The sequence below is a fragment of the Echinicola sediminis genome, from assembly GCF_054777495.1.
This window is the reverse complement of record NZ_BAAHAP010000024.1, coordinates 1-57,671: the sequence shown is the minus strand read 5'-3', so window position 1 is coordinate 57,671 and position 57,671 is coordinate 1. Positions and strand designations below refer to the sequence as shown.

Below are 57,671 nucleotides of genomic sequence, written 5' to 3'. Positions count from 1 at the left end.
TCCTTCCAATAGTTGGCACCAATGGACTTGGGAATGATTTCCGAAAAAATCAATATGGCGATGGTAAGGCCAGCCGATATCCATCCAAAATACTGCTGTCCAAATACCTCTACTGCTTGGGCTCCTACCCCTGCCGCTCCCACGGTATGGGCAATGGTATTGAAGGAAAGGATCGCTGCCAATGGCTGGTTGATATTTTCCTTCAAATGCATCAGCTGTGTGGCATAGCCTTTTCCTTTTTCCTGTTGCGAAGCAATGTAAGATGGCGTCACACTTAATAATGCAGCCTCCAAAGCAGAACAAAGGAATGAAATGCCAATGGCTAAGAAAAGATAAAGCAGTAATAAAGTCATAAAAGGAATCTGGATAACCGTCAATTAAATTAGCAAAAATAAATAGGTCCATCAATCTGGGCAGAAAAATTCCCCTCATCTTTATTTAGAAATTGAGTATCCTTGTACTCCTTTAATCAAAGAAGGGATCAAGCGTAAAAGTTGGGGAGGCAAAATATTTGATATGCTTTCTTTATTGTCCTTTATGTATATCCGCAAAGACACCAGTAGCTCTAAATTAGCAAACCATCTCTCACAGAAACCCGCAGAAAAGATTTTTAATTCCGTGTAATTCTGTGGATTCCGTGAGAAATAAATTTAATGGTGTAATTACGGATAATCGTATTGTCCTTTATTTTATTGACTACAGATGGATAAAGATAAACACAGATAAGGCTTTGTGTTCATTATAAATCTGTGTGCATCCTATTTTCCCCGGCTGACTGGCGAGGCAGGTCGGTGGTTTAAACTAACCTTATCCTGATATGGATAGATGGAATTTAAGCTTGATTTATCAGTATCTCCAGAAATATTGTTTGATCCCAAAGGGGTCCACCAAGCTCTCCATTCCCAAATATCATTGAAGTACCTCCACAAAAAAAACGCGGACATTGCTGCCCGCGTTTCTATATTTATAAAGGTTAATTACTAACTCATGAATGCACTCTTAGAATGAGTAAGCAAATTTCACACTTACTTTTGTTCCTGGAGTTAAGCTGGTGAAGATCTGATCCTGTGCATTATAAGACCTAAATACTTCCTCTTTTTTATCGTTCAACAAGTTGGACACTTTTACCCCTGCGTTGAACCTTTCATTGGCACCAAAAGACTTGTTGACATTCAGGTTAAGGCTGTGGAAAGGTACCGTGTAAGTATCCGTTCTATTTCCGAATCCAATATAAGACAAGGTAGCACCTTGAACGTTATAATAGACACCTGCTTCCCATCCTTTTTCCCAGTCTTCATAAGCCAAGCCGGTGTTCACAATATAAGGAGCCTGTCCTGCCATATCTCTGGTAGAAGAAACCTCTTCACCTTCTCTTGCAGAAAGCTGTCTTGATTTCAGTTCAGAAGCTGACATCTCAATCTTAGACTTCGCCAACGTCACATTGGCATTGAAGAAGAATTTTTCAGCTGCTGGCGTGATTACGTCCAAAGACTTTCTGAACTCTAGCTCTAGACCTGCCACACTACCGTCACCCACGTTTCTTGGCTGGAATGCTCCCGGATCAGAAAGGAACTGTACCATTTCGATCGGATTAGAGAACATCTTATAGAAGGCGCTGACAGAGAAGATCTCTCCACGCTTAGGAAACACTTCCCATCTCGCATCAAAGTTGTTGATTCTGGTTGCCTGTAGGTTACCGTCCCATAGGATTTCAGAACCTCCATTGGTTCTCTCCTCAAAAAGACCACCGATAAAAGTCCTACCGGTAATCGGGTCAAGGATCTCCGCAAAGGATAGTTCCTTAAAGGAAGGCCTTGCAATGGTTTTGGAGTAAGAGAATCTCAAGTTTTGTGTTTCAGCCACTGAATAGATCAGGTTCAAAGTCGGGAACAGATCCAGGTCATCCATTACCTTTTCATTGTTGAATACAATGCTTCTGTCCTGGTTACTTCCTGTATAGAATTGCTGATATTTCTCCATTCTTACCCCAATTACCGCCTTAAGCTTTTCAAAAGGATTCGCCTCTGCATTGACGTATACCCCTAAGTTGTTGACGCTGGCATTGTATTCGTTAGGGTTGTTTGGGATAAACAATGGGCTGTAACGAACTCCGTTGATATTATCACCTGAGAACAGGTTTTCTTCCTGGAAGATCTCATTAGGGTTTCCTGTAAATTTGGTATCCCCTACCTCAAACATAAAGCTTTGGATCAAGAAGTCTCTTTCCTTGTAAGCATAGCTGGTTCCAAATCCAAATTTGGCCATTTTATCATTGAAAGTGAAGTTCTTCGTCACATCCACTTTTCCGACAAGGTTATCCTCATCCAGGGATCTCCAGATTCTTTGTGGCAAGCCCACTTCTGTAGAAATAGCGTTATTGGTATTTCTGAATCTTACAAATCTTACATCTGGATCGTCTATAGTAGAACGGGTAGGAGAAACTTTCCATCCCAATTCCCAATCGTTGGTCGCTCCTAACTTGTGCTCACCACTCAAAAGGATATTGGTCAAGGCTCTTTGGCTGTACTCCACATTGTATTGGTGTGCTCCGAATTCAGTTCCTACGTTATTGCTCTCAAAACCGAATTCACCTACCTTAGACTCTCCATTTTGTAGACGAAGAACATTAAGCTTGTACTTGGAAAGTCCTGTTTTAAAGGCAACTCCTGCCAGACCACCGAGGAGTACGTTGTTCACCCCGTAATCTCCCATTTGCTTTTCCAAAGGAGTCAACTCATATTCTCCTTCATTACTTGGCTTACCGTAAAGGTTATACTCCGCATCTTGGTAGAAAGAAGTCTCATTGCTATAGGTCAGGGCCAAGTTGTATCCTAGCTTGTTATCTCCCACTGACACTTGGTTACCAAAAGAAAGTCCTACACTCATATCCATCAGGCTTCCATCTCTGTAACCTCCCATGGTAGGGTTAAACCTTCTAAGGATGGACTGGTATTGCTGTCCTTTTTCACCGTCGGGATTGCCTACTACGTGGGCATATTGAGGGAAATTATTGCTTCCTCCCGTAGGGATGTCTCTGTAGCCATTATCAAAGCCCAAAAAGTCGGTAGAGCTTCCGTTTGTTCTTAAATAGCTGCTATTAAAGTGCATAGATGGGTTATAACCACCGCTCACACTTACTTTAAATGTCTTTTCTTCAGGAAAATCCTTGGTTTCTATATCCACTACACCTCCGGTAAAGTCTGCTGGCAGGTTACTGGTAAATGACTTGGATACGATAATATTATCAACCACGTTGGTTGGAAAAATATCCATCTGGATAGAGTTTCTGTCCGGATCCAGGCCAGGGATGTCCACACCGTTCAATACCGTTTTGGTATAGCGGTCTCCCAAACCTCGGATGTATACGTATTTTCCACCTTCGATGGAAACACCCGTTACCCTTTTGATGGCAGAAGCAGCATCGCTGTCGCCGATTTTTCTAAAAGTAGAAGCAGAGATACCGTCAATCATGCTGGCAGCATTTCTTTTCACGGTCATCAAAGCGGTTTCAGTAGTTCTGATAGCCTGAGCCGTAACCACCACTGATTCCAGTTCAGCAGTGCTTTCAGCCATTTTAAGGTCACTAAGCAATGTCACCTCACCAGGCTTTACCTCCACACCACTGATTTCTAGTTTGTTGAATGAGATAAATGAAGCAACGATAGTATAAGTTCCTGGAGCAAGTTGGATTTCAAATTCTCCGTCCAGGTCCGTAACAGCACCGGTTTGTGTTTCTTTTACCAAAACAGAAACCCCTATCAAAGGTTCTCCTAAACCTTCGTCAATAATGCTCCCTCGAATTGTCCCTTGCTGGGCAAATACAAGATTTGGTAGAGCAGCAAGCACCACTAGGGCAACAGCTACAAGAATTTTTTTCATTATTATTATTGTTTACAGCTAACGATTATAAAGATGAAAAAGTGAAGAAGAAGGGATCAGGATTGATCCCTTCATATAGGTGATTGATAATTATTTAAGCGCATTAAGTGTTCCGGATACTGAAGTCCAAGACCATCCTTCGAAGGCAGTCTTGTCAGCTCCTACAGTGTTCTCATTTTCAGCTACTACATTTACATTCAAAGCTGAACCATCAAGGAATACATCCGTCAAAGCAAGACCTTCAGGAAGTGTCACTTCTAGGTTAGTCAGTGTAGAAGTGAAATCTACAGGCATTTGATCGAACGTCTGAGTGCTGATGTTAGTGAAATAAATGTTGGACATATCCACGTTGGTGTTGTTATCGTTGTCTACCAACTTAGCAGAACCACCAGCGATTACAGTACCGTTGATCAAGGTATAGTTTCCGTTTTCGTAAGAACCTTCAGGACCGTCCAATTCAAAGCAGTTGTCACCAGTATTTTCAGAGTGTGCTATGATAAAGTTGTCCAGCGTTCCGTTCCAAGCTTGGTCAGCATCAACTGCATCGTCTTTTACATTCCAGAATACTACGTTCTTCACGTTTACAGTTCCACCGAACCACTCGATACCATCATCTTGGTTAGAAACAACCTCAATGTTTTCAATTACAGTAGCTGATCCTACAGCACCCAAGGTAAGACCGTTGATCTCGTTACCTTCTCCGATATTAGCTCCACCATGACGGATAGAGATATATTTCAAGACACCAGAGTTGTCTTCATCATCATTTCCTCCATAAAGTCCGTTAGAATCGGATGGTGGAATACCTTCGATCTGAGCTTCCGCAACATCACCAGGAAGAGATGCCTTAGCTTTTCCAAGCACGATAAGACCTCCCCAAAGACCGTCCAATTCAGGATCAAGGTTAGGGCTGGCCACTTGACCTGGCTCGATTTCATCCGCAATAGAAGTAAAGATAATTGGGGAAGTCGCTGTGCCTTCGGCCATCAATTTTGCGCCTCTTGCAATGATCAAAGCAGTAGCGTTTGCGCCAGAACCTGCTTCACCTTTTACAACTACACCTGGCTCAATGGTCAGGGTAGCTCCAGCTTCCACCACGATTCTTCCTGCAAGGATATATGTCTCACCTGATTCCCAGGTCTCATTTTCCTTAATATTAGAGCTGACTACATTCTCCTCATCATTACCAGGATCAACAGTTGGCTCATCATTATCCTCACATGATGTAAAGATTACCGATGCACCCATCAGCAAAAAGAACAGTAAATTGAGTTTTTTCATGACTATGAAATTGATTTAGTTTGTTTGCTTTTTTTTGTTTTCGCTCCACAAAACTGTATCAATTTTTCCTGTCACGGGAATTTTTCCAATTATGTATTTTTTAAAAAAGAACCGCTGTTTTAATATTTAATTAACAAGAAACACAAAAAAAAGCCCCTGATCTCTCAAAGGCTTCTCAAAACGCTCATAAAGCATTATTTCAATGTTACGGATTTATTAATTGGGATCTTATCCAAGATAATTTGAATCAAGTCCCGGGTGTCAATATTGTCTGCTTCCGCCTCATAATTAAGGATTATACGGTGGTTGAGCACATCTTCTGCCACCTCTTTGATGTCTTCTGGGAGTACATAATCCCGGCCATCCATAAAGGCCACCGCCCTTGAAGCAAGGTTAAGATTGATGCTGGCCCGGGGAGATACCCCGAACTGAATGTACTTTGCCTCCTCCTTCAGTCCATACTGCTCCGGGAAACGGGTCGCAAATACCAATTCAATGATATAGTTCTCCAGAGGCTCCGAAATCTGCACCTCGTTGATCTTGTTACGGATTTCAAAGATGTCCTCCTTGGACAATATCGCCTGCACATCAGACTTAAAACTCATATTGGCCATACGGCGCATCACTTCCATCTCTGAGGCCTTGTCGGGATAGTCGATATGTACCTTCATCATAAATCGGTCCACCTGGGCCTCGGGAAGAGGATAGGTCCCCTCCTGATCCACTGGGTTTTGGGTGGCCAATACCAAGAAAGGCCTGTCCAGCTGAAAAGTAGTTTCCCCGATCGTTACCTGCTTCTCCTGCATGGCCTCCAGTAATGCAGACTGTACCTTGGCGGGAGACCGGTTCACCTCATCAGCCAAAATCAGGTTCGAAAAGATCGGCCCTTTCTTTACTTCAAAGTCCCCATTTTGCTGATTATAGATCATCGTACCGATCAGGTCGGAAGGCAAAAGATCCGGAGTAAACTGTATCCTGTTGAAATCCAAATGCAGGACTTTCGCCAAAGTGTTTACGGTAAGGGTCTTGGCAAGCCCCGGAACACCTTCCAGCAAAATGTGTCCGTTCGTAAAAAGCCCGATCAAAAGCCTGTTGACCATACGCTCTTGTCCTACAACTACCTTCTTGACTTCATTGATCGCTTCCTGAATCTTCTCCTGATGCATCTGTTATGTTGATTATTCGTTATTCGTAATTGGTTACTGGTTATTTGGTTATTCTTTATTACCTAAGGGAACCTGTTTACTGTTCCCGGTCGACGGTCGATAATCCACTGACAACAGTCCATTGATCATCCTATTAAGAGTCCTTGCTAAATTAAGAAGCCTAAATTAGAATAATTTGGCATTTAACACAATTTAACAATACCCAAAAAGACCGTTGATATGCTTAACGTCTTTTCCTGAAATGACCTTTGCCCTGCCTTTTACCTGAATGGTCCCTGTTTTCTCCCAAGCGCTTTCTATCTACCTTCAAGAGACGGTAAAGCTCTTCCTGTTCATACTCCCTGACTTCGCCCACTTCAAAGCCCCCAATGGTCAAGCCTTCCATTGACCACCTCACCAGCCTCAAAGTGGGATATCCCACTGCAGCGGTCATCTTTCTGACCTGCCTGTTTTTTCCTTCTGTAAGCGTCAGCTCCAGCCAGGAATCGGGCACGGTCTTACGATAACGGATGGGAGGGTTCCTTTCGGGTATTATTGGGGCATTTTTTTTCAGCACTGCCTTCGCAGGCAAGGTGTGGTGCACCTTGCCATCTACCTTTATGTCCACCCCTTGTTCCAAATTATTTATGGCCGCTTCATCCGGGACTCCCTCCACTTGGGCCAAATAGGTCCGCTTATGCGCAAAACGGGGATTCAAAAGGTAATGGTTCAAGGGCTTATCATCGGTAATCAGCAAAAGTCCCTCACTGTCCTTGTCGAGCCTCCCCACCGGATATACTTCCTTAGGGAAGTCGGCCACTTCCTTCAGCGTGTCAGCCTCTCCGCTAAACTGGCTGAGAATACCAAAGGGTTTATAAATCACAAAATATCGGGGCATAGTCAAAAGGTTAATTAGGGGCAAAGTTTGGGAATAAAGGGGGTAAAAGCAAAGATCCCAAGCCTATCTTAAACTTAAAACAGTTAAGTGCAGGCTAACTTTAAAGAATTTTATTGCGCAAGTGGCAAACTCCTCCTTTCTATGCTTCCAAGTTTTGTATTATTCCCTGTAGCATTTTTGGGACCACCATTTTATGGAAGGGATCTGACAGGCAAGAAATATAGTCTCCCAAAAGAGTTATTGAATTTTACCGCCGTGCTTATGATCAATCTTTTCTTTTGATGATCAGTAACAACAGGCTCCCAAAACAGTGATACACGAAAGTCCAAATGCTTGTCGTTTTCTCCCAAAACCACTTCATTTTGGCTTTTACTGAAAACTTTAAAGAGCCCGAGCTGCTCTCCTACCTCACACTTAAATTCGTCAACTTCCTGCTGCCTGTTTGCTTGGCCTCCGGAAGTTTTCAGCCCGAACATCCTTACAATTCCATTTCTTAGCGCAAACAGCTTATCAACCCATTTGGGACTGCTCGTAAAAAAGGCTCTTCCAATATCAGTACTTGTAATGACTTGATCTGGATCAGCCAGCTCTCCCTCAAAACTATCCGTATAGTCGTATAAAATCCCTGCGAGAACAGAATTTTGGGGCAGTTCGGTTTTTGAAACGGTCATGGTTAAAAGTAGTAGGAAAGGGCTAATTAATAGTTATGGAAAATCACAAAAAGTAACCAATATAATATTTAACAGGATAATGATATGCTTTTCATAGCCGCCTCTTTGTTTTATCGGCTGATGGTTTTCAAAAGATTAAACGTAATTTTTCAGTTAAGCAGTTAAACAAGCAGGCTTGTCCCGCACAAGTTGGGCAACTACCAGAACAAAAAAACTCTCTTCCCAATATAACGAAGCCATAGATGTACCATGCTCACTTCGCCTGTGTACACCTAGCACAACACTGGACGAAAGCATTTTTTCACCGCAGGTCAGACCTACGCTGAACCCGCAGTGAAAATAGCTGATCAATGTTATACCTCAAGCTTCCATCCTCCTCGATAGGGACGGCCTAACAAATTGTTTGCGTCATCATCATTGATAAACACTTCCTTTTTTGGATCCCATTCCAGCTCTCTTCCCAGCTGATAAGCTATATTGACGACATTGCACAGGGCCGAGGTACTATGGCCGATAGCCACATCGCATATGGGTTTCTTTCTATCTTTTATGGCATCAAACCAGTTCTGATAATGATCATCGCTATACTCCAAACGGATATCTGAATCTTTGATTTTCATCTCCGCCAAGGATTCTGGACTTGTTTTCAGGTAACCTCTGGAGATATCCACTGTACCCTTCGTACCAATGAACCTCACCGCATTTCCTTTTCCCCAGTCTTCATGGGTCATCACAATGCCATTATCATAGATCATTTTCATTCCATATACCGCTCCCGGCTCCTTCGGCGGAATGTATTTCACCGGTGCTGAGCCGTCCATACCAATGCCCCACTGGGCAATATCAAACATATGGGCTCCCCAATCTGTGATATCTCCTCCGCCATATGGCCTATACTCTCTCCAATCAGGATACCTCATATTTTCACCCTCCTTGTACATCGGAGCCAGTTTCTCATGATAGCCCCTGTACTCGGCAGGCCCTACCCACATGTTCCAATCTATCCCTGCTGGGGTCTCCTGAACCTCTATATCAAACAAACGGGAAGGACGGCCAATATTCACCTTGATTTCCTTTACTTCTCCTATATAGCCATTGCGAACCAGTTCGCAGGCCTGCCGGAACTCTTTCCAGGATCGTTGCATGTTACCGGTCTGGAAAACACGGTCGTATTTACGTGTAGCGTCCACCATGGCCCTTCCTTCCACAACCGTAGCAGCCAAGGGTTTCTCACAATAAATATCCTTACCTGCTTTAGCTGCCTCCACGGCTATTAAAGCATGCCAATGGTCCGGAGTAGCGATAACCACCGCATCAATATCAGGACGTGCCAATAAGTCCCTAAAATCGCTGTGAATCTTCACCTCTTGGGAAGTACCCAACTTCTCTTTGTTCAGTTTCTCTGCATCTTCCTTAAACTTATTCCTATTAAACGTCACCACATCTGAACAGCCTGTCACCACAGCTTCAGGACACTTCATCAGGAAATTCAATAATATAAAGCCCTGTTTCCCTGTCCCTATAAATCCTAGTCGTACTTTATCAGCCCGTGATGGGGAAAAAGCAAATGAGGAACCGGCCATAGCAGAAACCCCCATGGCAGCCAAGGAGGTTTGGGCAATAAATTTTCTTCGTGTTAATTTAGGTTTTGTCATTTTAGTTTAAGGTATTATTAGTTTATTAAAATATGCAGTACAATTCATGTGCTAAAATCTTGATTGGTAGATAGACGAAAAGTAGTTGTTATTGCCTCCCTTTACCCTCAAGCCTACCTACCGATCAAGAAAGATACATTTTTTCAATAAAAAGCTCGAATGAATTCTGTTTATCTTAAGCCGGATGAAAAGAAAGAGGCATTTTTTGTCGAAATACTGTACTTTCCAGCAAAAACAGTTTATAACGCCAAGCCATTCTTTAAACTCCCGTGAAATCAACCCGAACAGTATTCTTAAAACAAAAGGTCTTTTTGTCCCTATGTAGTGAAAATTAGCATTGATCTTTAACTTTTCAAGTTTTTTTTCACCCTATCAACAGCACCATGACAAAACCACCCTTATAAACGGACGTAAAAACACCCCACAGACCACAATTAAACATAAAAACTTATAAAATAGGCTTAAAAAACAACCTTATTTTTCCAAAAACCCAAACTACATCAATTTTTTAATTTATCTTTAAGGGTGTTTTGTGATTTTTTTACATAACACATCAATCATTTACCCCTAACTCAACCCTATGAAAACTCATCATTTATTATTAGCAATCTGCCTCTTCTCTTTATGCTGCATTCAGATGGCTACCGCCCAGAATCGCTATGAATTGGACAGCGACTGGTTCTGCAACCCTATTTTGGAGACCGAGGCAAACGGAACAGAAATTTCCACCACCAAATTCCAACTGAAGAACTGGATGCCTGCCACCGTACCGGGTACAGTGTTGACCACCCTTTTGAACAACGGGAAAGTACCCGACCCATTTTATGGGATGAACAATGAAAAAATCAAGGATATCTACGATACCGGCCGAGAATATTACACCTATTGGTTTGTAAAGGAGTTTACTGAAACCGCCAAAAACAGTGAGCAGGTTTGGCTCACCTTTCGCGGCATCAATTATAGCGTGGATGTATTCCTCAATGGCCAAAAGGTAAACAAGCAGCCCATCAAAGGAATGTATCTGCGCCAGCAGTTCAACATTACTGAACTTTTAGCCAAAGATGGAAAAAATCGTCTGGCCGTATTGGTACACCCTGCCGATCATGTCGGCAACCCAAATGGAGGACAAGGTGGTGACGGTACCATTGCCAAAGGCGTGGCCTTGCAATACACCGCCGGATGGGATTGGATCCAACCCATAAGGGATAGGAATACAGGGATCTGGGACAAGGTTTTTATCGAAAAGACCCAATCAGTTAACCTCAAAAACCCGCATATTGTCACCTTGGTAAAAGGAAAACGACTTCCAGGGGAACAGCAAGAACCGGCCACCATAAAAGTATCCACAGAGCTGCAAAACACAAAAAATACTCCCTTGACGGGCACGGTGCAATATACACTGAAAGGAAAAACCATCACCGAAAAAATCTCACTTGCCCCTAATGAAACCAAGGAAGTGAGCTTGCCCGATTATACGCTGGAAAACCCCAAACTATGGTGGCCAAACGGTTATGGAGAACAGCACCTATATGACATGGATATCCAGTTCATCGAAGATGGCAAAGTTTCCGATAATGAGCATGTCACTTTTGGTGTCCGTGAAATTCAAACCGAGTGGAATGAACATACCAGAAGTAAACAGATTTCAGTCAACGGGCAAAAAATATTTATCAAAGGAGGCAACTGGATCATTTCAGACGCAATGTTGAGGTTCTCTGATGAACGTTATGATGCCGAAATACGCTTTCACCGGGACATGAACCTAAATTTGGTACGTATCTGGGGTGGTGCTCTTCCGGAGCGACCGGAATTCTACCAAGCATGTGACAGGTACGGACTATTGGTGATCCAGGATTTCTGGATTTCAGGGGACTGCAATGGCCGATGGTTGGATCCTTATAAAAAAGAGGATCAATGGACCAGAAGACAATATCCCGATGATCACAACCTATTTATCGAATCAGCGGAAGATGTGGTAAAAATGCTGCGCAACCACCCCTCTTTGGCGATGTGGTGCGGAGGCAATGAAATCACTCCTCCAGCCGACATCCTTCATGCCATTAAGAATGTCATCTTACCGAAACACGATGGCACCCGCTGGTTTATTGACTATTCGAACTCCGATGAAATGTCCTATAACTTTCTCGGAGGAAACGGAGACGGCCCCTATGGAATACAGGATATTTCCACATTCTGGGCGGAGCGAACGTGGCCATTCAATTCTGAGGTAGGGTCTGTGGGTACAGGAGATGCCGTTTCCCTTAAGCGGTTTTTGCCCGAAGAAAACCAAGTGATTCCGGTAGAACTGGAAGAGACCGAAAAGGTAAAGGATGAAGTATGGAGTTACCATAAATACATCGATTATGCCAATTCCATGGAACCCTATGGATCCCCTAAAGACATGGAAGACTTTGCAAACAAAGCCCAATTGGTAAATTATAACCAGTACAGGGGCTTGATCGAAGGGTTCTCCTCCCACATGTGGGACTGGTATACCGGAGTGATCATCTGGAAAACCCAAAACCCCTGGACGGCATTGAGGGGACAAATGTATGACTATTACCTGGATCCCAACGCCTGCCTATATGGCCTACGCACCGGCAGTGAAGCAGTTCATGCCATGTATGACCCCGTAGAAGGCAACATCATGATCGCTAACAACACCTTTGAACAGCAACATGACCTCATGCTACGGGTCACGGCCTATGATATGGATGGAAACAGCAAAAACCTCACTCAGGTATTCACCTATATTGAACCCAGCAGCATCCGGCTGATTTTATCCCTTCAAAAAAGAATTGCTGAATTGAGTGCCGATAATGGGATGTTCCTTTCTGTTCAACTGCTGAATGTAAACAAGGAATTGGTAAGTGATAACTTTTACTGGCTACCTGATGCCGAAGGAAACTATTCGGGATTACAAAGCCTCAAGGAAGCGGAAGTCACGGCTACTGCTACCAAAGTTTCTGAAAATAAAATCAAGCTGAATATCAGCAACAATTCCGGTAATCCGGTTTCTTTCTTTAACCGTGTTTCTTTGATCGATGCCAAAACCAAGGAAAGATTATTACCTACTTTCTTTAGTGACAACTATATTTCCATTGTCCCTGGAGAAGAAAAAACCATTTTACTGGAAAATAATCAACTATCAAATACGGGTGCATTGATTGAAATAAGTGGCTGGAACGGCACGGTCAAAACAGTTCCTATTCGCTAAATCCTCCCCCCAAAAAAAATAGCGGACATGTTAGTCCTCTAATTAAAACTGGACCCTTTTCTCCTAAAGCACCATGGCTACTTCACACCGCCATCGGCATAGGGGACCAGGGTCCAGTTTTCATTTATAGTGACCTTATTACTTCAGCGGTCATTTTCCGTATCCCGACAATCCGGACTACCCTTTATAGGATCAGTCCCTATTGGTGCTTGACCGGCCTCATTGTAAAATTGATCCAGTTTTTATATCGCTTAAGCCTGGCCTTCAACTTGGCCCTTACACTGCTTTCATACTTATAATCGTAATAAAGCTTCAGCTCTTTTAACAAATCAACATTTCCTAATTCTGCATACTTTCGAATCAGGTAAGTCATCATCTCAGGAGCCAGTCCCAACCTGCCGAGGTTTTTTGCAGCCATTTTTTCGTTCACAGGAATGAGCTTCATGCGATTGTTATCTATCAGCGCAAAATCATATCCTTCTTTATTTTCCAAAAAGAGAATATTGTCCAAAGTATAATCTTCATGATAAATACCTTCCCGGTGCAATTTGTAGGTAAAACGGGACAGATTGTCAAGGAGCTGCTTTGTCATCATTTGATCCTCAAAATTGAAAGATGAAAGAGGCCGGTAATCCGTGAATAAAGCCACAAAATACCCCGATTTCAACATCCCATTTTGCATACAGTCAATATAAGCTATAGGCTGAGGGGTTTGAATTCCCTTTTCCTTTAATATCAACGCATACTCATAGGCCCTACTTGCTTTTGTGGGACGAAAAAATGCATAGATGAATTTATTTGCCAGGTAGATTTTACGAAATGATTTGATAACGATCTTAACCCCTTCTACCTCATCAACCCTGACGTGATTCCGTAAATCATAAATCAGTTCTCCCCTATCGTTGAACTTTTCAGGTATCTCCTTGATGTACTCCCGAAGGTGCTCAAAATGAGGATGAACTTTTATTATTTTTTTCATACTCTCGATGGATAAAAATGCTACACTGCAGGCATTAGTTTCGATATTCCACCATGTAACTGATCAACTCAGAAGGGCAATTGATTAAATCCACCTCTTCTTCCTTGAGCTGCACGTTCAGAGCGTCTTCCACATCGTAGATCAAGCCGCCCAGATACACTTTGTCAAAGCCCATGTCCTTGACAAAATCTGATTTCTTCACCTTGGAGATCGGAGAAATACCATATTTCCCCATCACCTCAATCATTGCTTTGATTTTTCTAAAGTTAGTCGTTTTCATTGTTTTTTTCTATTAATGACGAACATAAGTAGCTGATTGTCTCAACTCTACAGATTTAAGACACCTCATCTACGGTTTGCCCTTACCCAAGACAAAAAATCAGTGTGGCTTACGGGAAATCAGCACAAGACCTTTTCCGTTCCTTATGGCAATCCCCGAAAGCCAGCACTAATCTATCATCAAACACACTATACGTATTCTGCTACCTCTGACTCCGCTTCCACCAGCTCGGATTCTTCAATTTCGATTTCCTTTTTCTTGTCTTTTCCAAATTTGGCCAGCATCCTATCAAACAGGTAGTAAATGATCGGCACCACCACCATGGTCAAGAACATGGAGGAGATCAAACCTCCGATAAGCGCCCATGCCAAACCATTTTTCCACTCCGCACCGGCTCCGGAAGCCATTGCAATCGGCAACATACCAAACACCATCGCCAAGGTCGTCATCAGGATCGGACGGAAACGGATCTCCACCGCCTTGATCAATGCCGCCTTTACCTCCAGTCCCGCATCCTTCAACTGATTGGTGAAGTCCACCAACATAATCGCGTTTTTCGCTACCAGTCCCATCAGCATGATCAAACCCAAGATGGAGAAGATGCTAAGGGAAGAACTGGACAATGCCAAGGCCAACAAGGCTCCGATCACCGCCAATGGCAGGGAAAACATTACCACCATAGGATAGACATAGTTATCGTACAAGGCCACCATGATCAGGTAAATCAGTAGGATGGAAGCCAGCAAAGCCACGCCAAGACTGCCAAAACCTTCTTCCTGCATCTTAAGGTCCCCCTCGTAAGAAATACTGACCTCCTTGGGAACTTCCATACTGGCTATGGCAGCTTGGATCTCCGCTCCTACAGTACCGGTGGTTCTTCCGGACACCTGGGACTGAACAGTCACAGAGCTGATCCTATCCTGACGCTGAAGCTGGCTAGGCCCCTCAGAAGGGATGGCCTGGGCAAATTGCTTGAGCAAAACGGTCTGTCCCTTATTGTTTACAAATGCCAGGTTTTCAATATCCCTCACCGATCTTCTGTCAAACTCATCCATCCGGATATTGATGTCGTATTCATAATCACCGTCCCGGTATTTGGTATCACTATTACCGTTGAAGGCTACCTGCATGGTACCCCCTACCATGGACATGTCCAATCCTAAATCGGCCATTTTTGCCCTATCTACCTCGACCCGTATCTCGGGATTTCCATCCTCCATGGAAGTCTCCACTTTTCTCGTGCCCGGCACTTTCTCCACCACTGCCAACACACGGTCGGAGAAATTTTTGAGGGTATCCAGATCAGGGCCGGAAAGTACAATCTGAATAGGGGCATCATTGGCCGTACCGGTGATACTGATCGGAACTGCAGTAAATTCAGCCCCAACTATATTTTCCTCCAAAGCAATCTCCATTTCCTTGGCCAACTCCGGAGCAGAGATATTACGCTTTTCTGCATCCACCATTTTTACCGTAATTTCCGATGCATATGGGGTAGCCTGGCTTCCCGACATGCTACCGGTGGTCTGCCCTACCGTAGTGAACACACTGGTGACCAATGGATTTTTGGTAATAAAATTCTCGGCTTCCCTGGTGGTAAAATTGGTTTCCTCCAAAGTCGCCGATTTTGGCAGCTCCAGACGGATGATAAACTCTCCCTTGTCTCCTTCACTGACAAACTCACTGCCGATAAAACCATTACTCACCAGCATAAAGGAAGAAACAAACATCACAAAGGTCACTGCCAGGGTAAGCACCTTATGGTTAAAAGCCCACTTCAAGATGCCGGTCAGCCAATCAATAAAAGCGTCCAACATGGCCTCAAACCCGTTCACTATCCTTCCAAAAACACTTTTGGGATTGATATGCTCCAATTTCGAGAAACGCGAAGTCAATAGCGGAATCAAGGTAAAAGCCACCAGCAAACTCATCAGGGTGGCCACAGCTACCGTAATACTAAATTGGGTCAGGATACCTGCAATCAATCCACCGGTCATGGAAAGTGGCACAAACACGACCACAATCACCAAGGTAATGGAAGTCACTGTCCCTCCGATCTCACGGATACCATCATAAGAAGCCTGAATGGCAGACTTTCCCTTTTCCATATGCCGGTAGATATTCTCGATCACCACAATGGCATCATCCACCAAAATACCTACCACCAAAGAAAGGGCCAGTAAGCTCATTAGGTTCAGCGTAAAACCAGCCAGGTACATCACGGTGAAGGTTGCAATAATGGAAGCCGGTACCGCAATCATCACAATCACCGCGTTCCGGAAACTGTGCAAGAAAAGAAGCATGATGACCGCCACCAATCCCACAGCAATGACCAGATCATGAATTACGGCATCCGCTGCCTCCAGCGTAAACTCAGAAGAGTCCTGCGAAATTTCAAACCTCAGCGCTTGGTCCTGATAAGTGGTTTCCAATCCGACCAAAGCCGCATTAACTTCCTCTGCCACATCCACCGCATTGGCATCAGACTGCTTTTGGATCGTGATACCTATGGCGCTGTTGCCATTCAACCTACTAAGGATCTCCTCGTCCTTACTAGAGTCTACCACCTCTGCCACATTCTTGATTTTGATGGGCGAACCTTCAGCATAAGCTACAACCAACTCTCCTATCTCATCCACTTGACCAAACTTCCCCGCCAGTCGGATCAGGATTTGTTCATCATCACTCTTCAATTTCCCCGTAGGGAAGTCCAGATTGGCCGAAGCAATCGCCTGATTCACCTGCAAGGGCGAAATACCATAGGTTTCCAGCTTGTTTTGGTCAAGGTTGACCTTGATTTCCCTTTCTGCACCACCCAACAAGTTTACCTGAGCTACCCCGTCAATCTGTGACAAGGTCGGCTGTATCCGCTGGTCCATCAGGTCATAAAATTCCGTGGCAGTCAGGGAAGAATAGGCTCCCATCTGCATGATCGGCATATCATCCAAGCTGAATTTGCCCAAGGAAGGCGGATCCGCATCCTCTGGCAAATCGGCCAATACAGCATCTATTTTCCGCTGCGCATCCTGAAGGATGACATCCACATTCACATCATCATCCAGTTCGATGGTAATGATGGAAAAACTCTCCAGTGATGTGGACTTCATCACATCTATCCCCTCGAGGGAAGCCAGCGCATCCTCCAGTTTCCTGGTCACGGAGTTCTCCACCTCTGAGGGTGCTGCGCCTGGATACATGGTGGAAACCGTCACGACATTGGGACTGAACTTAGGCAAAAGCTCATAAGACATCTGGCTGTAAGAAAACAGTCCCAGCAAGGTCAAAATGGTAAACAGTACCACCACCAGGGTGGACCGTTGTATGGATATTTTAGTTATCTGCATTTCCTTCTATTTTTTCTTACAGTTCACTTACCGCAGTACCGTCCTTAAGGTTGATCAAGCCTGAAGTCACCAGCTTATCCCCTTCTTTCAATCCATCCAGCAACACGAGCTTGTTTTCCCCCATCTGGGCCAACTTCACTTCCTTCAGTACCGCTATGCCGTTCTCCACTACAAATACTTCAGGCTTTTTCACTCCGCTGACCAAGGCCTTTCTGTCGATCAGAATGGCTTCTTCAGCAGGATAGTTGAACGATGCATAAGCAAACATCCCCGGCTTGATTTGATCAGTATTCCCTTCCAATTCGATTTCCACCTCGTAGCGCAGTGAAGCGTCTCCTTTATGGCTGGTAAATGTCACCTTGCCTTTGAATTCATTTTCGGGCATCACCCCCACTTTTATCCCTACTTCATCGCCTTTGTTGATGCGGGCTATCTCCATCTCAGAGACACTCACCACCAATTTGAGCGGTTGGACATTGACAATATCCGCTACATCCATCCCCGGGCTCATCAGCGTACCGATCTCGATATGGTCTTCATTGATATATCCGGAAATGGGCGCGGTGATCAAAGTATTGGCCAAGCGTTTCTTGATCATCTTCACCTCAGACTCGGACATCTTTGCCCCATTTCGGATTTCCTCCAGTTGTTTTTCGGTAATCGCCTCAGTGCCCGCAAGGTTTTCATAGCGTACAAGGTCCCTTTTACTCTGCTGTAGCTTGACTTCCGCAATGGCTAGCTCCGACTGCAGCAGCTCATCGTCCAGCTTCACTATGACATCCCCTTTGCGAACATATTCTCCCTTCTTCTTGTAAATCTTCAATACTTTACCGCTTGCCTCTGATTTCAACTTCAGCTCCTGACTGGGCTGGAAGGTTCCGTTGGAAAGGAATGAAATCTCGTTTTCGGTTTTTTTGATCACTTGGGTTCTAACCGGTATCGCCTCACTGGTTTTCATGGCCTGTTCGGCTTTTACCTCCATTTCTTGCTTATTCTTAAAAAGTGTAAAGCCAATACTTGCCGCAATGGCGACCAATACTAAAGGTGTGATAATCTTTTTCATAGCTTTTGATGATATGTTATTTGAGGAAACAACCTCTTTATTTTTCCTATTATTTGATGATTCTTTCTATCTGCCCTGTAGATCGGTAGAGATCTGCCTCGGCGGTTTTTACATTGATGACCTGATTGAAATAAGCGGCGCGTGCTTCCCTTAAGGCGGTTTCTGCATTCAACAGATCGGTCAGTGGAGACAAGCCTTCCCGATACAGCTGGGAGGTCTCGTCAAATACCGTTTCGGACAATTCCAGATTAGATTCCTGGGCCTGCAGGCTGCTGATGCTGTTTTGAAGCTTTTTGCTGGCATTCAGGTATTCCGCTTGGGCATTTTGCTCTGCCATGTACCGGTCGTACTGCATCTTCTCGGATTCCACCCTGGCTTGGGCAATTTTATTTTTCTTCTGTAGCCCGTCGAAAATCGGAATGTTCAGTTGAAGTCCTACAAGCGCTCCGCGGTACCAAACATGGCTGTCTGAAATGAAATCAAACTTCTTCGAAAAGGCATTGTAGTTGAGATCGGCAAAGGCCGCCAAAGTAGGATAGTATCCTGATTGGATATTTTTAATGTTCAGATCGTTTAATTCCAACTTCTTGTCCAACACCTGAAGATCAAAGCGCTCGCTCAAGTTAGCATCCGCCTGCAAAGCCTGGTAAGGCAAATTTCTGTCGGAAAAATCGTAAGCTGCCAGTTTCAAATCCAGATCCACCGGCAATCCCATCACCAGTTTGAGGTAGTTGGTGCGCTGCTCTATGCCAATCTCCAGATTGTCCATTTCTGCCTCCAGCGTCGTCAGGTTTACTTTCACCCGGTTATAGTCCACTTTCCTGGCCAAGTCATTCTCATATTGGGCCTTGATGATCTCTTCCAGCCTTTTCAGCTTGTCATAATTGGCTTCAAGGTTGTCCATCTGCAGCTGTGTAGCGATCACGCCATAATAATTCAAAGCGATATCGTAGGTGATGTCCTCTTCGGTCATCTGGGTCATCAGCCTGTAAAACTGCTCCGAACTCGTGGCTGCCTTCAAACCCACCAGGTAGGATTGGCTGAAAATCAACTGGTTTACCTGCACTCCCGCTTTTACACTCTGTGGCACACCAAAAGAAATCACATCTACCCCATTAGGATCAGAATCAGGATTGAGGACTCCCCCTGGAATGGCTTGGGGATATACATCCAGGAAATTGTTGTAGCTACCATAAGCCTCTACTTGTGGAAGCCCTGTACCCGTAATTTCTTTTCGTTGATAACGGGCTGCCTGTTCATCCAGCTGGGCCTTTTTAATATTCGTATTGTGCTTTAAGCCCAACTCGATACATTTTTGAAGGTCAAAAACCTCCCCTTCCCTTATGGCATTTTGGGCCATGACATTGCTCGCCAACATTAATGTGAGGAACAGCCCAATCCAATTTTGTTTTTTCATTTTATTAAATTATAGTTAATTCCTTATATATTACTTAGTTCTGTATTTAAAGAACCTTTTGAACAAAAAAATATATCAACTGTGAAGCCGATCATATTTCTCGATCAATTTGGGCATCTCTTCTCTCAAAAAATCAATAAACTGTTGAAATTCGATGATGCATTTATTGAATTCTTTATTCTTTTCTGAACGCATTGCCATTACCTCTTTAAGCAACGTATTGATCTTAAAGATCCCCTGCATGTCCTCCTGCATGTCCGTTCTCCAATTTCTGGCCTTCAGCCTGAAATAACGCTTCCTCTCACCGGGCTTGGTTGTATACTCCACCTTGTCCAGGCTTTGGAGCAGTGTCAGGGCATTGCTTACAGCGCTTTTACTGACCGACAAGTATTCCTGAATCTCATCAAAGGTCGCCTCTGCTTCTTCCAACACCAGCAGCAGGCCCATTATCCTTCCCAATATGGGCTGATGTCCTTTCTTCTCAAAAAAGACGCCGATCCGCTCGATGATTTCCTGTTGCTTCGATGTCAATTTCATATATTACTCCCTTTTTTGGAACTTAACGATACAAACATAGTAAAAGTTTTGTTAGTTCATAAAAAAAAGAACTAACTTTTTTACTTCAATTTTATTTCTCAGCCCCAAAAATAGAAAAAGGTCCCAAAGGACCCTTAAATTTTCTCACAAAAACATGCTTTTAGCTTCCGCAGCCTATACAGTCAAAATGACTGTCCATAGGCTTGGTTCCATTAAGCTGCATTTCGAGATTATGGATCTTATCCCTGATCTCCATGTCTTTAAACATGTCGCCGGTCAATGAAGCCTTTAAGTTTTCTATCTCATCAGTAATCGCTTGTTGTTGTTCTGCAGTCATAAGCTTTTCGTTTAGCGTATATAGTGAAGCAAAAATGAAGATAAATAAGTTCGGAAAAAATACCCATACTTCCGCTAAATCATTTAAGTATTTGGGATACAGGATATAATTTCTGCACGAATTATGCAGGTTTTCTGAACAAAGCCTTGGTTATAAACTCCCCAAACACTTGATCAATTATGCTGAAAGTTCTAATTTATATCAGAAAGTAACTTGCTAAACATGAAAAAAACCGATCTTCAACGCCTGGTCAAACTTAGAAGGGAACTCCATCAAAATCCGGAACTATCTGGTCAAGAAACCCAGACCGCCCAACGTATCAAAGATTTTTTTCAGGATTTGCATCCTCAAAAAACCCTTGAAAATCTAGGGGGCAATGGTCTGGCTTTTCTTTACGAAGGCAAGGAAAAGGGACCAACCACACTCTTCCGCTGCGAGTTGGATGCCCTGCCTATTCAAGAAGAAAATACTTTTGCCCACAGCAGCACTTCCGAGCGAAGGTCCCACGTATGTGGCCATGATGGGCACATGGCCATAGTGGCTGGTCTGGGCCACTTTCTTTCGGACTGGCCACTTCCTAAGGGCAAGGCGGTCTTGCTTTTCCAACCTGCAGAAGAGACAGGAGAAGGGGCCGAAAAGGTCATCAAGGACAAGAACTTTAGCAAGATCAAGCCTGACTTTGCCTTTGCCCTGCACAACCTGCCCGGGTACCCAGAAAATGAAGTCATCCTCAAAAAAGGCGCTTTTGCAGCCGCCTCAAAAGGAATGATCCTCCACCTGAAGGGCAGGACCTCACATGCTGCTCATCCTGAAGCAGGAAACAGTCCCGCTGAAGCTTTGGCCAAGCTGATCGTAGGGCTTCAAGCCATTCCATCCAGCATGGATGCATTCAGTTTGATCACGGTGGTCAATGCCCAATTGGGAGAAATCGCTTTCGGCACCACACCGGGAGAAGCTACCCTTAGGGCCACCCTCCGCACCTTTGATGATGAGACCATGGCTGAGCTGACCCATTTTGCGGAAGCCTTGTCCACATTGATCGCAAAGGAATATCATCTCTCCCTTTCGATCTCGTATACAGAAATGTTTGCCAGCACGATAAACGATGACAAAGCCTGGCATTACACCAACGAAGCAGCCAAGAATTTAGGCCTTAAAACCAAGCATATACGGATACCTTTCCGCTGGTCGGAGGATTTTGGGCATTTTTCGGCACACACATCCACCATGCTCTTCGGCTTGGGCGCGGGCAACAAACTACCCCAGCTACATGAACCTAGCTACGATTTCCCTGATGACATCATCCCCACTGGAGTCAAGATTTTTGCGAACATCATCGACCAGATTCACCGTTGACTCCCCTTAAAACCCCACTATTAAATTCTTTACGCAATCCTAAAAAACAATGCAGCATACTTCCCGAATAGAAATCAGCAAGTCGGCTTATCGTAGAAACATCAAATTTATCCAAAGTCAGGTGGGCAATGAAACCTTGATATCTTCCGTCATAAAAGGCAATGCTTATGGGCATGGTATAGAAAACATGGTGCGCATTGCCGAAAGCGTGGGAATCCGGCATTTTAGCGCCTTCAGCGCTGATGAAGCTTTTCGGGCTTATAATTCCATCACCAAGGACAGCCATATCATGATCATGGGGATGGTAGACAATAAAGACCTTGAATGGATCATCAAACGGGGGATCAGTTTTTTCGTCTTTGAGTTTGACCGTTTGATGGCTGCCATAAAAGTCGCCCGCAAACTCGGCATCAAAGCCAAAATCCATATTGAGGTGGAAACCGGATTTCATCGAACAGGATTTGACTGGAGCGAAAAGGAATTTCTTACGGACATCCTTCATCAGCACCCTGATCTTCTGGAGCTGAGCGGACTTTGCACCCACTTTGCCGGAGCCGAAAGCATTGCCAATTATGTCCGTATCCAAAACCAGATCAAACAATTTCAGAAATTCAAATCATGGTTTGATAAGGCCAATGTGAAATTCGGCCTTTACCATACCGCCTGCTCGGCTGCATCGCTTAGTTATCCTGAAACCATCATGGACATGGTGCGTATCGGCATCCTGCAATATGGCTTCTGGCCCAGCCAGGAAACCTATATGAGCAAATTCAAGCAACTCGCCGCCAACAGAAAAAACCCGCTCAAAAGATTGATCAGCTGGAAAAGTGTCATCATGAGCATCAAAGAGGTGGAGATAGGCGATTTCATTGGTTATGGCAATTCATATATGGCCCCACGGCACATGCGGGTAGCCATGGTCCCCGTAGGCTATTCCCATGGCTTCAGCAGAATGCTCAGCAATTTAGGGAAGGTGCTCATCCAGGGCAAAATGGTTTCTGTCGTCGGCACCGTTACCATGAATTCCATTACCGTAGACATCACCGATCTAAAAGATCCTAAAAAAGGCGATGAGGTTGTCATCATCGGCAAACAGAACAGCAGTGAAATCACCGTAGCCTCCTTCAGCGAAACCACCCAACAGGTCAACTATGAACTATTGACCAGGCTGCCCCAGGAAATCCCACGAAAAATCGTGTACTAATACCTGCTGATTTTGCCCGGTTTGATGAAGATTTGTCACCGAAATCAATTTAAGTACGGTATTTGTGGTAAAATAAACACTTAACAGGTCATTTCGTTGTACCTTTTTAAAAAACCGGTCAGGTTTTTTGAACAAACAGCAAATGACAAAGTATAATTGATTTTAAAACCACAAAACGGATTGATCAAAATGAAGTGCTTAAAGACACTATTTATTGTAGGATTGGTTTCTTTTACCCTGTTTTCTTGCGGAGGCCCGACCGATATCGGCAATTACACCTGGAAAGTAAGGTCTATCAATGGGGCCCCTGCTACCAATGAACAACTTGCTGAACTGACCTTGGAATTTGGAGAAGGCCAGGATGTGACGGGACAGGCTCCCTGCGACGAATTCAGAGGCAAAGCAGTCTATAACCGCGACAAAGTCAAATTTTCAACCTTATACACCGATACCCAGGGCTGCGAGGACAAAGTCCTACAAACCGCCTACCTGAGTTCTCTTGAAATGAGTGAGAAATATACCACTACAGCAGACCGCATGGTATTCTTTGACGGTGACGGCAATATCACGGTGGAATTTCAGCAGGTGGAAAATTAATAACACACAAAAAAAGGTGCTCTTCTTAAAAGAAAGGCACCTTTTTGTTATCCATCGGCTTGGGCAAGAAGGCTTAATTGAAAATGATCGTCTTATTCCCCATCACCATCACTTTTTTGGCAATATGGTATTTAATGGCCTTGGACAGCACCACTTTTTCCACATCCTGCCCTATCTGTACCAACTCCTCTATGGTATTATGATGCTTTACACGGGCAATGTCCTGCTCGATTATCGGCCCTGCATCCAGCTCTTCTGTGACATAATGGCCCGTGGCCCCAATGATCTTCACTCCTCGCTTGTAAGCGGCATGATATGGCTTTGCCCCCACAAAAGCAGGAAGGAAAGAATGGTGGATGTTGATGATATTACTGGGATATTGGGCAATAAAATCAGGACTTAATATCTGCATATACCTGGCCAATACCACAAAATCAACCCCCTTCTCTTTCAAGAGTGCCAGCTGTTTTTGCTCCTGCTCCAACTTATTTTCCTTGTTGATCGGAAAATAATAGAACGGGATACCAAATGCCTCCACGACGGCTTTCAACTTTTCATGGTTTGAAATCACCATGGGAATTTCCACATCAAATTCCCCAGAATAAAACCTGGAAAGTATATCAAACAGACAATGTGAAAATTTCGATACGAAAATGGCCATCTTCGGCCTGGGCTGATTGAAATGCAGGCTGAAGTTCATGGCAAACTTTTGGCCGACCGTTTCTGAAAAAATCCTTTCTATCTGGTCCTTCTTGATGGCAAAGCTTTCCAGCTCCCACTTGGCCCGCATATAGAAGTCTCCCGTTTCATTATCGATATATTGATCTACCTCTTCCACATTACCATTGTGGAAATATAAAAACTGGGTCACCGCAGCTACAATGCCTTTCTGGTCTTTGCACTGGATGATCAAAATTGCACTCTCCATATTATGTGATAAAAGTATTAAGGTTCAAAATTAGCCGTAGCTAAAAATATAGTATTTTTGGTTCTAAGCCATCATATCCCACAAAATTGTTTGACAAATCAAACCACCTACCTTTCTGGGAAACAGGAATACAAGAGCTTAAGTAAGCAGCGCTTCGATATCTTCCTTGTTGAGGCTCTTTACAAAGCTTTCCTCTGTGCTGATCAGCTCCCCGGCAAGGGCCATTTTCTTTTCCTGAAGGGCCATGATCTTTTCCTCCACACTGTTATGGGTGATAAACTTATAAATCATCACCTTGTTTTCTTGGCCTATCCTATGCGCCCGGTCTATCGCCTGGGCCTCCACGGCAGGGTTCCACCAAGGATCCAGCAAAAACACATACTCTGCTTTGGTCAGGTTCAGACCTACACCACCAGCCTTTAGGGAAATGAGGAAAATCTTTACCTTGTCGTCATTTTGGAAGGAATCCACCTGAGCCTGCCGATCTTTAGTCGTGCCATCCAAATAAGCATAGGCAATCTTATGTTCATCCAAGTACTCTTTCACGATGGACAGGTGCTTTACAAACTGGCTAAACACCAATACCTTATGCCCCTCACTGACAGTGGAGTCAAGCATATGAATGACATCCTCCATTTTACCGGAATCCCCGGTATAAGAAGAGTCGGTCAATCTTGGATGATTTGCGATTTGTCTAAGCTGGGTAAGCCCTCTCAGTAAGGTAAAGGCCTGCCGGTTCATTCCGGGGATACTCATCTCCTGAACGATCTTCTCACGGTAATAGGCCTTCACTTCTTCGTAGGCCTTTTCCTGTTCGGTGGTCATATTGGAGTACTTCACATTGACCACCTTCTCCGGCAAATCTGTAGCCACTTGGGTTTTTAACCTTCTCAAAACAAAAGGCTTGATCATGGCATGAAGTTTAGCAGCCTTGTCCATGTCACTTTTCTTCTCGATGGGCTGAAGAAACTGCTTTTTAAACATGCCCTGACTGCCCAATAAGCCCTGATTGACGAAATTCATCTGCGACCACAGGTCCATGGTACCGTTTTCCACTGGCGTACCGGTCAGGATCAACCGGTGCTTACACACCAATTGGTTGACGGCTTTGGAGATGATACTTCCCGGGTTTTTGATGGCCTGGGATTCGTCCAAAATGATATAATTGAAGAAAAACCCTTTGAGGATGTCCACATCCAATCTGGTAATCCCATAGGATGTAAGGACCAGATCATACTTTGAAAACTGACTGCTGTCCTTTACCCTTTGGGAGCCGGTATACACCAGAATGTTAAGATCAGGGGTGAACTTTCTGGCTTCCACCTCCCAATTGTATATCAAGGAAGTAGGCATCACCAAAAGTGAAGTAGTGCCTTCTGTCCTGCTTTTCTCATGTGCCAGCAAAGCCAATGTCTGCACGGTTTTCCCAAGGCCCATGTCATCGGCCAGACAGCCTCCAAAATTATAGTCATTGAGAAATCTTAACCAGTCATAACCTGCCTTTTGGTAGGGCCTTAACGTCCCTTTAAAAAGCGGGGATAATTCATAAGACTCCAAGGTGCTAAAGTCCTTCAGCCTTTCCAGTTTTTTGCTTAAAGTCAGATCTATCAGTTGCCCTTTCTCCAGCTCCTGGGCCAAAGCAATATGGTGCTTTTTCAGCATCATATTATTTTGATGCTCCTCACCCACTTCCAAAAAGGAGAAGATTTCGGAATAATTCACAAACCAGGAATCCGGAATCACGGCTATCTCGCCATTGGGCAGTTCAAATTCAGCCTTACCCTTTATCAGCAACTTCCTGATCTGGGAAAAAGGCACCTCAAATTCCCCGAATTTGATGAGTGCATTGACGTCAAACCAATCTATGTTCTCCTTGACCTCCACTTTGATGGAAGCCCTGCCAATAAAATACCGCTTTCCTTTTACACTTTGGTTCTGCAATATTTTCACCCCCATTCCCTCAAGTGCTTCCCGATTGGAATTGAGCCAATCAAAGGCTTTGGATTTTCCCAAACTAAAACGGGAAGCCCTTACGGGCAAACCCAGATCCTTTAGATAGTCCCCATAGGATTTTTCCCTTTCCAGATCACGGATCACCTTATGGAACACATAATTATCCCCTCTTTGCTCCAGCTCCACATTATTGGTCTTCTTCTCCTCTGACCGGAAAGAATAGTCTCCGTATTGAAACCTGAGATCAAAAACGATCTTGTCCTCCTCGGCCGACTCCTGAGCCTGGCCAAAAAGATCCGTACTTCCACCATTCCCGGGAAGGTCACTAAGGCTCAACAAGGCCTCTGGCTGGCTTCTTTGAACTTTTATATCAAACCCTTTGGCATATACATCAAAAGACGCCACCAACTGGGTAATGAATTTTTTATAGTAGGATTCCTCTACGTTTTTGGGAATAACAATGAATTTTTTGTTCAGGAAAGGCTTCAGCTTCTTACCGTCCACATCCTTTTCAAAGTTATAGAGGCTGTTGTTTACCACCAACCAGGCAGGCTGCTCACAAATCAAATAGCCTCCCTTGTATTGCCAGTCCATTTTCTCTCCATCGTACTTTAGGGTAGGAAAATAGTGGGTATTGTCCTCGTTGCGCCTGAAATGAAACAACACTGTTGCCTTTTGAGGCATCACATCAATTTCCTTCCAGATAGGATTCCCATCATTGCCCATTTCAAACAGCCTCTTCCCTTTAATCTTCTCCAGGATCTTTGCCCTGAGCCCTTCCAGCTTAATCTCAATAAGCTGCCTGATCTCCTTGTTGGATACAGATTCGCTATTGGTGTCGTACACCCTCCTCAAATATTCCTTGGGCTTCAGCTTCTTGGTATTAAACTGCTTCGCAATAGCATCATGCTGCATGCTGTCCATCAGCTTGATCAGCTCATAGTCCTCCTCGTCCAAGCCTCTTGCAAACTCATGCGCATTTTGATGGGCAATATTCTGATAGGCATAGGATAACCTGCCCTTTTCATCCAACTGAATTACAAAAGACTCAAAAAGAATCCCTAAATATTCATGGCTGAAAAGTGAATAAACAATTTCAAATGGCTGATCAGGTGAAACTTTCATATGACACTACACTATCGCTTACACAAAACTCCCTATGAGGTAGTAATTTTCTAAAATATACTAGCTTGCAAAGTAACTAATTATTCGAACTTTTAATAGCAAAACGAAAAGGAAAAACGGGATTTTATAGCCTCTTAGACACTCCCTCCTCCCTGACGTAAAACCGCCTTTGCCTTACTGTTGGGGCTATTTTTTCAACAAGCAGACGCTATCATTCAAACCAACTGCACCTTATCGCACTTCAAATACAAGCTAGTGTAAACAAATTTATTAAAAGCATTTTTTAATATACGAAAAGCAAAAAACTATAGTTAAATTTTGGATATCAACGATTTTTTACCGATCATTAACATATATTCGTAGTTCAGATCTTATTTTTTTGTATTTCAAATAGTTTTACCATTACCCGTTTCAATAAAAAAGGGTTTGACCGCTTGATCAAACACTTGATTTGATACTCTAACTGAAAAATAAAATGGAAAAAAAATTATCATCTTTCGACCCGAGCCATCAGCACCCCCTCCAACCATCCCTCACCTCTTGGAAACCCGGCACAATTTCCCGTTTAGCAATCGCGCTGTTTATTGCTGTAGTCAGCTACCAACTAGCGTATTCCCAAGTCCCCCTTTCACCTAGCACTGAAATGCATTTGGGCAAAGTACATTTCGTTCAGAAGAAATTAATGCCCCACCAAATTGTAGGAAATGACTACAACGGCATTTACATTACCAAAACCAAACTGCGACATGAACTGAGGGGAGAAGAAGACTTTCCTGTATTGGAATATTATAATCATGACATGCATCTTGAGAAGTTCAGAGAACTGATCCCTTCAAAACCAGACTCCAAGCCTACATTTGAGAAAATTATTGAAATCGGTGAAAACCTGTATTGCCTATATAGCATACGGGATCAAAAGAAAGGTGCCAAAACACTTTTGGCACAGAAAATAGACAAACACACCTTAGCACTAGAAGAGGAGATCGTCGAACTTACGACCGTCCCTAATGAACGCTGGTCTTCTCCGGCTCACCCCTCCTTCGTCTTTAAAAAGTCCTGCGACGGGAATTCATTGATGCTTGCACATTGGTCGGAAAACAAGAAGGAAAGCGGCACAACTGTTCACTTAACCGTCTTGGATAAAAACTTACAGACGAAGTGGGGGAAAAATTTCAACACCCCTTACAAAAAAGGGACGTTCGAAGTGGTTAATTACCTGTTAGATGAGGACGGAAACGCCTATCTTTTGGCCAAAACAGCTGAAAGAAAAAAAGACCTGGAAAAATTCTGGAATCAAAATTACCAATTCCAGGTGCTCGCATTCGATCCAAATTCAGGAAACATCACGGAGCACCGGCCGGCATTGGACGGAAAGTTTTTGATCAACATGCAAATGGGCCTGAACGCACAAGGAAGCTTGATCTTGGCAGGATTTTATCAGGACTTGGACCGCGCTGATCAAGCAGGGAGCTATTTTATCCAAATGGCTGATTCATTAAAGGCCATGGCCCTGAAAAGTTTCAAGGCTTTTGACAGGGAGATGCTCAGACATGAAGAACGCCATGTTTACCCCAAAAAAGAAATGGCGCTATATACTTATTTGCCAGGGGAATTTCACTTAAGGAATGACGGAGCGGTAGTATTAATAGCCGAGCAGGCCACTCGAACACTCAAAATTGACCGCCGCACAGATCTCCCTACTGCCCAAATTTCTTTTAACCACATTGCTGTTACAAGTATCGACCCCGATGGAAAGATCATGTGGACAAGAAAAGTCCAAAAACACCAATCCTCCAGTAAGGGCTACAGTTTCTTCTCCTCCTATGCACCCGCAGTGCTGCATGATAAAATCTACTTAATTTTCAATGACAATGTTCAAAACCAAAAGAAAGGGATTTGCGAACCGGTCCTCTTCACACCAAGATCAGCAAAAAAAGATGTTTTAATAGCCATGGTGGAAATAGACTGGAACGGAAATGCCCAAAAAAGCATGATTTCCATGTCAAAAGACCTCAATATTCTAACCAAACCATCTGCCTGCAAGCAAATATCCGGCAATGAAATGGTCGTTCTAGGTCAATACAACAACGAGTACCGCCTGGCCAAACTGGAATTCAAAAAAACTTTTTCTTATTAATACTTGCCCTAATCTTACTTTCATTGCTGTTGCCTTTTGGGCATCAGCAATGACCTATTATCAGCACCTATAAATTTTCTACGGTATTGACCTTGGAAGCAATACTCGCAGGCCGGTAAGAGGCAAGAAAGGTGATGACGATCACACTGAGGCTGGTCCACACAAAATCCGTCCAGATGAGTTTAACGGGATATGCATTGACCACCGATGATGCCACTCCCAAAGAAATGATACCAAAGGTTTCTTGCAATACACAAAACAGGTACCCCAAAACCAGGCCACTTATCGCCCCCGAAAAGGCAATAATTGCTCCCTGCTTGATATAGATCGAGCGGATCAACTTTTCCGAAGCCCCCATAGCCAACATGACGGCGATATCCTTTTTCTTTTCTATGGCCAACATGCTTAAAGAAAAGAAGATATTAAATGATGCCACTGCCAAAATAAAAGTCAGTGTAATGAATACAAAAAGCTTCTCCACTTTGATGGCCCTGATCAATCCTGCATGCTGCTCGTCCCGATCTTTGACCGTAAATGCATCGCCAAGTATTTCCTTTAAATCAGCCTTGACATCCTCCACCTTAAAGCCTTCCCCGACCATCACTTCCAAAGAAGTCCGCTTGTCCCCATAGTCCATCAGATCACGTGCAAATCCCAGAGGCACCACCACATAATTATCATCAAACTTCTTCTCCACGCTGAAAAAACCCGCAAAGCCTAGCCTGTCGGAATTGTACATTTGACGGGGATCTATGCTCCCGGCCCTTGGGGCCTTTGGATAGAACATTCTCAAATTTTCAAATTCATTGTCAGGGTCTACCCCTAAAAAAAAGCCAACTCCCCTGCCCAAAATGGCCTGCGGCCGCTCTTCTGTCCCTAAGGTCAATTCTCCGGAAAAAACCCCATGACTAAAACGTTCCTCATCCAAAAACTCCCCCGTAACGCCCTTCATGGTGACGACGAGCTGATCGTCACCGTATTTCATCAGTGCATTATCCTCAATCACTTCTATCAAAGACTCCACCCCATTCACATTTCTCAAGCTATCCTTCCAACTCTCAGAAACTTCAAAAGATTTACCTTTTACCGCCTCAATTTTCAGCTCGGCATCAAAAGAAGCATATAATCCCCGGATAAGATCCTCCAATCCATTAAAAACAGAAAGCACAATGATCAGGGCCATGGTACCCACGGCTACTCCGATCATGGCTATCCTGGAGAGCACATTGATGAAGTTTCTTTTCTTTTTACTTCTAAAATACCTGGAAGCGATGAAAAAGGAGAGGTTCACTGATAATCTGGGTTTCTAGGGCGCACAACTTTTAACTGGTGATGGACAATCTGAAAAGTTAACGAATTCTTTTGAAGAATCAGTCTTCTTCCCCTTCATCTTCATCATCAGAGGGCTCAGGAATATCTAAATCTCCGATAATCTTGTCCATATGTTGGGCATAGGCCGATGAATCATCAGGATAAAACACCAACTCGGGAATAACCCTAACTGATTTACCTATCCTCATCCCCAAGTTTTTTCGGATTTCCTTTTTATGGGAATTTATTTTCTCAAACAGTTCCTTATTATTGGCTAACAAAAAACTCAGATAGATCTTGGCCACCCCCAGATCAGGGCTCATAAACACTCTGGTTACCGTAACCATGGCATTTCCGACCAGAGGCCTACTCTCCCGTTGAAAAATTTCCCCTATCTCTTTTTGAATTAACTTTGAATACTTTTGCTGTCTCTTGCTTTCCATATTGAATAATTGTCTTTACAAATTTAGTGAATTAAATGACTAACATTTAATTTCGTATCCGTATATCCGCAATTATGTCAGCAAGGGAGCTCCGGCAAACGCCTCCAATCCATCTGGACAGAGGCTAACTAAGCTCAGGCTGTCCTTACCTTGGCAGGAACGCCATGCGAAACCAGCCGACAAGAAAGCGGAGAATTACGTACGTTCAGAAGACTTAACCATCAACCGTCAAAACCTTTGCTCAGCTTTTTCCGCATCAACGATCCCTTCAGAATCATCGCAATAGCATTGCTTTTGATCATCTTTAGCATTCCCTATTTGCTGATGAATATTCCTTTGTTGGCACCCGAACTTTCCTGGATGCTGGTCGGTGAAAGAATTGGGGACGGCCACTTTCTCTATAAAGGCGTCATCGATGACATCGGCCCGTTATCCGCTTACGTTTATTGGCTTATCGACCTATCGGTGGGGCGCTCTTGGTGGACCTATAAATCCCTCGCCGCAATTGTCATCCTGTTTCAAATCATCTATGTCAATAGATTGTTCACCAAATACAGGGCCTTTGAAGACAATACCTACATCCCCGCATTGGTGATGGTGATTCTTTTCCACTTTTCCTTTGACCTGCTGACACTCTCACCGGCTTTGATGGGAAGTACCTTTATCATCTTGGCACTGAAGCAGCTGTTTTCACAAACCCTCATCAATGAAGAAAATACCGAATCGGTGCTGCTTGTAGGCCTTTATGGTGGTATCGCAGCCTGTTTTCATTTCCCTCTTGTCATTTTTCTGCCCTTTCTGATTGTCACCGGCATATCCGTAAGTGGCTTTTCTTTCCAGCAACTAATTCTTTCGCTGGTAGGCTATTTCCAACCCTTTCTGCTGTGCTGTATCTACTTCTTTTGGATTGGCAGCCTAAGGGAGTTTATCAATGAATTTATCCTGGCCACGAGAATTACCAGCAGCTATCCCCACGTGACCTATATTGATCTGCTGATATTGATCGCCGCTCCCATTGTCTTTTCCTCCATTGGCTTTTTACTGGGAACTGTCACCAAAAGCATCACGGTCAACCAGCAAAAACAAAAGCAGCTGATGATTCTCTTTTCCATCTTTGCCCTGCTGTCCATCTTTGTCGCCAATAGGAGAACCCCCTATCAAATGTTGGTCATCCTACCCGGACTGACCTATTTTATCAGCCAGATCTTCATCTATGTCCGCAATAAAAAACAGTCCACCCTATTGTTTTACCTGTTCCTACTACTGGTCTTAGGGGTAGGCTACAGCTGGGCTGTTTACAAAAGCCAGCCACAAAAAAACTGGAACTATACCTTAAACCAACCTGCAAAAAACGCTAACGGAAAAATAGTGGTACTAGGGGACGAAATCAGTCCTTATCTAAATGCCCGACTGGCCAGCCCGTATCTCAATTACCGCTTGTCCAAACGCATTTTAACCAGCTACGACAGCCATGAAAAAATGATGGAGGTCTACCTCCACTTTATAACTGAAAAGCCAGAATTGATCTATGACCAGGAAGGCACTTTTAAAGCCCTTATTCATCACCTGCCCGGTCTGGCTGATTTGTACAGTGAAAAGAGAAAAGGAATTTATCAGTTAAATCAGGAATAAACTTCTTGATCTTAAATACAAAAAGGCTATCGTGATCGATAGCCTTTTTTATTGGATAAAACAACTTGTTGCTATTTTAATCTAGCCAATGGAGTGATCCCTCCTTTGGTAACATCGTCAATGTTTACCAGTATTTCCGCATCCAAGGGAACAAACACGTCCACCCGGGAGCCGAATTTGATAAAACCGAACTCTCCTCCCTGAACCAAAGGATCACCTTCCTTCACATAATATTTGATCCTTCTCGCTACAGCACCTGCAATCTGTCTTACCAACAGCTTCACATCCGTTTTTGCATGTCGGATAACCATCGTCGTGCGCTCATTTTCATAACTTGCCTTGGGATGCCAAGCCACCATGTATTTGCCCGGGTGATACTTAAAGTACTCCACAATACCACTTACCGGAGAACGGTTTACGTGGACATTGACCGGGGACATAAAGATAGAAATCTGCTTTCTCTTTTCGTTCAGGAATTCATCTTCCTCCGCGTCCTCTATGACCACCACCTTGCCGTCTGCAGGTGCATACACCAAACTTTCATCATCCGGCATGGGAATAGTAGGGTTTCTGAAAAACTGCAGCACCAACAGGTAAATAATAATACTGGCCAGCAGGATAAGGTTAAGAGCCAGATCCTGTCCCGGAATCAGTTGGTGCGAAGCATAATTGATGCCTGCCAATATTACCATCATCCAAAACAGTAATTTTCTTCCTTCTTTGTGAATTGTCATTACAAACCTATTAATTCAATATAAATCAATGATTTACAGCAAAATTTAGTTCGGAAAATGCAAACATTTTGCAAACCGGATATAAAATCGCCTGCAATTTGCCAATATTTATCGGTTTGTTAAAGAAAAAAATTAGTTTGAAGATACAAGAATAGTCAGCTTTTTTACAAAAGACCGCTTTGAGATAGGTATTATGCTCTTTTCACTTTGATCCTTCTACCGTTTCCACCGTCAATAGATTCCGGTAAAGACGCTCCATCTTGACGGAGCTTTCCTTCCAGTTGGGATATTTGGCAAGAAACAGTAGGATTTCGATAGTAAGGAAATGAGACTGCGCACGGGTGAGGCTCATTATTTTTTTCTTGAGCACTTGAAAAGACACGCCGTGTTTTTGAAAAATATGCTTTTGCTCGTCGCCGGATTGCAAAAGGGAAATCAGGTGCTGAGCGCCTTCCGCCTCAGGTATATATTGATCATGCCCTTTAATATCAAAGGAATCCACCAAGGTATCCACCTCCGCATTGATGAATTTTTCTTTCATTTCTATTATAGATCCGGCCTTAATTTGATAATAAGAATCCAGCACAGCTCCTAAAAAGCTGTCCGAGAAGGGATGAATTGACTTCAAATCCTCCAATCGATCCGAATATTTTGATTTAATCGTCATAACCCACTGTTGAAGGTTCCTTTTCAGAAGCTAACTAACCACGCACCTCACACTTCCTGCTGATAATCAGCACATTCTCCTTATTAATTTAATCAAAATAATCGTGAAAAGCATCAGTCTTCTTGCTTGACTTATAAGTTTTAAAAAGCCCATCTGAGCACAACAGAACAACCTATGGACATGAACAGCATCAAAAAAAGTTGGTCTGGAGATTCTTTCCAGACCAACTATACTGTTTCTGGTTTTAAGCCGCTGCTTTTGGATACAGTCTGCTACTAATAACCGCCTCGGTAAGTATAAGTTTGAGCAACCTTATCAATGGCCACGATATAGGCAGCAATCCTCATCGGCACATTGTATTTTACGGATGCTTTGTAAACGTGGTCAAAGGCTTCTTTCATGATCCGGTCGGACCTTCTGTTCACCCTTTCTGCAGTCCATTTGTAGCCCAGACGGTTTTGGACCCATTCAAAATAAGAAACTGTCACCCCGCCGGCATTGGCCAGAATATCCGGCACCACCATGATGCCCTTTTCATTGATGACCTGGTCGGCATTGAACGAAGTGGGGCCATTGGCGCCCTCCACGATCAACTTTGCCTTGATCTTATCTGCATTTTTCTTGGTAATTACATCTTCCACTGCTGCGGGAACCAAAACATCCACGGCCAATTCAAATATCTCCTCCGCATTGGCCATTTTTTCTGCCCCCTTGTACCCCTCCAAAATTCCGTTATTCTTGTTTCTATAATCTATGGCTTCCTGAATATTAATACCATTACTGTTATGGTAAGCCCCAGAAATATCGGATACGGCCACGATCTTAAGCCCTCTTTCTTCCAAGAGCAAAGCCGCCCAGGACCCTACATTCCCAAAGCCCTGCACTACGCAGGTGGCCTGAAACGGATTGATTTTAAGTTTTTCCAAAGCCGAAAGGGCCGATACCATTACCCCTCTTCCCGTTGCCTCCGTTCTACCCAGTGAGCCCCCCAAAACCAGGGGCTTGCCGGTCACTACGGCATTTACGGTCATGCCATGCGCCTTAGAGTACTCATCCATCAGCCAGGCCATTTCTCTGGGCCCTGTCCCCATATCCGGTGCAGGAATATCCTTGTCCGGCCCAAAAACATCAATCATGGCCAAGGTATATGCCCTGACAAGCCGCTCAATTTCTCCCGGGGACATTTCCCGCGGATTGCATCGCACGCCGCCTTTGCCTCCCCCATAGGGGATGTCCACTACAGCACACTTCCAGGTCATCCAGGCCGCCAATGCCCTGACCTCATCAATGTGCACATCGGGAGCAAACCTGATCCCGCCCTTGGCAGGCCCCAGTATGTTAGAGTGCACTACCCTGATTCCTTCAAAAACCTTGATCTTTCCATTGTCCATTGTAATCGGCAGCGACACAATGACCTGCTTTGCCGGGTTTTTCAGCACATTATACACTTCATCTGAAAGCCCGAGTTTTTCAGCAGCAATGTTAAACCTCTCCATCATTGACTCCAAAGGATTTTCTTTATCCTTTATGGGAGCCGGTTCAATGTAAGCCATAGTTGGGTTCTTTATTTAGCGATTGATTTACTCCTGCAATATTATACGATCTACAAATTTATCGGGGCGATTTTTAAAATATTTTCAAAAAAGCCGCAATAAAAGGGGCCGACAATAACAATCCGTCAAAACGATCCATAAATCCTCCGTGCCCCGGCAATCCTTTTCCTGAGTCTTTAATTGCTATACTTCTCTTGAACAATGACTCAATAAGATCACCGTAAGTGCCGGCGATAATGATAATACCTCCTATACAAAACCACTTCCAGGAAGGTATTACCGTAAAATACATACTCAAAACATAAGCCGTAATGATGGCTGCCACAGCCCCTCCCAAGCTGCCCTCCCAAGACTTCTTGGGCGACACTCTTTCAAACAACTTCGTCTTACCGAATTTTGTTCCGGCAAAATAGGCTCCGGTATCACTGGCCCAAAGTATAAACAGAGAGCCCACGATCACTTCATAATGGAAAGAGCCATCCACCGAAAAGGCCGCCATATTCAGCAAACTAAAGGGAATGGCAACATAAAATATCCCCAAAAAGGTAAATGCTATCCCCGTAAACGGCTTCCTGTCCGATTTTCTATACAATTTAATAAAGAAAATAAGGGATACCATCGGAAATATCAGAAAGTAATACTTATCTGGCATATGCTGCATTTCGACCAAAAAAGACATGATGAAAATCATCAGGCCCAGGAAGGTCCCGAAAGATTTCAGGGGAAACATCCCGTCCAGCCCCGATAGCTTATAAAACTCCATCTGGGAAAAGGCAAGAATCACCCCAAAAATCATAAAATAGGTCCATTCACTGTAAATACACCCCCCAATTATAGCTCCAGCACCGATTACAGCCGTAATTATACGTTGGCCAAGTTCACTATAATTGGATATATTAAAACGAGATCTCATTCTTAATTATGTTAATTGCCGCAAGGGCATTTTCGGGAGCCACCATCACCTGATAGCTGCCATGAATTTGATAAACCGATTCTTTCTTGTTGAGCACCACAGCAGGAATATCATGCTCCTGCAGCACTCCTTTAACAATCTCCGCTCTTATGAGGATCTCACTCTCAAATACCTTCAGCCATTTTTCCATGTGAAGTGATATTTCTGTTTTGGGAAATAAAAAGCCGCATGCAAACAATGAAAACCAGTAGGCCGATCACCACTGAGTACCAAGAAAAATCATCGGCTTCCTCAATACTGAAATTCACCATTCCCAGTTTACTCAAATAAACCATGATCAAGGTAAAGGAATTGTTTAACACGTGCCCCATCATGGGATAAATCAAGCTCCCGGAAAATAAATATAAGTACCCAAATAAGGCTCCCAAAAACATCCGCGGAAAAAAGCCATAAAACTGAAAGTGAATAGCAGAAAAGATAAATGCCGATATCCAAATCCCCCAATGGGCATTGCCTGTATAACGGTGCATTTTTGCCTGAAGCACTCCTCTAAAGAAATATTCCTCGCCAATCCCCGCCAATACACCAATCACCAGCAGCCCCATCATAAACTCCCCTGCCCCTTCAAAATCAGTGAGGTACTTTGTAAGCTCCATGGCCTTCTCCTCCATGCTTTTGGCGTAGAGTTCAAACCCCTGCATAAAGGAGGGCAGCTCAAGGTTCATATTCCACTCCACGATCACCGCATCAAAAAGAATAAACCCGAACAATAATGGAAAAATCAGCAGCAAGCTATTGAACTTTACCCGGTTAAATTGTTGTTCCCATCCCAGACTTGCCTTTTCCACCACTTTGGCAAAAAGGTAACCGGCCAATAAAAAGGCCAGGCCTCCTCCTAATCCTTGAAGAAACAGCAGGGCCAATCTCCCACTGGGATGGTCCAATTCACCTTCAAACAGCGGGAGGATATTATCATAGGGAATACCAAACAGAAAGGGGATAAGGACAAGCGCAATTCCTTGAGTAAGTGCAAGTACGCCAAATGTGATCAATAAAAGGACAACCAGAGACAATAACCAGTTGTGTTTTGAAGCAATTTGGCTTTGGGTTTCATAAATCTCCATAATTGGGGTAAATTTACGGGAAAATTATAAATCAGTCGTGGTAAAAATAGGAAACTTAAGCTTAGGGGAATTTCCCTTACTGTTGGCACCAATGGAGGATGTCAGTGATCCGCCATTCAGGGCCGTCTGTAAGGAAAATGGTGCAGATTTGATGTATACTGAATTCATCAGTTCAGAAGGCCTTATCCGTGACGCAGCCAAAAGCGTGCAGAAACTGGATATTTTCGAGTATGAACGACCTATCGGTATTCAGATTTTCGGCAATGAGATCGACTCGATGCGGGAAGCAGCGGCTATAGCTGAGGCTGCCGGACCGGACATTCTGGACATCAATTATGGCTGCCCGGTAAACAAGGTGGCCTGCAAAGGCGCGGGAGCCGGTATCCTCTTGGATATCGACAAGATGGTGGCCATGACTGCCGAAATTGTCAAAGCAGTTAAAATTCCTGTGACCGTAAAAACCCGTCTGGGCTGGGACAGCAATACCATTCGGATCGTGGAAGTGGTGGAAAGACTGCAGGATGTGGGCATTCAGGCCATCAGTGTCCATGCCCGGACCCGGAAGCAGATGTACAAAGGAGAAGCAGATTGGACTTACCTGGCCAAAATCAAGGAAAACCCAAGGATCCATATCCCTTTGTTCGGCAACGGTGACATTGACAGTCCTGAAAGGGCCCTGGATTATAGGAACCGCTTTGGTGTGGACGGCATGATGATTGGCCGTGCAGCCATTGGCTACCCTTGGATATTCAATGAAATCAAGCATTTCTTTGAAACTGGAGAAAAACTCGCCGCACCGGACCTGGAAGAAAGGATCAAGGTTACCAAAAAGCACCTGGACTTCTCGGTAAAATGGAAAGGTGAAAAGCTGGGCATCTTGGAAATGAGACGGCATTACACCAATTACTTCCGTGGCATGCCGAATTTCAAGCCCTACCGTACTCAGATGGTTACCGCTGACACCTATGATGAAGTCGCCGCACTGTTGGATCAGGTGGCAGTGGATTTTGCGGATTACCAGTTTGTAGGAGGATAATAAAAATCAGGTAAACAGGTATAATGAAAGGTTGGCCCTAGGTCAACCTTTTTCTTTTTTGATGCAACCTTCTTTCTCCATCAATTGTTACCTGAAAAGTTTCTTCAGAAACTATAATTTTACTTTTATAATCTTTATAAACCCTAAATTAATGACTTCAAAACAAGCTGGAGACTCTACTTTGAAAAGCTGGCTGCTTTTGGCTTTACTTTCCCTGATCTGGGGAAGTTCCTTTATTTTGATCAAAAAGGGACTGACCGTTTTTTCCCCTGGAGAGGTCGGCGCCTACAGGATCGTTTCTGCCGCCTTGTTTCTCTTGCCCCTCTCCCTGCCCAAACTTAAAAAGCTCAACAGAAAACAACTATCCAACCTGATCGTCGCCGGTCTGGTGGGCAGCTTTATCCCGGCCTTTCTCTTTGCCAAAGCCCAGACCCAACTTAGCAGTTCCATCACAGGCGTCCTCAATGCCCTTACCCCACTTTTTGTAGTGATTATCGGTGCGCTTTTTTTCGGATCAAAAGTCACTGGAAGAAATATTTGGGGACTCATCCTGGCCTTTATCGGGGTGCTTATCCTGATAGGCGTAAAAGAAGGTGCAGGCCTTAGCAGCCTTACCGCTATCAACGCCTATGCTTTCTTTGTCATCCTCGCCACCTTATGCTATGGCATCAACCTGAACATCATCAAGCACTGGTTTGTAGAACTCAAGCCGGTTGAAATCACCGCCATCTCATTGCTATTGGTGCTTCCCGCAGCCCTGCTGTATTTGATGGCAGGCACGGACTTTTCCTACAAAATCGCCTATAAAGAAGGGGCCCTCCTGGCCGCTTTTTACCTGACCATTCTGGGTGTCCTCGGAACGGCCATCGCCCTGATCATTTTCAACGGCCTGGTCAAAATCGCCACCCCGATGTTTGCCAGCATGGTCACTTACCTCATTCCCATAGTCGCCATTGCGTGGGGATTACTTGACGGAGAGGCGCTGCTGTATGGGCACTATATCGGCATGATAGCGGTCATCCTTGGAGTATGGGTCGGCAACAAAAAAAAGAAAAAATGGATCGGGCCCAACTCAGTTTAGGCCCAGTGCTTCTTTCACCTTTTCCCCCTCATCCTCAGAGTTCATCATGACCATTAATTTATCTCCCGAGGCGATTTCCGTATGCCCATTTGGGGTAATGAACTTCTCTTCCCTATTGATCAGCACAATCAGGGAGGTATTCGGAAAGCCCAATTCTACAATTCTCTTCCCATGAATGGAGGAGCCGTTGGGAATTTCTATTTCGATTAAGGCATTCTTGAAACTATCGGAAAGTTCCAAGTCCAATAGTGATTTCTTTTTCAACCCCTCCGGCACCGCCAATTTCAGCAGTTTAGCCACAAAAGAGAGCGTGGTTGCCTGTAAAGCCACCGATGTCAACACAATAAAAAAGACCACATTGAAGATCATCTTGGCACTTTCTACCCCTGCAATCAAAGGAAATGTGGCAAATACGATGGGCACTGCCCCTCTCAAACCTACCCAGCTGATGAACAGCTTATCTCTTAGATTAAACTTAAATAATGACAGGGAAGCAAAAACCCCCAAGGGTCTGGCGACGAGTATCAGAAAAATGGCCACAATAAAACCAACGCCCATGACGGGAATCACCTGACTCGGAAACACCAGGAGCCCTAAAGTAATGAACATGATGATCTGCATCAACCAGGCAATCCCATCAAAAAACTTGATCATGCTTTTCTTATGGATCATTTTGCCGTTCCCAATGGTAACGGCCGCGATATAGACTCCCAGGAATCCATTCCCTCCCAATTTATCCAGTACTCCATAAATAAACATCACCAATGCCAGCATAAGTACTGGATACAGGCCTTCATATTCCAGCTGGATTTTATTAAAAAGCAACACGGTGCCCTTTCCAAGCAAGAAGCCGCCCAATCCCCCTACCAGCATCTGAAGACCAAATACTGGCAACAAACTTGAAAAAGTAAAGCCTTGGATGCTTATCAAAGAAGTCAGGCCAATGGTCAGGAAATAGGCCATAGGATCATTGCTACCGGACTCCAACTCCAACAGAGGCCTGAGCTGCCCCTTTAGCCCTATGCTCTTGGTCCTTAAGATGGAAAAAACAGCTGCTGCATCGGTAGAAGAAACAATGGCCCCCAACAACAAGCTCTCCATAAAGCTAAAGTTCCCCAGCCAATAGGCAAATCCCCCCACCGAGAGGGCGGTCAGCAACACCCCTAAGGTAGACAGGGCCAGACCCGGGCCTAATACAGGTTTGATGCTTTTCCATTTGGTATCAAGACCTCCCGAGAAAAGGATATACGCAAGCGACACTACTCCCAGAGACTGTGCAATCTGGGGATCATCAAATGCAATGCCCCCAATGCCATCGGAGCCGGCCAACATCCCTATGCCTAAAAACAGCAGTAAAACCGGGATACCCGCCCTCCCAGCGGTCTTGCTGGCCAAAATACTGGCTATCAACAAAAGTGCTCCTATTAGTAAAATATTTTCAGCGCTTAATACCATTCTATCCGTTTAAATTCTCCCAAAAATAATCTCTCACTTCAAGAAACCAACCTTTATTCAACATAATGAAGATGGATGCCCCCTTACAACTTCCCCCTCAAGAAGGCTCCTTCCCGTCAGTAACCGGACCTATGCTGTAGGTGAAGTCTCAAACTGGTCGGGATTTGTCAGGAGAGTTAATCCTCCCAACAAAAAGATGCTTATTCCCGTAATCTATTCCTCCAGGCATAGGCCAACATAGGCAGCTGGGCATAACTCTGAACCCCTGCTTTCACCCCTTGAGACTTTAGAAAAAGATCATTGGACCTTCTGCTTAGCTCTAGGGAAATGGGTTCAATTTGACGGTGATTTTCAGAAATATCGTAGAAGTCATTTTTCACTCCCTTGTCCAAGGTCTTTAAAAACACTCTATAGGCAGCAGTATCCAGCTTGTAAAGGTCTTTCATTTGGTAACTTAATAAACGGAGCTGGGCCGAATATTGCAATAAGGGATTATCACTGTGCGCACAGATCGCCCAACCAATAAAATTGGCTTCACCTTCGTTGGTCACCCCATAACTATGGGCCATTTCATGGGCTATGGTAAACGGCTTTTCCAAAGGGTGCAAAGCTGGATCAATATAGCTCTCGCCCACAAAAGGAAAATAAATACCCAAAATCCCCAACTTGCGCAGCAATCCTGCCGGGTAGAGTTCTTTGGTTCGTGGGTTTCCTGTAAAATTCAAGCCCATCAGGTACAGATTTTCACGGATATTGCTCCTCACCACATCTTCCAGTTCCTGATAGGAAATGGTATTGCCGATGGCCAAGGTATCTTCGGTAATATAAGGCCTGACCTGATGCAGGATATTCCGGGTGAGTTCCATTTCCTTTAGCAGTACCTCTTTCTCCAAGGCTTTGGGCTTCAAACCCAACTGTTCAAAGATCGGTACCCTTTGATAGTTAAAGCCCCATAGCACCAAGAAGAAAAACACCAAAAAGCCTGCAAAATTGAAGACACTTCTCGTCCCAAAGAATAACTTGGCCTTCCAGCCTTTGTTAAACCTTATTCGCCAAAAAAACAGGCTCCCTGCCACGAGGATTCCAAAAAAGAAAAGATAAACGGTAGGAAAAGGAAGTCGGGCCAGGCTGTTGTCAATAACGTTACGGATAACCGGGAAAAAATTACGGGAATATAACTGCTCTGTACTATCCGGATAACGGATAGAAAAAAAACGGAGGATCAAACATACCAGCCCCAATACCGCCCACGTCCAATTTTTCATAAGCTTTGACTATAACGCTTAAATGGTAAATTTGATACAAAAAAGGTCATCCACAATAACGGATAACCTTTAGTTTTGATGCTTTATTAAATTCCTTCAGCTTCTACTGATGTCACTTCATCAGGAAGCATTCGGGTAAGAAGGTTTTCAATTCCTGCTTTAAGCGTTACGGTACTGGAAGGGCATCCCGAACAGGCTCCCTGCAGCAGTACTTTCACCGTTCCTTCATGGAAACTATGGAAAATAATGGCTCCTCCATCCTGCTCCACTGCCGGACGGATATATTCATCGAGAATCCCTTTGATCTTCTTCACGGTCTCACTATCATTCTCATCAAACAGAGGATCCTTGTCCAAAACGACATTGACCGCAGGCTTACCTGCTTCCAGGTATTGCTTGATATGCTCACGGATATGGTCTTGGATTTCCGGCCATTCCACCTCTTCGGATTTTGTAACCGTCACAAAGTTGGAAGTAATAAACACCCTCTCCACGGCGGCAAAGTTGAACAGCTCCTTGGCCAAAGGAGAATTTTCCGTACTCTTTTCATCAGGATAGTCAAAGCTCACCCCCTCATCTGTAAGCATAAAGTTCACCACAAATTTCAATGAATTTGGGTTGGGATTGGCTTCCATATAAATATGTACCGGCTTTTTCTGCGCTTGTAACATGGTTTTTATTTTTAGCTTTCTAGCATTTCAAACAGCAAACAGGGCTATTAGTTCCTTATCTGCCAAAATTTATTGTTCTACTGCTGTTAAGGGATTTGACTCCCGGATCAGCTTTTCAGGCAGCTCCCCTTCTGTACTTGCCACCACTGTACATACTGTGGCATCTCCGGTAACGTTTACCACCGTCCTGAACATATCCAGGATCCTATCGGGGGCCAGGATAAGGGCAAGTCCGGCAGAAGGTACCCCTATCGATTCGAGAACGATCAACAACATGATCAATCCTGCACCGGGCACACCAGCAGTTCCAATGGACGCCAAAGTAGCCGTCAACACAATCATTAACTGTTGGGTGAGGCTCAGGTCCATCCCCAAAGCCTGGGCAATAAATACAGCGGCCACGCCCTGATAAAGACAGGTACCGTCCATATTGATGGTCGCCCCTAATGGAAGCACAAAACTGCTCACCTCTTCAGAAACCTTCAGTTCTTCCTCTACCTGCTTCATCGTTACAGGCAGGGTCGCCGAACTTGAGCTGGTAGAAAAGGCCAATAACTGTGCCGGGCGCAAAGCCTGGAAGAAGTCCTTGTACTTCACCTTGGTAAACAGCTTCAGGATGGTCGGATATATCAACAGAATCATAGCAAAAAGTCCGCCAATTACCACCAAACTATATTTCAGTAAGGCCAGTAATAATTCAACTGCTGAGTTAGGGTTGTCCCCGGCAATTTCTACGATCAGGGAAGCCATCAGGGCAAACACTCCATAAGGAGCGATAAGCATGATGTAGCCCACGATTTTGATGATCACATCATTTAAGCCATCGAAGAAAGCGATCACCGGACTGGCCTTGGATTTGGGAATCTCCAGCAGGGCAATCCCTACAATAATCGCAAAGAACACCACCTGCAGCATACTTCCATTATCCGTGGCAGCCTGAAACACATTCTCTGGCACGATATCCACCAAAGGCTTCAAGGGGCTTTGCTCTTGCAGTTCCTCCGCTTGGTTGGTTTTGTCACCTACCACATCATCGTACAGGCTGATCAGGTTTTCCCTTGTTTCCTCCGGCAAACTTTTACCCGGCTTGAACACATTGACCAGTAGCAAGCCCAGCGACACGGCAATTACCGTAGTGACCATATAGGTACCGATGGTTTTTCCACCTATCCTGCTCAGCTTGGAGATGTCCCCTAAATTGGACACCCCTACGATCAAAGAAGCCAGCACCAGAGGCACGGCGATCATCTTCAAGGCATTGATGAAAATAGTACCTATCGGCTTTATATAATCCAATATAAAATCAGGCGAAAGGGAGGTCTTGATGACGACCAGCCCCACAATCAATCCAAGTATGAGGCCAATAATTATCTGTGTGTGGAGCGGTATTCTTCTCAACATTATATTTGGTTTTTTATTCTTAGGCCTCCAATTTATTCAATCGCCTCAATAATAAGAAATCTGCCAGCACCAAAGCCGCCATGGCTTCTACGATCGGTACGGCTCTCGGAACCACACAAGGATCGTGTCTCCCTTTTCCTGAGACGGTCACTGTTTCGCCGCCCTCATTCACACTCTCCTGATCCTGCATAATGGTGGCCACTGGTTTGAAAGCCACGCGGAAATAAATGTCCTCCCCATTGGAAATACCGCCTTGGATCCCTCCGGAATGGTTGGTTTTGGTACGGACCTTTTCGTCCTCCATATAGAAGGCATCATTGTGCTCAGAACCTCTCATGCTTACTCCCTCGAAGCCACTGCCATATTCAAACCCTTTCACCGCATTGATGCTCAACATGGCCTTACCCAATTCGGCATGCAGACGGTCGAAGACGGGCTCTCCCAAACCTACGGGTGCATTCTTGACCACACAGCTCACTACTCCACCCACAGTGTCCCGGTTCTTTCTGATCTCGTCGATATACTCGATCATATCTTCGGCCACTTTTGGATCAGGGCACCGAACGATATTCTTTTCAGTTTCAGCAAAATCCAGTTCCTGATAAGGCTTATCAAGTTTGATGTGGCCTGCCTGACTTACATAGGCATTTACCTCCATGCCGAGGTGTTTCAGAAACAGCTTCGCAATGGCTCCTGCCGCTACCCTTGCCGCGGTCTCCCGGGCACTGCTTCGTCCTCCTCCCCGGTAGTCCCGAACACCAAATTTCTCCTGATAGGTATAATCTGCATGTGAAGGACGGTATTTATCGGCTATATGAGAATAGTCCTTGCTCTTCTGGTCCGTATTCATGATGACAATAGCAATCGGTGTTCCGGTACTTTTGCCCTCAAAAACCCCGGATAGGATCTGGCACTCATCTTCCTCCTTCCGCTGCGTGGTGATTTTTGATTGTCCCGGCTTTCTTCTCTGCAGTTCCTGACGGATGAATTCCTCATCAATCGGGAGCCCCGCAGGACAGCCGTCTATTATTACCCCCAGCCCTTTTCCGTGTGATTCACCAAAGGTGCTTATCTTAAATACTTTTCCAAATGAATTGCCCATTACTTCTTTTTCATAATCAGGATGACCAGCAGAATCACTGCGCCTACCAGTAATAAATTGATAAAAGTCGAAAAATAATACTTATATCGTTGGTTTAAAAGATTATTGTCTTCAAGTTCGATTAAATCGTATATTCCTCCCAGTCTGGTGGATGAAATAGACTGGTTGAGCTTGCTTTCCCCGACCACATTAAGAACGGCCTGTGGCCTTAAAGTGTCATATGCTTCCTTTGCCGTATTGAAATAGATCCATTCAAAATGGTCCTTTAAAGCCACCTCTCCGGGTTGGTTGACCGTGAGGTAATATTCGTACTGCTTGATCCCTGTCACCCTGCCCCTTCCACGGTTGATCTGCTGTCTTTCGTTGGGGTCATAGGTGTTCAGCTTAGCGGCATCCTTTTTCCTTGGCGGCTTGACCGCACTGATATTGCCTTCACCGGCAATACCGAAATCATAGGTCACTCCTTCTCCTGTCTCCACCTTTTTGCTGTCAAAATTTTCCCTTAGCCTGAACACCCCCACACTTACCTCATTTTTCAGGGGATGGGGTGGAAGCGGCTTTACCTTAATGGTTTTGGCGTTGGCATAGAAAGTTTTGAAGTCCTGCTGGCGGTTATTACCAAAGAAAGTCGGGTTCTTGGCCACCTTGTATTTGATCATTTCCCAGGCGATTTGGGGCAGTTCGATTTCCCCCTCGTTAAAAGGGTAAAATGAAGACTCATACACCTTAAATTTGGTCCAGTTTTTCCCGTCAATGGTCACCCTCTCCGGCTGGATGTTGGTGATATTGAAATTTTCCTCCCAGGCATTGGTGGGTTTGATTTTTTTTACGATCTCCTCCAGCTGCTTGCCCGGCTCATAGAAATCAAAGGGAGCCTGGTTGGATTCGGACATGTAAAAGGCCAAGCTCACATTAAACCCTTCCCCCAAATAAATCTCCTCCTTATCCACGCTCATAGAAAAAAACGCCTCATCATCCAGTTCGATAAACTCCTGCTCCCTGGTCTCACCTCCCCCAAAAAAATCATCAAAGGGATCATAAGCTTGCGGTCGCTGCTGGTTTTGCTTGGCATCCGTCACCGATATGACCATGCCTTTTGAGGAAACTGACCTTCCGTTGATCTGAAGTGTAAAATCCGCCAACGTGAATTTTCCTTTCTTTAAGGGTTTGTAATATTGTACAATACTGTTTGTGCTGCTCATTTGTCCGTTGATCACGTTCATCGAGGATGATTGTGAAATCCCCTGTTTTTGGAAACCGGGAATATCAGGGAACTGATCATAGGACTTTATTTTTTCATCGGAAATTGTTATTTTTATGCTGAACGTTTCATTCAACCCTAATTCTGCTGGACCTAAATCTATTTTAACATCTTGCGCAACCGAAAAAGATGTCAACATTGTCCACAGGAATACTAGATTGAGATATATTTTCGTTCTTTTCATAAGATACACAGGCTACTTAATTTTAAACGCAAATTAACGAGTATATTTTAAACGCAACAAATTAGTAAACTTGTCGTATGCATTTTAGGATTGTTTAACAATTAAAAAATAAATTAATGAGCCATGATAGAATATGTTAAAACCATTTTACTCAAGGTGAGTTTTGACAAGAAACTTTTCGAGAAAGAGTTAAGAAAGGGCCTCAATATGTTGACGCCCCCAGAGGTTCAGGAGTTCAAAGTTTGGTGTTATAGGACCTTTTCAAAAATTTATTTAGGAGTACTTAATAAATATTTTGTAAAGCTCGCCTAGGAATAACAACCCCACCGCAGTGGGGTTTTATTTTTTTATGCCTTCAAGATTTATTCACGCCATTATTTCAAATCATCCATGGTGACCACAGGAATATCCTTGCCTGCCACAGCCTTCATCTCTTTAAAACTTTCTTTAGGATATTGATACCCTTTTTCCGTTAGCGGCCACAGCAACGGACCAAGGTTCAACACCGTGGCTTTATACCCTTGCATAATGGCGGCCATATTGCCTGTACCTTTGGAAAGGCCCGCCTCGTTTTCTATTTCAAAAGGACCGGAAAACCCTTTTTCCTGAAGCACATTGATAAATTTCCTCCAATCCATACTGTCTCCTACACCAAACCCAGGCAAAGTCGCCTCATAATGGTGCCTATCCCACTCATTTTGGGCGGTAGGAACCCCCGCCTTGTCTGCCAGCTCCTTGCCCACCAGCTGGGTAGGGTACATGTTTCCCCAAAATGGGTCTGGGTTATTTCTGGTAGACTTAACATGGATACGCTTTAATCTTTCCATGTCAGTATTGATGATCACCTCCACAGGGTCTGTATGCTGCCAGATATCATGGGAGGGATCATATATTTCCCCATGCGCTTTACTGGGTAGCATGGCATACATCAGTTTTCTGGCAGCCAATACCCCAGGCAGATTATTGAATGTCCCTGTATGCCCTGCTGAACGCCAACCTTCCATCGGACAGTTTTCGTAAAGAACGGTAACCCCAAGATCTTCTGCATACTTGATAATAGGGCCGAAGACCTTTGCGTACTCTTCCAGGTTCTTCTCAAAACCATTCTCCTGATTACCCAACTCATGGTTGTACCCAACAAAAGTCCCCACCTTCACGTCATTGACATCGCCTCCCATCAGGTGAGCCATGCGGATAAGCTTTAACAAATGGTCTTGGTTCTTGATCCGTTGCTCAGGATCCCCTCCGATCAAGTTATCAAATGCCCCCAATGAAAGCCTCAACCTGGCGGCATTAAATTTCTCCAAGGTTTCCTTTGCCGTGCCCAAAGAAAAATTGTCATAATCCATGTGTGTGGCCACAAAATCATCTCGCGTCCCGTCTTTTCTGAACACGCAAACGTCCAGCCCCTGCACACCGGTTTCCGTTGCTTTTTTTATCACTTCATCCAAACTCAGCTGATCAAAAGCCGAAGTCATGATCCAAATAGGGTTTGTCATGTTTTATTTTTATAGTTAAAAGGAGATTAGGCAAAAAAATAAAGGCAAACGTCCGTAGACATTTGCCTTTATTGCTTTTCAGCTATTTAATTGAAGGTAAACCTGAGGGATAGGGCGATTTCATCTCCCCACCAGCCTACATTATCGGTAATGTTAAATGCCGGCTTATAATCCAAGGACAAATTCACAGGCGCATCATCAAACTTGTAATCCAGTCCGATAATGCCGTCAATACCAAAAACCGTGTAATCCCTGTCCTCATCAAATGGGTGGTTACTCTTATTTCCCCAAGTACCTAGGTGAGCTCCTCCCCCATAAAACCATTTCAATCCTCTAAGTTCACGAATGTCCTTGTGTACCTCATAAAGGCCGGTAATCACCAAGCCCCTCCACCGGGAATGCAAAATCCCCTCGATGGCCCCTTCGCTGGTCAGAAAATGTTTTACTGTGAGTCCGTTGGTAACCCCTGCTCTCAAACCCACTCCAGTACTATAGGATTGGGCCTGCGCCTGGTTACTGATCACCATTACTGCAACAGCAAAAATGGCGACAATCGCTTTTTTAATCATAACAATTAATTTAGTGTAATAGATGGTTTATTTAAATTCAATTATGCCACTTGGCAAAATGCAAATGTCCATAGGGATATCGTGATCCTCCGCTTCTATAGAAACCTCGGGCACAAAATAGGAAAGCCCGATTTTATAGACATCCTGATCCAGCTTCCTCAAAAAGCGGTCATAAAATCCCTTGCCATACCCTACCCTATTCCCTGCCAAATCGTATGCCAAAAGTGGCATAAAAACAACTTCAATGGATTTTAATTCTGCTTCTTCCAGCTCGACAGGCACAGGAATCCCCCATTTATCTTTGATATACTTGGTGTTAGGATTGATTTTTACAGTTCTCAAATCACCCGTAGAAAAATCTGTCACAGAAGTATAAACCTGCTTTCCATCAGCCAAAAGTGACGCTACAATCGGAAAAGTATCTATTTCATTTAACCTTTCGATAGGAAGAAATATATGAAAGTGTTGGAACCGCTTATGGGCGGAAACAAAGCTCACCACCTCCTTTTTGATTTTGGCAGCAAACAATTGTCGTTTCTTGGCTCCCAGTCCCTCCCTTTTCTCCTTGTAAAGCTTCCGAAGGTAGGCCTTATTATTCATCCTTTTCTAAAATAATATAACTAAAGTCTAACGGATCAAACAAAGGATAAAGTTCATGAATAAATTGCTCATCGGCCAAGAAAAATTCCAGAAAGTTATTTTTCCTTTCCTGTGGAACACCGCTTGGAAAAAGCAAGGACTTGAGCTCTTCCATTCTCCTTAGCGCTGTTTCCATGTTCCGCTCCTCACCTCTTCTCAACTTCTTCCCAAAATGCTCCAGCACCTTCATGGCCCGCACTTTTGCCGATTCGGATGATTGCTTTAGGGTGGGATCGATCTCCGCTGCTTCCTCCCCTAATTGTTCAAATATAGCTGCCAAAGCCTTTTTCTGCTCGCTAAGTTCCAGGTCATGGCTTGACTGTTGCTTTACATATTCTTTTTTCCATTCCTGATAATCCACAAACAACTGTTCATCCGAAAGGCCCAGCGCCTTGGCTTTTCTCCCAGCTTTGGTATCCTTGATAAGAGCAAAGTTACGGGGCATGACCATAGGGTAGTCTGTCCCATAATGATCAAACACCGGCTTTAGCTGCAGCCAATACACTACTTCCGCTGGTCCTCCTAAATAGGCCACATTGGGCAAAATACATTCTTGGTACAGTGGGCGTAGCACTACATTGGGACTGAACAGCTCCGGCCTTTCCTCTACCAATTGCAGCATTTCTTCTTCCGAAAACTTCTTCCCGTTGTCCAGTATTTCATATGCATCCCCTGATTTGACAATTCTCGAACGGATTCCCTTGTCCAGATAAAAGAAATTGATTTCTCGGGGATAAATCTGGCTTTTATAGCCCAAAGATTCCAGTTTTTGTGTTTGCTGGTTGACCAGCTCATTGGCCTTGTTGGTAAGCAGGTCATCCTTGATCACCGGCTTAAGGATTTCCTTTAAGGCCTTGTCATGTCCGTCCACAATGACCAGACCTTTTTCTCCAAACAGGTGATTCACGTAATACCTTACCGCCTCCGACAATGTCTTATGCTCCTTGTAGGCCTTTTTGAAAAACTCCGGGGCAAAAACCAGCTCCCTTAAAAAAGCCTCCATGGTCCCGTCCAGCTCAAAATCCCCCACAGCGCCCAGCTGATCGGTATTCCAGCTGTACTTTTTCCCTTCGTAATGGAAATAGTTGATCTCGTCAAAATCATGGTCTTCAGAGGCCATCCAGTACACAGGCACAAAGTGATGTTCCGGATAGGCCTGCTGCAGTTTTTCGGCAAGATTGATGGTCGAAACTATCTTGTAAATAAAATATAATGGACCGGTAAATAAATTGAGCTGGTGACCGGTGGTCACTGTATACGTCTTTTCACCTTCCAGCCTTTCCAGATGTCTCTCTGTCACCTCACTCAGCGTATAGCCTTTATATTGTCTTCTCAGAGCAGCTGCAAGGACTTTTCGTTTTTCAGTCTCAAAGGTCCTTTTTTCAATGAGATCCCGGAAATTTTCCAGTGTAGGGAAAGCATTGTAAAAGGGCCTGAGGTTTTCCTTTTGTCGGATATAATCTAAAAACAAGGGTGAAAATTGTCCGGTACACTCTGGCTCAACAGTGGATTTCAACATGAGTTTAAAAGGTTTTTTACTTCGCTGATTAAGGCTTTAGGATGTTAAACTTTAAACGGAGCGCTAAAGTTCGGGATTTTTTAAAGAAAAGGAGAAGCCACTGCCTGCTGTTTAATCATAACAAAAATTATGTAAACAGCTTAGCCCTTGATTGGATTAAATTTGTTTTCAATACTCAGGGTGGCCTCCGGCCCTCTATTGGAAAGAAAGACAGAAAAAAATGAGCAACAACAATAAAAAAGAATGGCCCGTAACAGGCATGACCTGTGCAGCCTGTGCCACCAGCGTGGAAAGCACCCTTCTTAAACAAAAGGGCGTTCATTCCGCGAGTGTCAACTTTGCCAACCACAGTGCCATCTTGGAACTTGACCAAGATGCCAAACCTGACGCCATCCAAAAGGCCATCAGGGATTCGGGTTATGATATCATCATCGAAGAAACTGAGGACCTTGACTTGGAACAGCTCCAGAAGGAAGCCTACCAGCGCTTAAGAAAAAACACTTTTGCCGCTGGTGCATTGGCACTGCCTGTTTTTATCATCGGGATGTTTTTGATGCATATTCCCTTCGCCAATTACATCATGTGGGCTTTGAGCAGCCCGGTACTCTTCATCTTTGGCAGACAATTCTTCATCAATGCCTTCCGTCAGGCAAAACACGGCAAGGCCAATATGGATACCCTTGTGGCCATCAGTACAGGAGTTGCCTATTTTTACAGCTCGTTCAACACCTTTTTCCCGGACTTGCTCGGCCAAAGAGGCATCGAAGCACACGTTTATTTTGAGGCGGCTGCGGTTATCGTATTTTTCATCCTTTTGGGAAGGATGCTGGAATCAGGGGCAAAAGCAGGAACAGGCGAGGCCCTTAAAAAGCTGATCGGCCTGCAGCCCAATGAGGTTGTTGTGCTCCACAACCAAGAGGAAATCGTCAAAAAAACCAGCGTGGTCCGGCCAGGTGAAATTATTCTGGTAAAGCCCGGACAAAAGATTCCCCTGGACGGAAAAATCACTGATGGCAGGACATTCGTGGACGAAAGCATGCTGACCGGGGAACCCATCCCAGTGGAGAAGAAAACCGGAGACAAGGTTTTTGCCGGCACCATCAACCAAAAAGGCAGTATCCTGTTCTCCGTGGAACAGGCGGGTGACGAAACCCTACTTGCACAAATTATCCAAAAGATCAAAGAAGCCCAGGGATCTAAGGCTCCCGTCCAAAAATTGGTGGACAAGATAACTGCCGTCTTTGTACCCGTGGTCATCAGCATTGGGGTATTGGCCTTTTTAATATGGGGCTTCAGCGGCATGGAGGACTCCTGGTTGTTTGGTATGTTGGCCTTTGTCACGGTTTTGGTAATTGCCTGTCCCTGTGCACTGGGGCTGGCCACCCCTACGGCCATCATGGCCGGCATAGGCAAAGGGGCTTCCTTGGGCATACTGATCAGGGATGCTGAGAGCCTCGAAACCGGTCATAAGGTAGACACCATTATTTTGGACAAAACAGGTACGATCACGGTGGGTTCGCCTAGTGTGAAGTCCATTCAGTTTAGCCCGCTCATTGATCATCAGGAAAAGGAACTGCAGGTTTTGCGAAGCTTGGAAGCCAAAAGTGAACATCCCTTGGCAGCCTCCGTCGTGGAGCATTTAAAAGCGCTATCCAAAACGGATATTGACCACTTCGAATCCCATACGGGAAATGGAGTCTCTTGTACTGTCGAAGGTGCTCTATACGCAGTAGGCAAAAAAAGCTGGCTGATGACAAAGGGCATCCAACCGGCTGATTGGATGACGGAATTTGAAGAAAACAGTCTTGCGGAGGGAGACATCGTCATCTATTTCTCCAAAAATGAACAAATCATCGCCATTATCAGCATAGCGGACCAGATCAAAGCCAGCTCAAAAGAAGCCATTTCCCAACTCCAAGCCATGGGTCTTTCGGTGCATATGCTGACCGGTGACCAAGAAAAAACCGCCAAGGCCATAGCGGATCAGGTGGGCATTGACCAATTGGCAGCCAATATGCTTCCGTCTGAAAAAGCCAATTATATCAAAACCTTGCAGGACCAGGGAAAAGTTGTAGCCATGGTCGGAGACGGCATCAATGACAGCGAGGCCTTGGCTACCGCAGACCTGAGTATTGCCATGGGCAAAGGCACCGATATCGCCATGGATGTGGCCAAAGTGACCCTTATCCATTCGGACCTAAAACAGGTGGCCGCCATGCTGACCCTTACCAAAAAAACGGTCAGAACCATTCGGCAAAACCTTTTTTGGGCCTTCATTTATAATATCATCGGGATTCCATTGGCCGCAGGCATGCTCTACCCGGCCTTTGGCTTCTTACTCAACCCCATGATCGCAGGCGCGGCCATGGCCCTTAGCTCAGTATCGGTTGTCACCAATAGCCTGAGGCTGAAAGGATAAACCATTCATAAAAAATTAATTATTTCATCCATTTAAATTCCAATAAAATGATCAAACTCAAAACCAATATCAAATGTGAAGCCTGCGTGGAAACAGTCACTCCCCAGCTTAACCAATTGCCAAACACGCAATGGAAAGTAGATCTAAGCCATCCGGACAGGATCTTGACCGCTGAAGGGGAGGCCTCTGAAAAGGACATCAAAGGGGCTTTGGAAGCTGCTGGTTATAAAGGCGAGTCGATTTAAAAAATTCTTCCCTTACCTTTTGCTACTTTTTATTAGTTTTGCACCAACCAACTGTCGATACAGGCTGATTGACAGTTGGTTTGCCATTTACACTTTGAAAACCATATCCAACATTCCTTAGGGAATCGGGCCTTTTTGGCTTGCGAAACTAACCTATGATTAACTACGAAAGATACATTTTAGATAATGGCCTGCAGGTGATTGTCCATGAGGACCATAACACCAAAATGGCCGTATCCAATATGATATATAAAGTCGGCTCAAGAAATGAAGCACTCGGTAAGACAGGACTGGCCCATTATTTTGAGCATTTGATGTTTGGAGGATCCAAAAATGTCCCCAATTTCGACGGGGCATTGGAACGTGTAGGAGGGGAATGTAATGCCTTTACCAACACGGACATCACCAATTACTATATTACCCTTCCCGCGACCAATATTGAGACGGCATTTTGGCTGGAGTCCGATAGGATGCTGCAGCTGAACCTCAGCAAAAAAACCATCGAGACCCAGCGGAAAGTGGTCATCGAAGAATTTAAACAGCGATACCTCAATCAACCCTATGGAGATGCCATGCATCACCTAAGGTCACTGAGTTACCATACCCACCCTTACCAATGGCCTACCATTGGTAAAGAAATTGCGGACATAGAGGGCTATCTGGAAGAAGATATTAGGGAGTTTTATCAAAACCATTACGCCCCTAACAATGCCATTCTTGTTATTGCCGGAGATGTAGACGGAGAGGAAATCCTGGAAATGGCGCAAAAGTGGTTTGGCCCTATCCCTTCGTCCAAAAAAGAAAAGGCCATCATTCCCCAAGAAGCCCCCCAACTGGAAAAAAGAACCAGGACCATCAGTGCTGATGTTCCCACAGATGCCCTATACAAAGCCTATCATGTCCCCGGGAGACTTGAAGCGGGCTATCTGGAATGTGACCTGATTACAGATATTCTGGGTTTTGGCAGGTCTTCCCTCCTAGAGCAAAAACTGGTTAAAAACACCTCAATTTTCGCTTCTTGCAATGCCTATGTGCTTGGCTCTTATGACCCCGGACTGATGGTATTCACCGGAAAGATGGAAAAAGGGCAATGTGCTGAAGAAGCTGAAAAAGCCTTGGATGAGGTAGTCGCAGAATTTGTTCAGACGGCCATTACGGACGAGACCCTGGAGAAAGTTAAGAACCAGACGGAAGCCATGAAAACCTACGAATCCATCCAATTAATCAACAGGGCCATGAACTTGGCTTATTACTCTCACTTGGGGAGTCCTGATCTTTACCAAATAGAATACGACAGAAAAACATCCCTTACTGCAGGGCAGATTTCAGACATGGCCAAAAAGACCATTTCTGACAACAACGCCTCTGTGCTTTATTATAAAAGCAATAAACATTAGTTCCCTCAAGCAGCCCTCCCAAGCTGTAAGGAAGAAGTCCAATGCCGTCCCTCTTTATCACAGCTCTGGTGAAGACATGATTTGGCCTATGCCCAAAATCTGACCGAAAACTATTATCTTCACCGCATGAATAATTTTAGAATTGGATTTGGATACGATGTGCACCAGCTGCAGGAAGGCTACGAATTCTGGCTTGGAGGCATCAAACTGGAGCATTCCAAAGGAGCCGTGGGACACTCGGACGCCGATGTTTTGATTCACGTCATCTGTGATGCCATTCTCGGTGCGGCCAATCTTCGTGATATCGGCTATCACTTTTCAGACCAAGACCCACAGTACAAAGGTATAGACAGTAAAATCCTGTTAAAGGACGTAATGAACATGGTCCGGGAAATCGGCTATGAAATCGGTAACCTGGACACCACTATTTGCCTTCAGCAGCCCAAAGTAAATCCACATATTGACGGCATGAAATCCTGCCTGTCAGAGGTGATGGGCATTCCGGAAAGCAATATTTCCATCAAGGCCACGACCACCGAAAAGCTCGGTTTCGTGGGCAGACAGGAAGGAGTTTCAGCTTATTGCGTCGCTTTGATCTATAAAGTCAGCTAAAATGAAAAGGGAAATCAAACTCATCGAAACAGAAGACGGTTCGCATTCACTCTATGTACCTGAGCTGAACGAAACCTATCATTCCTTCCATGGTGCCTACCGGGAATCCATTCATGTGTTTTTCCTCTATGGCCTGGACCATTGGTTTATGCACCACCCGCACAAGCAGCCCATCAGGGTGTTTGAAGTAGGCTTTGGCACTGGGCTAAACGCCTGGCTGTCTTTGGTCTGGGCAGAGCAGAACAAAATCCCCCTACTTTATCATACCATTGAGCCTTTTCCCGTTTCGGAAGATATCTATACCCAATTGAACTATACTTCCATTGACGAGGACTTAAGCCATTTCCAAGGACAATTCCAACGGCTTCACAAAGCCCCCTGGAATGAAGGCGGTGCGCTGACCGAATACTTTAACATGAAAAAGGACCAGACCACTTTGGAGGAAGTACAGCTTTATCCTACCGATGTGGTGTTCTTTGATGCCTTTGCCCCCAGCAAGCAACCGGAATTATGGGCCAAAGACCTGCTAAAAAAAGTAGTGGATGCCATGAGTCCTGGAGCGGTATTCGTCACCTATTGCGCCAAAGGACAGCTCAAAAGGGACTTGACAGATTTAGGCCTTACAGTGGAAACATTGCCCGGCCCTCCAGGTAAAAAGGAGATGATCAGGGGAACAAAAGCCTGATCCACAGATAAAAAGGATAAACTCAGATGATTTTATTATAGATTATATCTAAAGCAACTGTTGTCCCGCTGGCTTTGCCGCGGGACTTTTATTTTTGGGCCATTGGCTCTTTATCTTAAAATTGTGCATTCCTTAAAATCTATTGCGATTTATTACCAGTCTGAATCAGCTTTTCCACTTCTTTCTTTAATTTTGGAAATTGGGTTTACAGCGATGTCCGTGGTCCTATCGCCAGAAATGAAGGGCAAAGG

At 44.4% G+C, this 57,671-nt stretch carries 48 protein-coding genes (1 of these 48 running past the window's edge); 14 read left to right on the top strand and 34 right to left on the bottom strand.

The window, feature by feature from the left end; all coding sequences use genetic code 11:
* From ACYVAA_RS08565 to ACYVAA_RS08535, 7 genes are all read right to left on the bottom strand, one after another.
* On the bottom strand, positions 1-353 hold the beginning of the coding sequence (locus ACYVAA_RS08565) for a hemolysin family protein (RefSeq protein ID WP_460540533.1). Its footprint begins 712 nt before the window's first position; 353 of the gene's 1,065 nt are visible here — the first part of the coding sequence; it begins with the start codon at positions 351-353; its stop codon lies beyond the left edge, outside the window.
* A gap of 646 nt (positions 354-999) precedes the next feature.
* Positions 1,000-3,879, bottom strand: a complete 2,880-nt coding sequence (locus ACYVAA_RS08560; protein ID WP_460540531.1) for a TonB-dependent receptor — start codon at positions 3,877-3,879, stop codon at positions 1,000-1,002.
* A 90-nt stretch (positions 3,880-3,969) separates the two neighbouring features.
* Positions 3,970-5,160 (bottom strand): hypothetical protein, encoded by a 1,191-nt coding sequence (locus ACYVAA_RS08555; RefSeq protein WP_460540528.1) that lies wholly within the window; start codon positions 5,158-5,160, stop codon positions 3,970-3,972.
* 194 nt (positions 5,161-5,354) lie between these two features.
* The gene (locus ACYVAA_RS08550) at positions 5,355-6,326 is read right to left on the bottom strand and encodes an AAA family ATPase (protein ID WP_460540526.1); all 972 of its coding nucleotides are present in this window, start codon (positions 6,324-6,326) and stop codon (positions 5,355-5,357) included.
* 223 nt (positions 6,327-6,549) lie between these two features.
* Positions 6,550-7,203, bottom strand: coding sequence for a pseudouridine synthase family protein (locus tag ACYVAA_RS08545; protein WP_460540523.1), 654 nt, complete (start codon positions 7,201-7,203; stop codon positions 6,550-6,552).
* 191 nt (positions 7,204-7,394) lie between these two features.
* Positions 7,395-7,874, bottom strand: a complete 480-nt coding sequence (locus tag ACYVAA_RS08540) for a DUF2867 domain-containing protein (RefSeq protein WP_460540521.1) — start codon at positions 7,872-7,874, stop codon at positions 7,395-7,397.
* 353 nt (positions 7,875-8,227) lie between these two features.
* Entirely contained in the window at positions 8,228-9,529 is a 1,302-nt protein-coding gene (locus ACYVAA_RS08535; RefSeq protein WP_460540519.1) for a Gfo/Idh/MocA family protein, read from the bottom strand.
* A 580-nt stretch (positions 9,530-10,109) separates the two neighbouring features.
* Between ACYVAA_RS08535 and ACYVAA_RS08530 the strand changes: the two genes are divergently transcribed.
* Positions 10,110-12,746: a glycoside hydrolase family 2 protein gene (locus tag ACYVAA_RS08530; RefSeq protein WP_460540517.1), complete on the top strand. Its 2,637-nt coding sequence runs from the start codon at positions 10,110-10,112 to the stop codon at positions 12,744-12,746.
* Positions 12,747-12,945: 199 nt separating this feature from the next.
* Here the strand turns inward: ACYVAA_RS08530 and ACYVAA_RS08525 are convergent, their stop codons facing one another.
* The 7 genes from ACYVAA_RS08525 to ACYVAA_RS08495 form a co-directional block, all read right to left on the bottom strand.
* Positions 12,946-13,725, bottom strand: coding sequence for a protein kinase family protein (locus ACYVAA_RS08525; RefSeq protein ID WP_460540515.1), 780 nt, complete (start codon positions 13,723-13,725; stop codon positions 12,946-12,948).
* 34 nt (positions 13,726-13,759) lie between these two features.
* Entirely contained in the window at positions 13,760-14,005 is a 246-nt protein-coding gene (locus ACYVAA_RS08520; RefSeq protein WP_460540513.1) for a hypothetical protein, read from the bottom strand.
* Positions 14,006-14,193: 188 nt separating this feature from the next.
* Positions 14,194-17,349, bottom strand: a complete 3,156-nt coding sequence (locus ACYVAA_RS08515) for an efflux RND transporter permease subunit (RefSeq protein WP_460540511.1) — start codon at positions 17,347-17,349, stop codon at positions 14,194-14,196.
* A 16-nt stretch (positions 17,350-17,365) separates the two neighbouring features.
* Entirely contained in the window at positions 17,366-18,412 is a 1,047-nt protein-coding gene (locus tag ACYVAA_RS08510) for an efflux RND transporter periplasmic adaptor subunit (RefSeq protein WP_460540509.1), read from the bottom strand.
* A 49-nt stretch (positions 18,413-18,461) separates the two neighbouring features.
* On the bottom strand, positions 18,462-19,829 hold the full coding sequence (locus ACYVAA_RS08505) for a TolC family protein (RefSeq protein WP_460540507.1): 1,368 nt from the start codon (positions 19,827-19,829) through the stop codon (positions 18,462-18,464).
* Between the two features lie 75 nt (positions 19,830-19,904).
* On the bottom strand, positions 19,905-20,366 hold the full coding sequence (locus ACYVAA_RS08500) for a GbsR/MarR family transcriptional regulator (RefSeq protein WP_460540505.1): 462 nt from the start codon (positions 20,364-20,366) through the stop codon (positions 19,905-19,907).
* A 160-nt stretch (positions 20,367-20,526) separates the two neighbouring features.
* Positions 20,527-20,703: a hypothetical protein gene (locus ACYVAA_RS08495; protein WP_460540503.1), complete on the bottom strand. Its 177-nt coding sequence runs from the start codon at positions 20,701-20,703 to the stop codon at positions 20,527-20,529.
* A gap of 222 nt (positions 20,704-20,925) precedes the next feature.
* Between ACYVAA_RS08495 and ACYVAA_RS08490 the strand changes: the two genes are divergently transcribed.
* The 3 genes from ACYVAA_RS08490 (at position 20,926) to ACYVAA_RS08480 (ending at position 23,860) form a co-directional block, all read left to right on the top strand.
* A complete protein-coding gene (locus ACYVAA_RS08490; RefSeq protein ID WP_460540501.1) occupies positions 20,926-22,059 on the top strand; it encodes a zinc-binding metallopeptidase family protein in 1,134 nt (377 codons plus the stop codon).
* A gap of 49 nt (positions 22,060-22,108) precedes the next feature.
* The gene (gene alr, locus ACYVAA_RS08485; RefSeq protein WP_460540499.1) at positions 22,109-23,263 is read left to right on the top strand and encodes an alanine racemase; all 1,155 of its coding nucleotides are present in this window, start codon (positions 22,109-22,111) and stop codon (positions 23,261-23,263) included.
* 189 nt (positions 23,264-23,452) lie between these two features.
* The gene (locus ACYVAA_RS08480; protein WP_460540497.1) at positions 23,453-23,860 is read left to right on the top strand and encodes an META domain-containing protein; all 408 of its coding nucleotides are present in this window, start codon (positions 23,453-23,455) and stop codon (positions 23,858-23,860) included.
* Positions 23,861-23,933: 73 nt separating this feature from the next.
* Here the strand turns inward: ACYVAA_RS08480 and purU are convergent, their stop codons facing one another.
* A complete protein-coding gene (gene purU, locus ACYVAA_RS08475; RefSeq protein WP_460540495.1) occupies positions 23,934-24,788 on the bottom strand; it encodes a formyltetrahydrofolate deformylase in 855 nt (284 codons plus the stop codon).
* 138 nt (positions 24,789-24,926) lie between these two features.
* On the bottom strand, positions 24,927-27,866 hold the full coding sequence (locus ACYVAA_RS08470; RefSeq protein ID WP_460540493.1) for a DEAD/DEAH box helicase: 2,940 nt from the start codon (positions 27,864-27,866) through the stop codon (positions 24,927-24,929).
* Between the two features lie 475 nt (positions 27,867-28,341).
* Here ACYVAA_RS08470 and ACYVAA_RS08465 point away from each other — a divergent pair, with 475 nt between their 5' ends.
* On the top strand, positions 28,342-30,003 hold the full coding sequence (locus ACYVAA_RS08465; protein ID WP_460540491.1) for a hypothetical protein: 1,662 nt from the start codon (positions 28,342-28,344) through the stop codon (positions 30,001-30,003).
* A 67-nt stretch (positions 30,004-30,070) separates the two neighbouring features.
* Here the strand turns inward: ACYVAA_RS08465 and ACYVAA_RS08460 are convergent, their stop codons facing one another.
* Together ACYVAA_RS08460 and rbfA are read right to left on the bottom strand one after the other, a co-directional pair.
* The gene (locus ACYVAA_RS08460) at positions 30,071-31,294 is read right to left on the bottom strand and encodes an FtsX-like permease family protein (RefSeq protein ID WP_460540489.1); all 1,224 of its coding nucleotides are present in this window, start codon (positions 31,292-31,294) and stop codon (positions 30,071-30,073) included.
* 79 nt (positions 31,295-31,373) lie between these two features.
* Entirely contained in the window at positions 31,374-31,757 is a 384-nt protein-coding gene (gene rbfA / locus ACYVAA_RS08455) for a ribosome-binding factor A (protein WP_460540487.1), read from the bottom strand.
* A 150-nt stretch (positions 31,758-31,907) separates the two neighbouring features.
* Between rbfA and ACYVAA_RS08450 the strand changes: the two genes are divergently transcribed.
* Positions 31,908-33,389, top strand: a complete 1,482-nt coding sequence (locus tag ACYVAA_RS08450; RefSeq protein ID WP_460540485.1) for a hypothetical protein — start codon at positions 31,908-31,910, stop codon at positions 33,387-33,389.
* A 71-nt stretch (positions 33,390-33,460) separates the two neighbouring features.
* Here ACYVAA_RS08450 and ACYVAA_RS08445 read toward each other — a convergent pair whose 3' ends face one another.
* The 6 genes from ACYVAA_RS08445 to ACYVAA_RS08420 form a co-directional block, all read right to left on the bottom strand.
* On the bottom strand, positions 33,461-34,123 hold the full coding sequence (locus ACYVAA_RS08445) for a phosphatidylserine decarboxylase (protein WP_460540483.1): 663 nt from the start codon (positions 34,121-34,123) through the stop codon (positions 33,461-33,463).
* 202 nt (positions 34,124-34,325) lie between these two features.
* Positions 34,326-34,790, bottom strand: coding sequence for a hypothetical protein (locus ACYVAA_RS08440; RefSeq protein ID WP_460540481.1), 465 nt, complete (start codon positions 34,788-34,790; stop codon positions 34,326-34,328).
* 275 nt (positions 34,791-35,065) lie between these two features.
* Positions 35,066-36,343: a Glu/Leu/Phe/Val family dehydrogenase gene (locus ACYVAA_RS08435; protein ID WP_460540479.1), complete on the bottom strand. Its 1,278-nt coding sequence runs from the start codon at positions 36,341-36,343 to the stop codon at positions 35,066-35,068.
* A 73-nt stretch (positions 36,344-36,416) separates the two neighbouring features.
* Positions 36,417-37,256, bottom strand: a complete 840-nt coding sequence (locus ACYVAA_RS08430) for a phosphatidate cytidylyltransferase (RefSeq protein WP_460540477.1) — start codon at positions 37,254-37,256, stop codon at positions 36,417-36,419.
* Complete coding sequence (locus tag ACYVAA_RS08425; RefSeq protein WP_460540475.1) at positions 37,240-37,446, bottom strand: putative signal transducing protein; 207 nt, start codon at positions 37,444-37,446, stop codon at positions 37,240-37,242. The genes ACYVAA_RS08430 and ACYVAA_RS08425 overlap by 17 nt, the downstream gene beginning before the upstream one ends.
* A complete protein-coding gene (locus ACYVAA_RS08420) occupies positions 37,421-38,380 on the bottom strand; it encodes a CPBP family intramembrane glutamic endopeptidase (protein ID WP_460540473.1) in 960 nt (319 codons plus the stop codon). Before ACYVAA_RS08420 ends, ACYVAA_RS08425 begins: the two co-directional genes overlap by 26 nt.
* Before the next feature lie 37 nt (positions 38,381-38,417).
* On the opposite strand from ACYVAA_RS08420, the gene dusB reads away from it, so the two are divergent.
* Positions 38,418-39,416, top strand: a complete 999-nt coding sequence (dusB, locus tag ACYVAA_RS08415; RefSeq protein WP_460540471.1) for a tRNA dihydrouridine synthase DusB — start codon at positions 38,418-38,420, stop codon at positions 39,414-39,416.
* A 151-nt stretch (positions 39,417-39,567) separates the two neighbouring features.
* Positions 39,568-40,497 carry a DMT family transporter gene (locus ACYVAA_RS08410; RefSeq protein ID WP_460540469.1) on the top strand — a complete coding sequence of 310 codons (930 nt, stop codon included), beginning with the start codon at positions 39,568-39,570 and terminating at the stop codon, positions 40,495-40,497.
* On the opposite strand, the gene ACYVAA_RS08405 is transcribed toward ACYVAA_RS08410, so the two are convergent.
* The 6 genes from ACYVAA_RS08405 to ACYVAA_RS08380 form a co-directional block, all read right to left on the bottom strand.
* Positions 40,489-41,952 (bottom strand): potassium/proton antiporter, encoded by a 1,464-nt coding sequence (locus tag ACYVAA_RS08405; RefSeq protein ID WP_460540467.1) that lies wholly within the window; start codon positions 41,950-41,952, stop codon positions 40,489-40,491. The two genes, ACYVAA_RS08410 and ACYVAA_RS08405, sit on opposite strands and share 9 nt — an antisense overlap.
* A 200-nt stretch (positions 41,953-42,152) precedes the next feature.
* Complete coding sequence (locus ACYVAA_RS08400; RefSeq protein ID WP_460540464.1) at positions 42,153-43,217, bottom strand: DUF3810 domain-containing protein; 1,065 nt, start codon at positions 43,215-43,217, stop codon at positions 42,153-42,155.
* 86 nt (positions 43,218-43,303) lie between these two features.
* The gene (locus tag ACYVAA_RS08395; RefSeq protein WP_460540463.1) at positions 43,304-43,888 is read right to left on the bottom strand and encodes a NifU family protein; all 585 of its coding nucleotides are present in this window, start codon (positions 43,886-43,888) and stop codon (positions 43,304-43,306) included.
* 69 nt (positions 43,889-43,957) lie between these two features.
* A complete protein-coding gene (locus ACYVAA_RS08390) occupies positions 43,958-45,289 on the bottom strand; it encodes a dicarboxylate/amino acid:cation symporter (protein ID WP_460540461.1) in 1,332 nt (443 codons plus the stop codon).
* A gap of 19 nt (positions 45,290-45,308) precedes the next feature.
* Complete coding sequence (aroC, locus tag ACYVAA_RS08385; protein WP_460540459.1) at positions 45,309-46,391, bottom strand: chorismate synthase; 1,083 nt, start codon at positions 46,389-46,391, stop codon at positions 45,309-45,311.
* Positions 46,391-47,836, bottom strand: a complete 1,446-nt coding sequence (locus tag ACYVAA_RS08380) for a BatD family protein (RefSeq protein WP_460540457.1) — start codon at positions 47,834-47,836, stop codon at positions 46,391-46,393. Before ACYVAA_RS08380 ends, aroC begins: the two co-directional genes overlap by 1 nt.
* A gap of 123 nt (positions 47,837-47,959) precedes the next feature.
* Here ACYVAA_RS08380 and ACYVAA_RS08375 point away from each other — a divergent pair, with 123 nt between their 5' ends.
* Positions 47,960-48,148 carry a hypothetical protein gene (locus ACYVAA_RS08375; protein WP_460540455.1) on the top strand — a complete coding sequence of 63 codons (189 nt, stop codon included), beginning with the start codon at positions 47,960-47,962 and terminating at the stop codon, positions 48,146-48,148.
* Positions 48,149-48,210: 62 nt separating this feature from the next.
* On the opposite strand, the gene ACYVAA_RS08370 is transcribed toward ACYVAA_RS08375, so the two are convergent.
* From ACYVAA_RS08370 to bshC, 4 genes are all read right to left on the bottom strand, one after another.
* The gene (locus tag ACYVAA_RS08370; RefSeq protein WP_460540453.1) at positions 48,211-49,335 is read right to left on the bottom strand and encodes a sugar phosphate isomerase/epimerase family protein; all 1,125 of its coding nucleotides are present in this window, start codon (positions 49,333-49,335) and stop codon (positions 48,211-48,213) included.
* Positions 49,336-49,421: 86 nt separating this feature from the next.
* Positions 49,422-49,904 (bottom strand): hypothetical protein, encoded by a 483-nt coding sequence (locus tag ACYVAA_RS08365; RefSeq protein ID WP_460540451.1) that lies wholly within the window; start codon positions 49,902-49,904, stop codon positions 49,422-49,424.
* 27 nt (positions 49,905-49,931) lie between these two features.
* A complete protein-coding gene (locus tag ACYVAA_RS08360; protein ID WP_460540449.1) occupies positions 49,932-50,504 on the bottom strand; it encodes a 5-formyltetrahydrofolate cyclo-ligase in 573 nt (190 codons plus the stop codon).
* Positions 50,497-52,062: a bacillithiol biosynthesis cysteine-adding enzyme BshC gene (gene bshC / locus ACYVAA_RS08355; protein WP_460540447.1), complete on the bottom strand. Its 1,566-nt coding sequence runs from the start codon at positions 52,060-52,062 to the stop codon at positions 50,497-50,499. Before bshC ends, ACYVAA_RS08360 begins: the two co-directional genes overlap by 8 nt.
* Positions 52,063-52,282: 220 nt before the next feature.
* Between bshC and ACYVAA_RS08350 the strand changes: the two genes are divergently transcribed.
* The 5 genes from ACYVAA_RS08350 to mnmC2 all read left to right on the top strand — a co-directional run bounded on the left by ACYVAA_RS08350 (position 52,283) and on the right by mnmC2 (position 57,420).
* Positions 52,283-54,481 (top strand): heavy metal translocating P-type ATPase, encoded by a 2,199-nt coding sequence (locus ACYVAA_RS08350; protein WP_460540445.1) that lies wholly within the window; start codon positions 52,283-52,285, stop codon positions 54,479-54,481.
* 47 nt (positions 54,482-54,528) lie between these two features.
* Positions 54,529-54,726 (top strand): heavy-metal-associated domain-containing protein, encoded by a 198-nt coding sequence (locus ACYVAA_RS08345; protein WP_460540442.1) that lies wholly within the window; start codon positions 54,529-54,531, stop codon positions 54,724-54,726.
* Between the two features lie 155 nt (positions 54,727-54,881).
* Positions 54,882-56,123: a M16 family metallopeptidase gene (locus ACYVAA_RS08340; RefSeq protein WP_460540439.1), complete on the top strand. Its 1,242-nt coding sequence runs from the start codon at positions 54,882-54,884 to the stop codon at positions 56,121-56,123.
* Between the two features lie 126 nt (positions 56,124-56,249).
* A complete protein-coding gene (gene ispF / locus ACYVAA_RS08335) occupies positions 56,250-56,735 on the top strand; it encodes a 2-C-methyl-D-erythritol 2,4-cyclodiphosphate synthase (protein ID WP_460540437.1) in 486 nt (161 codons plus the stop codon).
* A gap of 1 nt (position 56,736) precedes the next feature.
* Positions 56,737-57,420: a tRNA (5-methylaminomethyl-2-thiouridine)(34)-methyltransferase MnmD gene (gene mnmC2 / locus ACYVAA_RS08330; protein WP_460540435.1), complete on the top strand. Its 684-nt coding sequence runs from the start codon at positions 56,737-56,739 to the stop codon at positions 57,418-57,420.
* The last annotated feature ends 251 nt before the right edge of the window (positions 57,421-57,671 follow it).

What these genes read in the sequence shown, in the direction of transcription:
- ACYVAA_RS08560 (WP_460540531.1), bottom strand. Translation starts at nt 3,879, where the DNA reads ATGAAAAAAATTCTTGTAGCTGTTGCCCTAGTGGTGCTTGCTGCTCTA.
- ACYVAA_RS08555 (WP_460540528.1), bottom strand. Translation starts at nt 5,160, where the DNA reads ATGAAAAAACTCAATTTACTGTTCTTTTTGCTGATGGGTGCATCGGTA.
- ACYVAA_RS08550 (WP_460540526.1), bottom strand. Translation starts at nt 6,326, where the DNA reads ATGCATCAGGAGAAGATTCAGGAAGCGATCAATGAAGTCAAGAAGGTA.
- ACYVAA_RS08545 (WP_460540523.1), bottom strand. Translation starts at nt 7,203, where the DNA reads ATGCCCCGATATTTTGTGATTTATAAACCCTTTGGTATTCTCAGCCAG.
- ACYVAA_RS08540 (WP_460540521.1), bottom strand. Translation starts at nt 7,874, where the DNA reads ATGACCGTTTCAAAAACCGAACTGCCCCAAAATTCTGTTCTCGCAGGG.
- ACYVAA_RS08535 (WP_460540519.1), bottom strand. Translation starts at nt 9,529, where the DNA reads ATGACAAAACCTAAATTAACACGAAGAAAATTTATTGCCCAAACCTCC.
- ACYVAA_RS08530 (WP_460540517.1), top strand. Translation starts at nt 10,110, where the DNA reads ATGAAAACTCATCATTTATTATTAGCAATCTGCCTCTTCTCTTTATGC.
- ACYVAA_RS08525 (WP_460540515.1), bottom strand. Translation starts at nt 13,725, where the DNA reads ATGAAAAAAATAATAAAAGTTCATCCTCATTTTGAGCACCTTCGGGAG.
- ACYVAA_RS08520 (WP_460540513.1), bottom strand. Translation starts at nt 14,005, where the DNA reads ATGAAAACGACTAACTTTAGAAAAATCAAAGCAATGATTGAGGTGATG.
- ACYVAA_RS08515 (WP_460540511.1), bottom strand. Translation starts at nt 17,349, where the DNA reads ATGCAGATAACTAAAATATCCATACAACGGTCCACCCTGGTGGTGGTA.
- ACYVAA_RS08510 (WP_460540509.1), bottom strand. Translation starts at nt 18,412, where the DNA reads ATGAAAAAGATTATCACACCTTTAGTATTGGTCGCCATTGCGGCAAGT.
- ACYVAA_RS08505 (WP_460540507.1), bottom strand. Translation starts at nt 19,829, where the DNA reads ATGAAAAAACAAAATTGGATTGGGCTGTTCCTCACATTAATGTTGGCG.
- ACYVAA_RS08500 (WP_460540505.1), bottom strand. Translation starts at nt 20,366, where the DNA reads ATGAAATTGACATCGAAGCAACAGGAAATCATCGAGCGGATCGGCGTC.
- ACYVAA_RS08495 (WP_460540503.1), bottom strand. Translation starts at nt 20,703, where the DNA reads ATGACTGCAGAACAACAACAAGCGATTACTGATGAGATAGAAAACTTA.
- ACYVAA_RS08490 (WP_460540501.1), top strand. Translation starts at nt 20,926, where the DNA reads ATGAAAAAAACCGATCTTCAACGCCTGGTCAAACTTAGAAGGGAACTC.
- alr (WP_460540499.1), top strand. Translation starts at nt 22,109, where the DNA reads ATGCAGCATACTTCCCGAATAGAAATCAGCAAGTCGGCTTATCGTAGA.
- ACYVAA_RS08480 (WP_460540497.1), top strand. Translation starts at nt 23,453, where the DNA reads ATGAAGTGCTTAAAGACACTATTTATTGTAGGATTGGTTTCTTTTACC.
- purU (WP_460540495.1), bottom strand. Translation starts at nt 24,788, where the DNA reads ATGGAGAGTGCAATTTTGATCATCCAGTGCAAAGACCAGAAAGGCATT.
- ACYVAA_RS08470 (WP_460540493.1), bottom strand. Translation starts at nt 27,866, where the DNA reads ATGAAAGTTTCACCTGATCAGCCATTTGAAATTGTTTATTCACTTTTC.
- ACYVAA_RS08465 (WP_460540491.1), top strand. Translation starts at nt 28,342, where the DNA reads ATGGAAAAAAAATTATCATCTTTCGACCCGAGCCATCAGCACCCCCTC.
- rbfA (WP_460540487.1), bottom strand. Translation starts at nt 31,757, where the DNA reads ATGGAAAGCAAGAGACAGCAAAAGTATTCAAAGTTAATTCAAAAAGAG.
- ACYVAA_RS08445 (WP_460540483.1), bottom strand. Translation starts at nt 34,123, where the DNA reads ATGACAATTCACAAAGAAGGAAGAAAATTACTGTTTTGGATGATGGTA.
- ACYVAA_RS08440 (WP_460540481.1), bottom strand. Translation starts at nt 34,790, where the DNA reads ATGACGATTAAATCAAAATATTCGGATCGATTGGAGGATTTGAAGTCA.
- ACYVAA_RS08435 (WP_460540479.1), bottom strand. Translation starts at nt 36,343, where the DNA reads ATGGCTTACATTGAACCGGCTCCCATAAAGGATAAAGAAAATCCTTTG.
- ACYVAA_RS08430 (WP_460540477.1), bottom strand. Translation starts at nt 37,256, where the DNA reads ATGAGATCTCGTTTTAATATATCCAATTATAGTGAACTTGGCCAACGT.
- ACYVAA_RS08425 (WP_460540475.1), bottom strand. Translation starts at nt 37,446, where the DNA reads ATGGAAAAATGGCTGAAGGTATTTGAGAGTGAGATCCTCATAAGAGCG.
- ACYVAA_RS08420 (WP_460540473.1), bottom strand. Translation starts at nt 38,380, where the DNA reads ATGGAGATTTATGAAACCCAAAGCCAAATTGCTTCAAAACACAACTGG.
- ACYVAA_RS08410 (WP_460540469.1), top strand. Translation starts at nt 39,568, where the DNA reads ATGACTTCAAAACAAGCTGGAGACTCTACTTTGAAAAGCTGGCTGCTT.
- ACYVAA_RS08405 (WP_460540467.1), bottom strand. Translation starts at nt 41,952, where the DNA reads ATGGTATTAAGCGCTGAAAATATTTTACTAATAGGAGCACTTTTGTTG.
- ACYVAA_RS08400 (WP_460540464.1), bottom strand. Translation starts at nt 43,217, where the DNA reads ATGAAAAATTGGACGTGGGCGGTATTGGGGCTGGTATGTTTGATCCTC.
- ACYVAA_RS08395 (WP_460540463.1), bottom strand. Translation starts at nt 43,888, where the DNA reads ATGTTACAAGCGCAGAAAAAGCCGGTACATATTTATATGGAAGCCAAT.
- ACYVAA_RS08390 (WP_460540461.1), bottom strand. Translation starts at nt 45,289, where the DNA reads ATGTTGAGAAGAATACCGCTCCACACACAGATAATTATTGGCCTCATA.
- aroC (WP_460540459.1), bottom strand. Translation starts at nt 46,391, where the DNA reads ATGGGCAATTCATTTGGAAAAGTATTTAAGATAAGCACCTTTGGTGAA.
- ACYVAA_RS08380 (WP_460540457.1), bottom strand. Translation starts at nt 47,836, where the DNA reads ATGAAAAGAACGAAAATATATCTCAATCTAGTATTCCTGTGGACAATG.
- ACYVAA_RS08375 (WP_460540455.1), top strand. Translation starts at nt 47,960, where the DNA reads ATGATAGAATATGTTAAAACCATTTTACTCAAGGTGAGTTTTGACAAG.
- ACYVAA_RS08370 (WP_460540453.1), bottom strand. Translation starts at nt 49,335, where the DNA reads ATGACAAACCCTATTTGGATCATGACTTCGGCTTTTGATCAGCTGAGT.
- ACYVAA_RS08365 (WP_460540451.1), bottom strand. Translation starts at nt 49,904, where the DNA reads ATGATTAAAAAAGCGATTGTCGCCATTTTTGCTGTTGCAGTAATGGTG.
- ACYVAA_RS08360 (WP_460540449.1), bottom strand. Translation starts at nt 50,504, where the DNA reads ATGAATAATAAGGCCTACCTTCGGAAGCTTTACAAGGAGAAAAGGGAG.
- bshC (WP_460540447.1), bottom strand. Translation starts at nt 52,062, where the DNA reads ATGTTGAAATCCACTGTTGAGCCAGAGTGTACCGGACAATTTTCACCC.
- ACYVAA_RS08350 (WP_460540445.1), top strand. Translation starts at nt 52,283, where the DNA reads ATGAGCAACAACAATAAAAAAGAATGGCCCGTAACAGGCATGACCTGT.
- ACYVAA_RS08345 (WP_460540442.1), top strand. Translation starts at nt 54,529, where the DNA reads ATGATCAAACTCAAAACCAATATCAAATGTGAAGCCTGCGTGGAAACA.
- ACYVAA_RS08340 (WP_460540439.1), top strand. Translation starts at nt 54,882, where the DNA reads ATGATTAACTACGAAAGATACATTTTAGATAATGGCCTGCAGGTGATT.
- ispF (WP_460540437.1), top strand. Translation starts at nt 56,250, where the DNA reads ATGAATAATTTTAGAATTGGATTTGGATACGATGTGCACCAGCTGCAG.
- mnmC2 (WP_460540435.1), top strand. Translation starts at nt 56,737, where the DNA reads ATGAAAAGGGAAATCAAACTCATCGAAACAGAAGACGGTTCGCATTCA.